Annotated in this window: 55 protein-coding genes, 1 tRNA gene and 1 pseudogene (1 of these 57 running past the window's edge); 43 read left to right on the top strand and 14 right to left on the bottom strand. The window is 45.5% G+C overall.

The window, feature by feature from the left end:
• From CCC32_RS06105 to CCC32_RS06070, 8 genes are all read left to right on the top strand, one after another.
• A protein-coding gene (locus CCC32_RS06105; protein ID WP_287073059.1) for a DUF8370 family protein crosses the window boundary here: on the top strand, positions 1-637 show its 3' portion. Its footprint begins 809 nt before the window's first position; the window shows 637 of its 1446 coding nt (coding positions 810-1446); its start codon lies beyond the left edge, outside the window; the stop codon is at positions 635-637.
• 276 nt (positions 638-913) lie between these two features.
• A complete protein-coding gene (locus tag CCC32_RS06100) occupies positions 914-1837 on the top strand; it encodes an IS982 family transposase (RefSeq protein ID WP_287071600.1) in 924 nt (307 codons plus the stop codon).
• 139 nt (positions 1838-1976) lie between these two features.
• Positions 1977-3416 carry a lipopolysaccharide biosynthesis protein gene (locus tag CCC32_RS06095; protein WP_287073057.1) on the top strand — a complete coding sequence of 480 codons (1440 nt, stop codon included), beginning with the start codon at positions 1977-1979 and terminating at the stop codon, positions 3414-3416.
• Positions 3417-3420: 4 nt separating this feature from the next.
• Positions 3421-4434, top strand: coding sequence for a nitroreductase family protein (locus tag CCC32_RS06090; RefSeq protein ID WP_287073054.1), 1014 nt, complete (start codon positions 3421-3423; stop codon positions 4432-4434).
• A gap of 58 nt (positions 4435-4492) precedes the next feature.
• Positions 4493-5725 (top strand): polysaccharide pyruvyl transferase family protein, encoded by a 1233-nt coding sequence (locus tag CCC32_RS06085; RefSeq protein ID WP_287073051.1) that lies wholly within the window; start codon positions 4493-4495, stop codon positions 5723-5725.
• Positions 5725-6753 (top strand): acyltransferase family protein, encoded by a 1029-nt coding sequence (locus CCC32_RS06080; RefSeq protein ID WP_287073049.1) that lies wholly within the window; start codon positions 5725-5727, stop codon positions 6751-6753. The genes CCC32_RS06085 and CCC32_RS06080 overlap by 1 nt, the downstream gene beginning before the upstream one ends.
• 37 nt (positions 6754-6790) lie before the next feature.
• Complete coding sequence (locus CCC32_RS06075) at positions 6791-7714, top strand: glycosyltransferase family A protein (RefSeq protein WP_287073047.1); 924 nt, start codon at positions 6791-6793, stop codon at positions 7712-7714.
• Positions 7715-7728: 14 nt separating this feature from the next.
• On the top strand, positions 7729-8658 hold the full coding sequence (locus CCC32_RS06070) for an acyltransferase family protein (RefSeq protein ID WP_287073045.1): 930 nt from the start codon (positions 7729-7731) through the stop codon (positions 8656-8658).
• A 140-nt stretch (positions 8659-8798) separates the two neighbouring features.
• Here the strand turns inward: CCC32_RS06070 and CCC32_RS06065 are convergent, their stop codons facing one another.
• Complete coding sequence (locus CCC32_RS06065) at positions 8799-10085, bottom strand: IS1380-like element ISBf11 family transposase (protein WP_234078895.1); 1287 nt, start codon at positions 10083-10085, stop codon at positions 8799-8801.
• A gap of 269 nt (positions 10086-10354) precedes the next feature.
• Here CCC32_RS06065 and CCC32_RS06060 point away from each other — a divergent pair, with 269 nt between their 5' ends.
• The 23 genes from CCC32_RS06060 to CCC32_RS05950 all read left to right on the top strand — a co-directional run bounded on the left by CCC32_RS06060 (position 10355) and on the right by CCC32_RS05950 (position 30420).
• The gene (locus CCC32_RS06060; RefSeq protein ID WP_287073039.1) at positions 10355-10999 is read left to right on the top strand and encodes an acyltransferase; all 645 of its coding nucleotides are present in this window, start codon (positions 10355-10357) and stop codon (positions 10997-10999) included.
• Between the two features lies 1 nt (position 11000).
• A complete protein-coding gene (locus CCC32_RS06055; protein WP_287073036.1) occupies positions 11001-12026 on the top strand; it encodes a glycosyltransferase family 2 protein in 1026 nt (341 codons plus the stop codon).
• Positions 12023-13006 carry a glycosyltransferase gene (locus tag CCC32_RS06050; RefSeq protein ID WP_287073035.1) on the top strand — a complete coding sequence of 328 codons (984 nt, stop codon included), beginning with the start codon at positions 12023-12025 and terminating at the stop codon, positions 13004-13006. The genes CCC32_RS06055 and CCC32_RS06050 overlap by 4 nt, the downstream gene beginning before the upstream one ends.
• Positions 13003-13821: a glycosyltransferase family 2 protein gene (locus CCC32_RS06045; protein WP_287073033.1), complete on the top strand. Its 819-nt coding sequence runs from the start codon at positions 13003-13005 to the stop codon at positions 13819-13821. The genes CCC32_RS06050 and CCC32_RS06045 overlap by 4 nt, the downstream gene beginning before the upstream one ends.
• An 11-nt stretch (positions 13822-13832) precedes the next feature.
• On the top strand, positions 13833-14465 hold the full coding sequence (locus CCC32_RS06040; protein ID WP_287073031.1) for a DapH/DapD/GlmU-related protein: 633 nt from the start codon (positions 13833-13835) through the stop codon (positions 14463-14465).
• Positions 14459-15967 carry an amino acid adenylation domain-containing protein gene (locus tag CCC32_RS06035; RefSeq protein WP_287073029.1) on the top strand — a complete coding sequence of 503 codons (1509 nt, stop codon included), beginning with the start codon at positions 14459-14461 and terminating at the stop codon, positions 15965-15967. Before CCC32_RS06040 ends, CCC32_RS06035 begins: the two co-directional genes overlap by 7 nt.
• Positions 15968-15989: 22 nt before the next feature.
• Positions 15990-16232, top strand: a complete 243-nt coding sequence (locus CCC32_RS06030) for an acyl carrier protein (RefSeq protein WP_287073027.1) — start codon at positions 15990-15992, stop codon at positions 16230-16232.
• Between the two features lie 76 nt (positions 16233-16308).
• On the top strand, positions 16309-16650 hold the full coding sequence (locus tag CCC32_RS06025) for a hypothetical protein (protein ID WP_287073025.1): 342 nt from the start codon (positions 16309-16311) through the stop codon (positions 16648-16650).
• Complete coding sequence (locus CCC32_RS06020) at positions 16625-17047, top strand: hypothetical protein (RefSeq protein ID WP_287073024.1); 423 nt, start codon at positions 16625-16627, stop codon at positions 17045-17047. The genes CCC32_RS06025 and CCC32_RS06020 overlap by 26 nt, the downstream gene beginning before the upstream one ends.
• Before the next feature lie 75 nt (positions 17048-17122).
• Positions 17123-17683, top strand: a complete 561-nt coding sequence (locus CCC32_RS06015; protein ID WP_287073022.1) for a hypothetical protein — start codon at positions 17123-17125, stop codon at positions 17681-17683.
• Between the two features lie 5 nt (positions 17684-17688).
• Entirely contained in the window at positions 17689-18687 is a 999-nt protein-coding gene (locus CCC32_RS06010; RefSeq protein WP_287073019.1) for a hypothetical protein, read from the top strand.
• An 18-nt stretch (positions 18688-18705) separates the two neighbouring features.
• Positions 18706-19479: a glycosyltransferase family 32 protein gene (locus CCC32_RS06005; protein ID WP_287073016.1), complete on the top strand. Its 774-nt coding sequence runs from the start codon at positions 18706-18708 to the stop codon at positions 19477-19479.
• Between the two features lie 2 nt (positions 19480-19481).
• Positions 19482-20465 (top strand): hypothetical protein, encoded by a 984-nt coding sequence (locus tag CCC32_RS06000; protein WP_287073014.1) that lies wholly within the window; start codon positions 19482-19484, stop codon positions 20463-20465.
• 31 nt (positions 20466-20496) lie between these two features.
• The gene (locus tag CCC32_RS05995) at positions 20497-21702 is read left to right on the top strand and encodes a hypothetical protein (RefSeq protein ID WP_287073011.1); all 1206 of its coding nucleotides are present in this window, start codon (positions 20497-20499) and stop codon (positions 21700-21702) included.
• A complete protein-coding gene (locus tag CCC32_RS05990) occupies positions 21699-22130 on the top strand; it encodes a glycosyltransferase family protein (RefSeq protein WP_287073009.1) in 432 nt (143 codons plus the stop codon). The genes CCC32_RS05995 and CCC32_RS05990 overlap by 4 nt, the downstream gene beginning before the upstream one ends.
• Positions 22131-22615: 485 nt before the next feature.
• Positions 22616-23641 (top strand): IS110 family RNA-guided transposase, encoded by a 1026-nt coding sequence (locus CCC32_RS05985; protein WP_042517114.1) that lies wholly within the window; start codon positions 22616-22618, stop codon positions 23639-23641.
• A 141-nt stretch (positions 23642-23782) separates the two neighbouring features.
• Positions 23783-25021, top strand: coding sequence for an AAA family ATPase (locus CCC32_RS05980; RefSeq protein ID WP_287073007.1), 1239 nt, complete (start codon positions 23783-23785; stop codon positions 25019-25021).
• Positions 25018-25653 (top strand): HNH endonuclease, encoded by a 636-nt coding sequence (locus tag CCC32_RS05975; RefSeq protein WP_287073006.1) that lies wholly within the window; start codon positions 25018-25020, stop codon positions 25651-25653. The genes CCC32_RS05980 and CCC32_RS05975 overlap by 4 nt, the downstream gene beginning before the upstream one ends.
• A 139-nt stretch (positions 25654-25792) precedes the next feature.
• A complete protein-coding gene (locus CCC32_RS05970; RefSeq protein ID WP_287073004.1) occupies positions 25793-26836 on the top strand; it encodes a glycosyltransferase family 4 protein in 1044 nt (347 codons plus the stop codon).
• A 141-nt stretch (positions 26837-26977) separates the two neighbouring features.
• Complete coding sequence (locus tag CCC32_RS05965) at positions 26978-27562, top strand: acyltransferase (RefSeq protein ID WP_082026248.1); 585 nt, start codon at positions 26978-26980, stop codon at positions 27560-27562.
• Positions 27525-28400 carry a glycosyltransferase gene (locus tag CCC32_RS05960; RefSeq protein WP_287073002.1) on the top strand — a complete coding sequence of 292 codons (876 nt, stop codon included), beginning with the start codon at positions 27525-27527 and terminating at the stop codon, positions 28398-28400. Before CCC32_RS05965 ends, CCC32_RS05960 begins: the two co-directional genes overlap by 38 nt.
• Before the next feature lie 6 nt (positions 28401-28406).
• Positions 28407-29636: a glycosyltransferase family 4 protein gene (locus CCC32_RS05955; RefSeq protein ID WP_287073001.1), complete on the top strand. Its 1230-nt coding sequence runs from the start codon at positions 28407-28409 to the stop codon at positions 29634-29636.
• A 4-nt stretch (positions 29637-29640) separates the two neighbouring features.
• A complete protein-coding gene (locus tag CCC32_RS05950) occupies positions 29641-30420 on the top strand; it encodes a WecB/TagA/CpsF family glycosyltransferase (RefSeq protein WP_287072999.1) in 780 nt (259 codons plus the stop codon).
• Between the two features lie 149 nt (positions 30421-30569).
• Here the strand turns inward: CCC32_RS05950 and CCC32_RS05945 are convergent.
• Positions 30570-30926: pseudogene (locus tag CCC32_RS05945) on the bottom strand (polysaccharide biosynthesis protein); the annotation flags it as partial.
• An 84-nt stretch (positions 30927-31010) separates the two neighbouring features.
• Positions 31011-31083, bottom strand: a tRNA-Met gene (locus CCC32_RS05940).
• A gap of 739 nt (positions 31084-31822) precedes the next feature.
• On the opposite strand from CCC32_RS05940, the gene CCC32_RS05935 reads away from it, so the two are divergent.
• The 6 genes from CCC32_RS05935 to CCC32_RS05910 all read left to right on the top strand — a co-directional run bounded on the left by CCC32_RS05935 (position 31823) and on the right by CCC32_RS05910 (position 38823).
• Positions 31823-32440: a TetR/AcrR family transcriptional regulator gene (locus tag CCC32_RS05935; RefSeq protein WP_042518781.1), complete on the top strand. Its 618-nt coding sequence runs from the start codon at positions 31823-31825 to the stop codon at positions 32438-32440.
• Between the two features lie 103 nt (positions 32441-32543).
• Positions 32544-33302, top strand: a complete 759-nt coding sequence (fabG, locus tag CCC32_RS05930; RefSeq protein ID WP_022315590.1) for a 3-oxoacyl-[acyl-carrier-protein] reductase — start codon at positions 32544-32546, stop codon at positions 33300-33302.
• A 103-nt stretch (positions 33303-33405) separates the two neighbouring features.
• Positions 33406-34074 (top strand): RluA family pseudouridine synthase, encoded by a 669-nt coding sequence (locus tag CCC32_RS05925; protein ID WP_042518783.1) that lies wholly within the window; start codon positions 33406-33408, stop codon positions 34072-34074.
• Positions 34075-34241: 167 nt separating this feature from the next.
• On the top strand, positions 34242-37562 hold the full coding sequence (locus CCC32_RS05920) for a glycosyltransferase family 117 protein (protein ID WP_287072996.1): 3321 nt from the start codon (positions 34242-34244) through the stop codon (positions 37560-37562).
• Positions 37563-37689: 127 nt separating this feature from the next.
• Positions 37690-38301: a polysaccharide deacetylase family protein gene (locus CCC32_RS05915; RefSeq protein ID WP_022315593.1), complete on the top strand. Its 612-nt coding sequence runs from the start codon at positions 37690-37692 to the stop codon at positions 38299-38301.
• Between the two features lie 6 nt (positions 38302-38307).
• Complete coding sequence (locus tag CCC32_RS05910; protein ID WP_044065385.1) at positions 38308-38823, top strand: hypothetical protein; 516 nt, start codon at positions 38308-38310, stop codon at positions 38821-38823.
• Between the two features lie 90 nt (positions 38824-38913).
• On the opposite strand, the gene CCC32_RS05905 is transcribed toward CCC32_RS05910, so the two are convergent.
• From CCC32_RS05905 to CCC32_RS05855, 11 genes are all read right to left on the bottom strand, one after another.
• A complete protein-coding gene (locus CCC32_RS05905) occupies positions 38914-39102 on the bottom strand; it encodes a hypothetical protein (RefSeq protein WP_287072993.1) in 189 nt (62 codons plus the stop codon).
• A 370-nt stretch (positions 39103-39472) separates the two neighbouring features.
• Positions 39473-40870: a phosphoglucosamine mutase gene (glmM, locus tag CCC32_RS05900; RefSeq protein ID WP_287072992.1), complete on the bottom strand. Its 1398-nt coding sequence runs from the start codon at positions 40868-40870 to the stop codon at positions 39473-39475.
• A gap of 102 nt (positions 40871-40972) precedes the next feature.
• The gene (gene bamK / locus CCC32_RS05895; protein WP_042518790.1) at positions 40973-41614 is read right to left on the bottom strand and encodes a BamK family beta-barrel-assembly machinery protein; all 642 of its coding nucleotides are present in this window, start codon (positions 41612-41614) and stop codon (positions 40973-40975) included.
• 123 nt (positions 41615-41737) lie between these two features.
• Positions 41738-42766 (bottom strand): DHH family phosphoesterase, encoded by a 1029-nt coding sequence (locus CCC32_RS05890; protein WP_287072989.1) that lies wholly within the window; start codon positions 42764-42766, stop codon positions 41738-41740.
• Between the two features lie 114 nt (positions 42767-42880).
• Complete coding sequence (locus CCC32_RS05885; protein WP_287072987.1) at positions 42881-43792, bottom strand: glycosyltransferase family protein; 912 nt, start codon at positions 43790-43792, stop codon at positions 42881-42883.
• A 93-nt stretch (positions 43793-43885) separates the two neighbouring features.
• Positions 43886-44329, bottom strand: coding sequence for a YqaA family protein (locus CCC32_RS05880; protein ID WP_022315600.1), 444 nt, complete (start codon positions 44327-44329; stop codon positions 43886-43888).
• On the bottom strand, positions 44326-45249 hold the full coding sequence (locus tag CCC32_RS05875) for a hypothetical protein (protein WP_287072985.1): 924 nt from the start codon (positions 45247-45249) through the stop codon (positions 44326-44328). The genes CCC32_RS05880 and CCC32_RS05875 overlap by 4 nt, the downstream gene beginning before the upstream one ends.
• 17 nt (positions 45250-45266) lie before the next feature.
• Positions 45267-46535, bottom strand: coding sequence for a phosphoribosylamine--glycine ligase (gene purD, locus CCC32_RS05870; RefSeq protein ID WP_287072984.1), 1269 nt, complete (start codon positions 46533-46535; stop codon positions 45267-45269).
• Between the two features lie 130 nt (positions 46536-46665).
• On the bottom strand, positions 46666-47355 hold the full coding sequence (locus CCC32_RS05865; RefSeq protein ID WP_287072982.1) for a hypothetical protein: 690 nt from the start codon (positions 47353-47355) through the stop codon (positions 46666-46668).
• Between the two features lie 288 nt (positions 47356-47643).
• Positions 47644-49863, bottom strand: coding sequence for a S9 family peptidase (locus CCC32_RS05860; protein ID WP_287072980.1), 2220 nt, complete (start codon positions 49861-49863; stop codon positions 47644-47646).
• An 8-nt stretch (positions 49864-49871) separates the two neighbouring features.
• Complete coding sequence (locus CCC32_RS05855) at positions 49872-51368, bottom strand: THUMP domain-containing class I SAM-dependent RNA methyltransferase (RefSeq protein ID WP_287072978.1); 1497 nt, start codon at positions 51366-51368, stop codon at positions 49872-49874.
• A 654-nt stretch (positions 51369-52022) separates the two neighbouring features.
• Here CCC32_RS05855 and CCC32_RS05850 point away from each other — a divergent pair.
• The 6 genes from CCC32_RS05850 to nqrF form a co-directional block, all read left to right on the top strand.
• Entirely contained in the window at positions 52023-53387 is a 1365-nt protein-coding gene (locus CCC32_RS05850) for a Na(+)-translocating NADH-quinone reductase subunit A (protein ID WP_287072976.1), read from the top strand.
• 18 nt (positions 53388-53405) lie between these two features.
• Positions 53406-54557 carry an NADH:ubiquinone reductase (Na(+)-transporting) subunit B gene (locus CCC32_RS05845; protein ID WP_022315607.1) on the top strand — a complete coding sequence of 384 codons (1152 nt, stop codon included), beginning with the start codon at positions 53406-53408 and terminating at the stop codon, positions 54555-54557.
• Between the two features lie 23 nt (positions 54558-54580).
• Entirely contained in the window at positions 54581-55327 is a 747-nt protein-coding gene (nqrC, locus tag CCC32_RS05840; protein ID WP_287072975.1) for an NADH:ubiquinone reductase (Na(+)-transporting) subunit C, read from the top strand.
• 23 nt (positions 55328-55350) lie between these two features.
• Complete coding sequence (locus CCC32_RS05835) at positions 55351-55968, top strand: NADH:ubiquinone reductase (Na(+)-transporting) subunit D (protein WP_022315609.1); 618 nt, start codon at positions 55351-55353, stop codon at positions 55966-55968.
• Positions 55969-56595: an NADH:ubiquinone reductase (Na(+)-transporting) subunit E gene (nqrE, locus tag CCC32_RS05830; protein WP_022315610.1), complete on the top strand. Its 627-nt coding sequence runs from the start codon at positions 55969-55971 to the stop codon at positions 56593-56595.
• 44 nt (positions 56596-56639) lie between these two features.
• Positions 56640-57671: NADH:ubiquinone reductase (Na(+)-transporting) subunit F (gene nqrF / locus CCC32_RS05825; RefSeq protein ID WP_287072974.1), on the top strand; the 1032-nt coding region annotated here is incomplete at its 3' end.

Here is a 57671-nt window from a genome sequence, read left to right as displayed (position 1 = left end):
GAAGGGTGTTCCTTATGATTTTACTTCTGATGGTAAAAAAGAATATTACGATATCTTGTTGAATGAACTCTTATTGCAGAACCCACTTATTCTTCCGTCTCTTTCTGGATATAATCCTCAGACAGAGGTTTATGAGATAACCAAGTCAATATGTTTGCAATTCAAACATCTCGTGGAAGATAACAGACTCTCTGAGTTATTCTATAAAAATAATCGTAAACCTGATGAAACAGATTGGCAAATGTTGCTTTATACGGTTGCTGATACCTATAAGAAGGCTGCATCTTTGGATATATCAATAACAAGAGAAGATAATCCAGGCGTGGGTGAAATCGATTTTCATATAACTTGTGGTGCGAAAGCTAATACTGTCATTGAGATTAAACGCTCAAGCAATGCAAACTTACTTCATGGTTATAGAACTCAATTAGCTGCATACATGCGAGCCGAAAAAGCCGATAATGGACTCTTTTTAGTTATTATGGAAGATAGTTCTATTGAACAGATTAAAACAAAAATTGGAGAAGTGCAAGAAGATATGAAGAAAAAAGGAGAATACATTCCAGAAGTAATATACATTAATGGTAAGAAACAATATTCTGCGAGTAACAGAAATTATCAACCTTCTAGATTGTAACTTTATAGAAATACATAATTCAGACACCCCAAAACTTCAGATACAAATAAGCGAATAGCTTCAAATACAAATGTAAAGAATAATCTCAACGATATAAAAATAGCGTTGGGCAGTAACGAGTCTGGTCTGTCAATGGCAATTTAGGTGTTGTTGATTTTCTCTTATTAACCTGAGTTCGGGATAAGAAAGTCTTTATAAAAGTTGGTAATCTCAATAATTTTTAGTACCTTTATGGTTGTAAATCAATTAGTTATAAAGTAAAAGGATACTATAGTTATGGAGATTACCAAGGACAAAATTACTGAAATTTTCTGTATTATCGATGATTTTTGCCAAGAATATGATAAAGAGATTGCCCGCATGTCCATTTGTGAGCCTGACGGGCGTAAGCACCGCAATCGGAAATGTACTATGAGCCGGTCGGAAATCATGACAATACTCATCTGCTTTCATTTCAATACTTTCCGCAACTTCAAGCATTATTACCTCTTTTATGTCAAGGTGCACCTGCACGACTTGTTCCCAAAGCAGCTCTCATATAACCGCTTTGTTGAACTCGAGTCCAGAGTCGCGGTTGAGATGATGCTGTTCCTCCAACTGTTTTGCTTTGGTAGATGCACGGGTATAAGTTTCATTGACAGTACATGCATTCCTGTATGCCACAACAAGCGTATAACAAGGAATAAGGTGTTCCGTGGTTATGCAGAAAGAGGCAAAAGCACCATGGGATGGTATTTCGGTTTCAAGTTACACCTGATATGCAATGAGAGAGGTGAACTGCTTAACTTTATGCTTACGAAAGCGAATGTTGACGATAGAAATACAGATGTTTTTAACAGATTGAGTGATAATGTGTTCGGAAAATTATTCGCAGACAAAGGATATATTTCGCATGGCTTGTTTGAGAGATTGTTTAACGACGGTATAGAAATTGTCACTGGCTTGAAATGCAATATGAAAAACAAGCTTATGCCATTGTATGACAAGATTCTGTTGCGTAAAAGATCTGTCATAGAAACCATCAATGACGAACTTAAGAATGTTGCACAACTTGTACATTCAAGACATCGTAGCGTGTTCAATTTCGTAATGAATGTCCTTTCTGTTTTGGCTGCGTATAGCTTCTTTGAAAAGAAGCCATCCATCAACATTGACTATTGCATAGAGAATGTTGACGGACAGCTTGCTGTTATAAAGTAAACTTCATTTGGACTTTACAATCCTTGCATTTTGCCATCCATATTGTTTGGAGGGCAAATGTAATATGCACCTATCGGAAATCTGGCATAGCAAGAAAAACGACTGTCGCTTATCCCGAACTCAGGTTATTATTTAATTTATGAGTCAAGATAATTTAAAACAAAAAACAAAGAAGGGGTTATATTGGAGCGCTGCAGGAAATTTTGCGAATCAAGGAATGCGATTTGTCTTTGGATTGATTTTAGCAAGATTGCTTTCTCCTGACGCATATGGCGTAATAGGTATGCTTGGCGTTTTCATGTGTGTTGTTTCAGTCTTCATCGATTGTGGCTTTTCACAGGCGCTAATTGCTAAACAAGACAGAACGCAAACAGATTTTTCGACAGAGTTTTTCTTCAATATTGGAGTAGGTATAGTTGGATATGCGATGCTTTTTGTCGCAGCACCCTTCATAGCGGACTTCTATAATATGGAGATTCTTTCACCTGTTCTAAGAGTGATTGGACTCGGTGTCGTTATCAATTCTTTATGTGTCGTTCAAAGTGCTCAGTTTAGTATACGGCTTGATTTCAAGACGCCAGCAAAATTAGGTGTTGCCACAAATCTGTTTTCAGGAGTCATCGGTATAGCTTTAGCGTATTGCGGATGGGGTGTATGGGCTTTGGTGTTTCAGCAAATAGCGGGTGGTCTACTCTACGCCATTTTGATCTGGATAATGGCTGGATGGCGTCCGACCTTAGAATTCTCAAAGGACTCCTTTCACTATTTATGGAATTATGGATCAAAAGTGTTGGCTTCGTCTTTAATACAGCAGGTTTACGATAACTTATATCCATTAGTAATTGGTAAATTCTTTAGTGCAAGACAACTAGGAATATATTCTAGAGCACAAGGCTTCGCTTCTTTGCCGTCTACTGAGTTGAGTAGCGTTTTGGGAAGTGTTACATTTCCTGTATTAAGTAAAATAAACAATGATAGAGAGAGGTTAATTGAAATCTATCGAAAAATGATGAGAACAACAGCATTTATCGTTTTCCCAATGATGCTAGGTCTCTGTGCTACAGCCTCCCCTCTCATTAAAATACTTCTTAATGAGCAATGGTATGAATGTATTTTTTTGTGTCAACTTTTGTGTTGCGCATTAATATGGCAACCATTAAGTTTCATACATATTAGTGTATTGAAAGTTGTGGGCAGAACAGATGTTGTATTAAAGTTAGAGATGCTTAAACGTTCAATGGGGCTATTATCAATATTTGGTGCCATTCCATTTGGCGTTGTTGGTATGTGTATTGGATTTAATATATTCTATATATATTGTTTTTCTTTGAATACTTATTTTACAAGCAAAGTTTTAAATGTACCAATAAGGAAACAAATTTTTGATATATTGCCCATATTAACAAATGCATTATTTATGGGAATTGTAGTATACACTTTAACTTTATTACAAATAAACCAATATATAAAGTTTGTTTTATGTGTCAGTGTTGGAGTTCTTATGTATTATACAACATCACAATTATGGTTTAAGGCGATATTGCAAGATGCCATATCAATGATAAAAAGAAAAGGGTAATATTATGTTTGGAAGAATTAAGCAAAAAGTAAAGTCGATTTTATTAAGAATCTTATGTCCTCATTCAGAAATATGGATGGAGGATAGATTTATCAAAGAATCAAAGCATTTCTATATGTTAACGAGCAAGTATAATGCCTCTCATCATACGGATGACGACATTGAAAAAATGCAATATACGTTGCTACGTGAAAACCATGTTATAGAAAAAGGAATGTCTATGAGAAATCCGAGAAAAGGATTTGGTCAACAGAAAGTACTAATATTATTAGATAGATTACAAAAGTACTTTATCCAATATGGTGACAAGGATAAGGATTTTTTAGAATATCCATTGTCGACTATTAAACAATACATAGAGTACACAGAGTCAAACGGAGTTGAGATAGATAAAATTAAAAAACGGTTTGAAGCATTAGCTAAAGAATGTCAGCCATTAACGATTCAATCACATGCTGGTGTGATGAATGTGAATAAGACCGATATCTTAAAGATGTGTAACAAAGATTTTGAGTCGCTTTTGTATAGTCGTCATTCTATACGATATTTTTCTTCAGCATCAATAGATAGAAATACCATTATAAGATTACTAAAACTAGCACAAAGAACCCCATCAGCTTGTAACCGACAGGGTTGGAAAACTCATGTGTTTACTGGCGAACTAAGTGTTGAACTAATGAAATGGCAAGGTGGATGTCGTGGATTTGAGGAAGAACTAAAACATTCAATACTTGTAACGGCAAATTTGAAGGCTTTTTTGTATTATGAAGTTCATCAGGCTTATGTTGATGGTGGTCTTTATGCGATGAATCTTATAAATGCTATACATTCACTGGGGTTAGGATGTATCCCGCTTTCGTGTGGCTTTGAATTTGAAAAACTTAAAGAATTAGAAAAATTTGGCATTCCTGAAAATGAGGTTCCAATTGTTTTAGTAGCTTTTGGAGAACTTTTAGATAATTTCAGAATTGCAGTTTCAAGTCGTAAGGACATTTCAAAAACCAACACTTTTCACTAATGAACAAATCAATACTATTGAAGTTTCGGTGTATAGTGTCAAAATATAAATCTTATTAATGAACATACTAATAGTAAACCAACCTGGTTTTAACCGTGGTGATGAGTCTGCTCATAAAGGACTTATACGTACTTTATTGCAACGCATACCGGACGTCGACATTAGGGTGATGTCAAGTTCATATCTTCAGGAGAGTGTAAGACAATTTGCAGTGCATGATAAGCGAGTTGATTACATTGTTGATCCTGTAGGTTTTTATCATTTAAATGATTATCTATGGCACGGGATAGATATCGCACGATATGGTTTGTTGAAACTACGACCATCTATCAGCAAATACAAGGCTGATTATGAGTGGGCTGATCTGGTGCTTTGTGCTCCTGGCGGAATTTGTATGGGTGGTTTCCAAGATTGGAACCACCTGATGCACTTGAAGATGGCACAAGCTTTCAAGAAACCATTGGCATATTATGGACGTTCTTTCGGTCCTTTCCCAACGGAAACAGAATCAAATCGTAAGTTCAAGGAAGTTAGTATGGAGATGCTTAACTATTTCAGCTTTCTTTCAATACGTGATCATAAAACAGAAGTCCTTGCCGACGAATTAGGAATATCGTATATATCATCAATTGATTCAGCCTTTTTGGATTCTCCAAAAGTGGAAATACCATACGAATTAAAATATGTTATAGGTAACAAACCTTATATGGTTTTCGTTCCTAACTATTTGCTATGGCATTATGCATATAAAGGAAGAATAAGTCACGAGACTGTCATCAAATTCTATTGTAAAGTAATGGATGAGATATGGGCAGCCAATCCAGAATTAAATATTTTGATGTTGCCTCAGTTGTTCTGTGGAAGGGAATATGCTTTGAATGATGTGGAACTATTCCGTGACTTGGCAAAAGCTAAAAATGACAGCCGCATCATCGTTACTGCAGACTGTTATAGCAGCGATATCCAGCAGACACTTATCAGTCAAGCAAAATATGTGATAGGAGCTCGTTATCATTCTATTGTCTTTGCTCTCAATCAAGCCGTTCCTTGTATTGCTTTGAGTTATGAGCATAAGATGGCAGGTCTGCTTGAAACATTGGGTAAAACAGAATGGTGCATAGAGTTTAGTAAAACTCTGGATTCTGAAGATAACCAAGAGAAGTGTTTAGAGCAAATTAGAAAGTTGATTCCTTCATTGAAGCCTGATACTGATGCTCAGAAGAAAGCAAAACTTATTGCACAAAAAGGTATGGATAAATTTGTTGAGTTCGTTCAAAAAACTCATATATAATGAAAGCTTATAACACTTCTGTCAATTATCTAAAAGCATTAGGTATCTCCCTGATGGTGTTAGGTCATACAAGGGTAAATCCACAGGTTGTTGCTTTTATTTATATGTTCCACATGCCTATCTTCTTTATCGCTTCAGGATATTGCTTTAAAGAAAAATACCTTTCTGCCCCTCAAAAATACATATATAATAAGGTAAAGGGTATCTATTGGCCGTATGTGAAATGGAGTTTGCTATTTCTGTTACTGCACAATATATGCTTCCACCTTCATTTTTATAGCAATCAATATGGTTGGAAGGAACATGTGTCTCATCTATATGCATTCTCGGAGTTTTTAAGCCGTGCTACATCTATAATATTCAAGATGCAGGGACATGAGCAACTTCTCGGTGGCTACTGGTTTATGAATGCTTTGTTTTTCGGATCTCTCATTATATGGCCTGTGATTCGATATGTGAAGCAACCGCTGTGTGGGGGGGCAATTCTTATAGTAATATGTACTATTCTAAATAAAACATGCTGGCAGATTCCATTCATTAATATCTCATCGCAAGCTTTTGCTGCAGCCTTATTGATATATATTGGCTATAGTCTTGCGAAGTATAGGGTAAAAACTTTCAACTATTGGCAAATAGTTTTATCGCTATCAATAACATTAATAGGCTCCTTTGTTTGGAATATAGCTATGGGGCAGAATTCATACAGTAACAAGCGGTTTATTCCATATATAATAACTGCAGTACTTGCTTCATGGAGCTTCTATTCTTTATTTGATAAAATGAAATCTTCGCAAGGTATATGTGCTAAAATCTTGGATTTCATAGGAAAGAATACCCTTACGATTCTTACATGGCATTTCCTTGCTTTCAAACTGGTTTCATTATTGATTATAGGTATCTATGGCTTGCCAATAGAGCGGCTTGCAGAATTTCCTGTTATCACAGAATACTCGAAACAGGGATGGTGGATAGCTTACTTTATTGTAGCAATGGTAGTAACATGCGGAATAGCTTATTTCAATAAATAGATAAAAAATAATTGGTTAAAACTATAATTCGAAAATAATGACAAAATATACATTTCTTCTCCCTGCCTACAAGCCAAATTTCTTGGCTGAGGCCTTGGAGAGTATAAAAGAACAGACATATACAGATTTCAAGGTTATTGTAAGTGACGACTGCTCACCGCATGATCTGAAATCTATATTCGAAAAGACTTGCAGTGACGATCCACGCTTCGTCTTTCGCCGTAACGAGAAGAATATGGGTGGCAAGAGTCTTGTCTCTCATTGGAATCTCTTGGTTGATATGTGCGATACGGAGTATTTCATCATGGCAAGCGACGATGATGTTTACGAACCAGAATTTATGAAAGAAATAGATAGTCTCGTATGTAGGTATCCTAGTGCAAATCTTTTTCGAGCTAAAGTTCGTGAAATAGATGAACATGGTATAGAAATAAGGCAAGAATTACCAACACAAGAGTATTTAGATCCTTTGCATTTTATAGAAAGAATGTATAAGACAGGGTTCATTTCTTGTGAAGCAAATTATGTATACAATACAAAAGTACTAAAGAACAATAATGGGTATGTGGATTTCCCTAAAGCCTGGTTCTCAGATGATGCTACACATATCATGATGGCTATGGGTGGTTGTTGTACTACTCAAAAAGTTGCATTTTGTTATCGTACTTCAGAGTTGAGTATTTCTGGTAACCGCCGTGGCAAAAGCGAATGCATAGCTAAACTAAAGGCTTCTTATGATTTTTATGAATGGATGAACAAGTTTATCTATCAATTTGATACTAATAATGAATTGGTTCGTAAAATTAAAGAAGAATATAAAGCTAAGGTTGTGCGTAATGTAAAAGACTTCATATACGGTTGTCCCTTCCACTATTTTATAAGGTATCTAATCGTGTGTCCCAGTTCATTAGAATTAAATCGTGTTCGAATGTTTTTTCATTGGTTTAGATGGAGATTATAATAAAAAAAATAAAAATGAAGGAAAGACAAAGTAATATTGAATTGCTTCGATGTTTTGCAATGTTATGTATCATTGTGTATCATCTACTGATTTTTGTAGTAAGTCCGTTGCATCAAGGAGAGTCATTATATCAGGCATTACAAATACCACTTCATATAGGCGTACCTCTTTTTGTCCTTATTAGCGGCTATTTTGGCATTCGATTCTCATTACGAGGTCTGATGCGCTTATGCTCTAAAGGTTATGTATACCTTGTTCCATTTTTAGCAGTTCCTGCCATAATTAATGGACAAGGATTGAAAGAAGTATTAAAGAATGTGTTTATTTTTGGCTTTGATGCTTTATGGTATTTAAATACATATTTATACCTCTTTCTTTTCTCACCAATCATTAATCGGTATCTTGCAAATATAACTCGAAACCAACGACTCTACCTGTTGTTTATACTTGCATTTATGAGTATTTATATAGGTAATGTCACAGAAGGAGATATTTATCTTGTCGAGGGAAAGAATCTGACTAATTTTATTTTGTTGTATGTCATAGGAAATACGATACGCCATGAACAGGCAAGAATAGAAAGCTTTTCCAAAAGTAAAATGTTAGGAGGATATCTTTTCTTCAATGTTTTGTTAGTACTTGGTTTTATGCTTGTTCCTTTTCTTGCTGGAAAGATATGGAAATACTCTTTTGCTTATGATAGCCCAGTAATTATGATTAATAGTATTTGGGTGTTTGCCTTGTTTTCCAGACTAAAGTTCAACTCTCATTTTGTAAATTGGATGGGTGGAAGTATTTTTGCATGTTACTTATTACAGTGTCCAGGTATAATTTGGCATAACTGCTTTGAATATCCTATACATATTGTAAATGGATTTGTTCAATCTCCGATATTGTTGATTCTTGTTCTCATCCTCAAATCCGCAACCGCCCTCATAAGATGACACAGAGGTCAAAAAGGTAGCGACACTGTGGCAAAAGAGGGTGCAACGCAGCAAAAATCGCCACAAAGACGCATTAAATCCCCTTACCCCACCATGCGACTTGAGGCAATACGCAAAATCACGACCATAAGTTGTCGGTGTCATCCAAAGTCATTCTGGAACACATCAGCATAAGCGTTGTTGCATGAATAGATATTCAGCACATACTGCCTTGATGTCCTGACCCATTTGGCTGGCACAGAGATGAACTTGAAGACAAACGCCTTGATGCGGCTTGTTGCTTTGAGTCCGAACCTCTTCACGTCAAGCCTCGCCATGATGAATTTATAGAAGTTGCGTATGAGTGCCGTAAGCAGAAGAAACACCGTGTTTTCTCCCATGAAGGATTTTGGAAGCCTGTTCCAGCCGAATCCGTTATTCATGTCATCGAAGATGCGTTCCTTCCCTCCACGGAGGTTATAGAATTCGACAATCTCTTTCTCGGAAGACTCGTAGTCATTTGTAAGGATGCAGCGGTAGGTGTATTCTCCTTCCCACAGGTCGAGTTCGCCGTCTATCCGCTTCTGCCTTTGGATTACAAGACGGTATGCCTTCCCTTTCCATTTCTCGATGAGAATGGAGGCCAGCTCAAACTCAATGCCGCCCAATTCCACTTTCTTCCAACCTCTGAGGGCAAAGATGTCATTGTAGAGCGAACTGCATCGGTTGGCACGGATATAGAAGGTCTTGCAGTGTTTAGCAATCTCTTCCACTATCTCTTCAGAACACGAGCCGCAATCAGCTCTGAAACGGTTGATAATAAGCTTGTTCTGTTCAAACCTTTCAAAGAACCTCTTCAGCGTGTCCTTCTGGTGGAAACGGACATTTGTGTTGCCGTCGCTGTTCTCAATGCCGACAATCAAGTCGCCAATAACCGCCACGCCAGGGCGATAACCAAGGAACTTCTTGTATGTAGGCTTCGCATCATACTTCTCAGCCTCTATGAACTGGTGGTCGAAGTCAACGTCATACCCCTCGCCCTCTTTCAGTTGCCCTGTGGACAATAGGCAATTGAGGAGCAGTGTATTCAGCTTGTCTGCCGTGTTGAAGTCGTAGGTCTTGCCAGTGTCGGATGTGTAGGAAATGTTATCCTGGGTCAGTTCCTTTATGGCTCTGAGAATCGTGTCGGCACTGCATGTGCGAAGTGTCGGATGAAGCGAGAGGTGGTACATCAGATGAGTGGTGACATCCTCTATGCATGAGCCGCCACAGAAATAAACGCTCATAAGCGAACGGATGATTTCGCTGTATTGATAACCATACAGCCTACATCTCATACCGAGGGTTGAGTCGATTACAGATGAGAGATTGGAGTCAAATTGCTCCATTATTGAAAAAATTCCTCCAAAAGGAGAGAGTTTCTCAGATTTTATTGCTACCTTTGCCATGTCTGTCGGGTTTGATACATATTTTGATTTGCAACACTAAGATAGGTGAAAAATCTGACATAGCAAAATCCTGAGCAACTTTTTGTTGCTCAGGTACTTATAAAATAAGTTAAACTAAAATGCTGCGGAATTTAGGCTCATTATATTTGCTTTGGGTACAATGCTAATTATGGCTAGTATAGATAAGGTTTTAAGTCCGTTGTGGAATAGACTTGTCGCCTTTGCTGCAAAATATGACGAAAAGTGGAACACTAAACAATTGTGGTAACATGCAAATACTTAATTTTATAAAGTCACTCTATTTCAACTTTCGCTATCTGCCATTCAGACAGGCTGTTTATATGCCGGTTTGGATTACAACGAATTTTCGTATTCATGGTCTGAAGCGAGGGCAACTTATTCTTCATCTGCCATATCGAAAAAGTGTGTTTCTCGGTGATTGCGGAAGTCCTGGCTTGCAGGAGATGAAAGGTTGTATATACATGTCAAAAGATTCTAAGCTAATCTTTCAAGGTTTTACAGTTATATCGCAAGGTTCTGTTTTACGTGTAGACAACAATTCAATGATAGTATTAGGCAACGATTTCTATTGTAACAAAAATTGTTTTTTGCGTTCCTCGTCATTAATTAAATTTGGCAAGAACTGTTCTTTAGGTTGGAATGTGCAAATTAATAATAATGATGGTCATGAGATAACACATGATGGTCATGTATCACCTCAAATTGGTGATGTTATAATAGGAGATAACGTTTGGTTGACATCTAATACAATAATTAATAAAAATATATCTATTGCAGATGGATGTATCATTGCACAAGGTGCAGTTGTTGTAAAGTCAATTGAACAGCCCAAAAGTTTAGCTGGGGGTATACCAGCTAAAATTATTCAAAGTAATATAAATTGGAAGAAATAATATGTTATTTTCAATAATTATTCCTGTATATAATCGTGCTAAAACACTTCCAAAGTGCTTGGATAGTGTTATTTCTCAAGATTTTGACGATTTTGAGTGTATTCTCGTTAATGATGGAAGTTCGGATAATTCACTATCTGTTTGTAAAGAATACTCCTTAAAAGATTACAGATTTAAAGTTTTCGATAAGCCTAATGGTGGTGTGGGAACTGCAAGAAATCTAGGTTTAGAAAAAGCAAAAGGTGATTGGATTGTATTTGTCGATAGTGATGACCGTATTTTGTCTAATCATTTGAGCCAATTTAAAGAGTCGTTTGAATCGGAACAAAGCGTAGATATTGTTTTTTGTGGACTTCAATATGAAGGCGGACCAGAGCATCCAAGTCATATTTATGAAGCAAAAGCATATATCGGTAAAAAACAAGTAAAACATCTTTTCTCTGAAACCGATGTTTTACAATACATGTGTGCTTGTGATAGGACTTATCGTAAGTCATTATTAGACAGACATTCGATTAGATTTGATACTTCATTGCCTATTTCTGAAGATCGTCTGTTTTGTTATGAAGTACTGAAATATGTTCAAGGTGTTGCGACAACCTCATACGCATCTTATGTAATTAATGAATCAGATCATAACAGTTTGAGCCGTCGCCCTTTGTCTTCTACAGTCTGTTTGAATCGTTATTGTAAGTTATTCATAGGAATGAAGGAACTTATAGAAGCATATAATATTTATGATGACAGAATACTTCCTTTCTGGATTTATAACTTTGGGCTTCTAAAAAATGCTTTGTTCTCTCTATATGATGTAAAAGGAAATATATTTAAAGCAGCATGGAATCAGAATGCATTTATGAAGGAACATTTCGATTATGGTTTCTATAATAGAATCTCTACAATTCCATCAGTACAGAAATTCATGTCAAATAAACAAGCTCAAAGGATAATAAAATCACAATTTTATAAATTGGATTTACAGACACTTTGCAGTTTTATCCTTTATAAACTACATATTAAAAGATGATGAAAACCCCGATAGTATACACACTAATTAGCTCCGAGAAAGATTACTTCTTGGAGGAGCTGTGGGTGTCGCTCTATTCTCTTCGCCAGTTCCATCCAGAGGTGACGGTCAACGTGCTGGTGGATGAACCGACGAAGAAGTACGTGGAAAGATTCCCAGAACTCTGTGGCATGATAACTAACATCGTCGTTGTGCCGGTACCGGCGAACTATAATGCCAAGCAGCGTTCACGAGTCATTAAGACCACGGTGCGCAACGAGATTGATGGCGCATACCTCTTCATTGATACGGATACGGTTATCTGCAAGCCGTTGGATGATATTGACAATCTGACTTGCGATATTGCAGCTGTGCCAGATGGTCATCTGCCTCTGTCTGAATGTATGTTCCCACCGACAAACTCAGTGAATAAGATTTTCAAAACAGATGTTTCCGACTCTAAATACTGGTTTAACTCTGGTGTTATGTTTGTTGCAGACAACGAACTGACACGCAAGTTCTACAAACGTTGGAATGAGAACTGGACTTATTCCTGTTTCGAAAAGGAACAAAGCCAAGACCAACCGGCTCTGCTTGCTACAGACAAGGAGTTTGGTTACATAATCTCTGAGCTTCCTGGCATTTATAACGCCCAGGTGGCGATGTCCTTGAAGTATTTTGCTGATGCTGCGATCGTTCACTGGTGGCACATGAGCTTCATTGAGAACCAGGATTATTCTCCGTTCTTCAGCTTGCAGATATATAAAGATGTGAAGACGGCGAAAGGTCTCACGGCAGACATCAAAGAACTCATTAAGCATTGCAAGCAGAGTTTCGTGTCGCCAACGATGCCCGTAGGAAAAGAGCATATCTATTTCCTTTTCTCTCCGGCAGGTAAAATCTTCAACAGAATCTACAAAGATGGTGGTGTAGCAAGTTATTTGATGAACAAGTGTGCCGTTGTCTTGGAAAAAATTCATAAATACACAAAGAAAAAATGATTTCAGTAGTAATACCTTTATATAACAAGGAGGCGTCTATTGCGCAGTCTCTGAAGAGCGTGCTCTCACAAGAGTACGACGACTTTGAGATTGTGATAGTGGACGATGGTTCCACGGACGGATCGGTTGGAGTTGTTGAGGCTATGAACGATCCGCGCATCCGACTGATTAAGCAGGAGAATGGCGGACCGAGCAAGGCTCGTAATACTGGCGTTAAGAATGCGAAAGGCGAGTGGATACTGTTTCTTGATGCAGATGACGAAATGTTGCCAGAGTCATTGAGAATGTTCCGCGATGCAATAAATTCCCATCCAGAGTTCAATTTCATTGATTTCTCGTGGTATGCAGACAATGGACAGCATAGAATAATAGCTGATAATGCAAAGGAAGGAAAGATAAAAAATCCATTTAAAAGTTATTATCAAGGTAAAATCAATCCTCGAACCGGTTCTTTTATTTTAACGAAACAATTGGCGTTGCAGTGCTTGTTCGATGAAAACTTGAGGCGTTTTGAAGATGACGAAATGCTTTTCAAGGTATATAACGTCGCTAATATATACTACAACCCAAAACCTATTATGGTATGTAATCAGGTTTTTGCTGCGGCAAGCAAGGGAAGAAAAGACATCAAAGAAGATTTCTTGGGACATTTGAATTTCTCTGGCAAATCGTTTTGGGAGCGCATGTGTCTGTATAAACTTTTTTTAGGAGAACGTCCTAACTATGATGTGCAATGCAGAAGTTTATATCCTGGTTTATATAAGAGATATGATTTGCTTATACTACATAAGTTGCTAAATAAGATAAAATTATAAACAACATCACTATGAACATATTTGAATTACGATTAAAGATCTTAGGTGCTATCGGTCGCTATAAAGCGAAACGCAGACTTAAGAAATTGGGTTATTGTGGCAAAGGAGCAAAGATTGGTGAGCCGAATCTTCTTTCTGACTATTCAAAAGTGCTGCTTTATGATGGAGCAGCAATTGATGATGGCTTTACGTTGATCTCGTATACTGGTCGTTTCATCATGAAGAAAAATTCATGTACCGCTGTTGGCCTGACTGTTGTTACCGGCAATCATGGTCGTGAGATTGGCAAATGGTTTAACATTAGTGCCTCACAGCATTCTGAGGATATAGAAAAGGATGTGGTAGTAGAAGAAGATGTGTGGCTTGGTACAAATGTAACCCTTCTCAGTGGTGTAAAGGTGGGTCGTGGCGCAACGGTTGGTGCAGGTGCAGTGGTTCGCAGCAACGTTCCTCCATACTCTATTGTCATGGGAAACCCTGCAAAGGTTATCGGTTTCAGTTTGCGTCCTGAAGAAATCATAGAGCATGAGCAGCTTCTCTATCCAGAGGAAGAACGTTTGCCTTTGGATAAGTTGGAGAAGAACTACAACAAGTATTTTATGAACAGACTGATGGAGATCAGAAAATTTACAAGTATATGTTAAATAATTTCGTTGAAGAAATAATAAAACCGGTGCTTTCTCAAAAAGATTCCACCGCAGTTGCTTTTTGCATAGGTGATAGAATGTACACCTACAAGCAGTTCTATGATATTATAGAACAGATTTACTCTGTCGTTGTTGATTTGCCTGAGGGTAATATTGCGTTGTATACCGTTGATGATATCAGAACTTATGCTTCCATTTATGCTTTATGGGCATGTGGTAAATCATATGTGCCACTAAATCCTAAGCAGCCAAGAGAGCGTCATATAGAAGTTGTAACAAGTATTGGGTCTCATTATATTTTATCTGCAGACAAGAAGTACGACATATCTCTTGATGGCGTAAACATGCTGTCTACTAAGGATGTAGTTGTTGATGGATACGTAAGAAAAGATACAATTAGTATCAAGGATGTTGACGACTCGGCACTTGCTTATATCATTTTTACCTCTGGTAGTACAGGCAAGCCTAAGGGCGTACAACTATCACGAGGTAATGTTGCAGCATTTATTGATTCAATGAATCATGTGGAGAATCTAACTATTACTGCAGAAGACAAGTGTTTACAACCATTTGATTTCACTTTTGACATGTCTGTATGCAGTTATGTGTTACCTTTGACAAAGGGCGCAAGCGTATATACAATACCTCACAAGGCTATAAAATTCAGCTATATAGCTGGACTTCTTGAGGACTATCATCTTACAGTTTTACAGATGGTACCTTCTATGATAAGAAACATGTTGCCCTATATGGCAGAATTGCACTTGGCGAGCGTACGATATAACATATTGGCAGGTGAAGCTTTGACTGGTAAAGTTCTTAAGGCTTGGCATGAAGGTAACCAGAATATGATTAGCTATAATATGTACGGACCAACAGAGGATACTGTATATTGTACATATTATAAGATAGATAAGAGCAACATAGCCAACCCATTGTCAAGCAATGACATCATTAATATCGGCAAGACTTTTGTTAATAGCGGTCTTTTGCTGCTTGATGATAACGACCAAATCATTAAGGATAAAGACATAGAAGGAGAACTATGCCTTTGTGGAAGCCAGCTCACACCAGGCTATTGGATGAATGAGAAAGAAAACAAGGCGAAGTTCTTGGATATAAACGGTGAGCGTTACTATCGCACTGGCGACCTTTGCTACTATGGAGATGACCAGAATCTGATGTATGTAGGCAGGAAGGACTTCCAAGTAAAAATCAACGGCTTCCGTGTGGAGTTGGGAGAGATAGAAAATAGATATTCGGAGATTTCGGGTGGCAGGTTCGCTGTTGTCATGCCTTTTGTAAATGAGCAGGATAACACAGAACTCGCAATCATTATAGAAGGCAAGGAGTACGACTTCAAAGACCATAAGGCACAGCTTGCCAACGAACTTCCTCCTTACGAACTTCCTGCAAAGTGGCTGTTCATCAAGTCTATTCCGCTTAATGCAAACGGCAAGGTGGATAGAAAGGCTATCAAGAAACATTTCGAATTATAAATATTTTAATGGAGATACAACAATGGAAAGAAAAGAAATTTTAGAAAAACTCACCCCAATTTTTAGAACAGCCTTCAACGACGAGACAATCGAATTGTCAGAGGATATGACTACCGACGATTTTGACAATTGGGATTCTGTAGCTCAGATGATGATTGTAGGCTTGATCGAAAAGGAGTTCGATATCGTGTTCAAGCTCCGCGAGGTTGGTATGCTCGACAGCGTAGAGGCTTTTGTCGACGGAATTGAAGGCAAGTTGGCCTAATCGGTTTCTGTAATAATATGAATTTTAGCTAATGACTCAAATTCTTTTTCTTACGGCATGTGTCAATTCTAAGGGAATGGCATATACCAAATTGAGCAACCCGGAAATTCGTCTTCAGCAGTATAAGGATACACTTAACTGGTATCTTGAGAATACAGATATGAAAATACTGCTTGTAGAGAATTCCGGGTATGACTTCTCTGACAGCCATCAGAAACAGATAGACGAAGGACGAATGGAAATGCTCTGCTATGATGGCAACGATTACGATCGTTCACGTGGTAAGGGGTATGGAGAGGCTGCGATAATGGAGTATGGAATAACTCATTCTCGCTTGCTCAGTACTACCCCCTCATTTGCAAATAGTAAAGATTACGGGGAGACTACTTTGTTTGAACATCAACGACTTGTGTCGTAGCTGTAAGGACGTAAATACGGTATACGCTAATATTAGCAAGGATGATTGGGATGGAAACATCGCCACCAGTCAGGTGGTGATGGCTCCCGTATCCTTCTTCAAGGAATTGTTCCTTCCACGGCGTGAGGAGATAAACGATAGCAAGTGTCGCCATTTCGAGCATGTGCTCTATGATAGTATTCAAGACTGGACGAAAAAAAACGGACACCATTGCATGTTTTGGACACCGCCAGCAATGGAAGGTGTTAGTGGCACGTCTGGAGCGAAGATTAGCTCCGCCATGTCTGCAACTCAGTTGCTGCGTTACCGCATAATGTTTTTGTTACGCCAATACTTTGGATATCGGGGATATGAAAATCCGTTCTATCATGGTCAACTTAAAAAGCCGATTGAATAATGACAGAACAAAGAATACATACACAGTCTCGTCTTGATTGGGTTGATGGTTTGAAGGGCATCAGTGCCATAATCGTTGTTTTGCAGCATACCTGTAGGGTATGTAAAACTACCTAAGCAGGAGTTCTTACCAAAGGGATATGGCAGCTATTCGCATGGCATTGCATGCAACTACCTTTTCAACAAATATATCAAGAATGGTGGAGCCAAATATTTCATGCTTCTGGATCACGACTTGTTCTTAATTGATGACTTTGACATATCAACACAATTTGATAAGCAATTCTTTTATGGAACAAAGCATAGGTGTTATGTATGGCCAGGTCTGTTTGGAATGCCTATGAGTTTATTAATAAAGAAAGGTGTAGATTTTCGTCCTTCTCTTCATCTCCATGGTGATACTGGTGCATGCAACTACTATAGATATTTTGAAGGAATAGATTGGAATAATTATCGTTTGGTGTCTGACAAGCATATTATGTTAGATAACAAGGACGATGACATTTTCAGAAATGGTTACTCTCTGATGGATGATTGCTGGCTTCATTGTTGGAACGCTTCTGATTACATGGGAAAGGGCGTTAACAATAAGATGAATCGCATATATACTATGTTAGAGGCAAAACTGAAAGATTAATATAGATGAATAAAACAATAAAGGCGGTGGCTCCTTTCGCTCACCCCGGCTTCTTGAACTTCAAGCAGGCGCCGTTTGCGGCTTGGGTAAGAAACGGGGGGCTGGTGGCGCAGGAGCACTATCCTCCTCGGTGGCTGCACGGAGCGGCGTACCGATGGGAGCTGCCTACGATATGGAAGAGTAGGAAGGAGGCGCGACTGAGGTTCGTTGAGCCGGTGTCGCTTTCGTTCGACTCGTTCCCCGACTATGCGAGGTTTGAGGTTGTGCCGATGTTCTGGGACTGCTGGCCTCGCTACTTCGAAAAGACTTGCCGATGGCTGAGAAAGCATGGGGTGAGGACGGCGATATTTTCTTCGCGTCAGACCGCTGAGAAGATGCAGGAGCGGTTCTCGGGCAAGCACGAAGGATGGCAGAATATAGATGTTATCTGGTGTGCTGAGGCTGTAGACGAGTCGGTTTATCAGAAGGGCAAACTTCTGAATGACAGAAAGATTGACTTGCTGGAGTTCGGACGGTCGAACGATAAGGTGGTCAGTTCGGCGAAACTGGCTGGTGTGAAGATCGATGGGGCGCCGCTGCAGCATGTCTGCACGAAGCAGAACGGCAAGTTCATCTTCACCAACGAACAGCTTTACGGGGCAATGGGTGATGCTAAAGTTACCATTACTCTGCCACGAAGTATGACGCAGCCCGAAGTGGCTGGTGATATAGAAACTCTTACGCAACGCTATTGGGAGTGTATGTTTTCACGGATGGTGATGGTGGGACATGCGCCACAGGAACTTGTTGATTTCATCGGATATAATCCTGTAATAGAACTTCGTGATGATATCTCAGCAGAAGAACTGATTGCAGATGTATTGGAAAACATAGAAATTTATCAGTCTCTTGTTGACAAAAACAGGGAAACAGCTGAAAAACTCGGAAGTTGGAATGTGAGAATGAAGTGGCTGATGAATGAGTTGGATGATTTATATACATTAAAGGACATTTCCTGTCGCTGATTTAATTTGATAAAATAAATGATACCAAAAATAATACATTACTGTTGGTTTGGCCGAAACCCATTGCCTGAACTGGCACAGAAGTGCATCGCTTCGTGGAAGAAGTATTTGCCTGATTATGAGATAAAAGAGTGGAATGAGGATAACTTCGATGTTAATATCATTCCGTATACGGCAGAGGCGTACGCTCAGAAGAAGTATGCTTTCGTGAGCGACTATGCCCGTTTCTGGATTCTGCATAAGTATGGCGGCATCTACTTCGATACGGACGTCGAGGTGATACGACCTATTGACGACATCATAGCTCGGGGCAACTTTATGGGTTTCGAGACCGATCCGAATTCAGAAAAGGGTGACGCGAGCAACGCGAGCGTCAACCCCGGCCTCGGCCTGGGGGTAGCCCCCGGCCTCGGCCTGGGGGTAGCCCCCGGCCTCGGTGTCATAAAGAAAATGCTCGACTACTATGAAAACAAGCATTTTATATGCGAAGCTAATATGAGAAACCAGATAACCGTGGTGCATATCTGTACGAAGGTCTTGATGGAGAACGGACTTCAGAATGTGGAGGGTATACAGAAAGTGGACGATGATATCTACATCTACCCGGCAGAATATTTCTGTCCTATTAATGTGACAACGGGGCGCATCCATGTTGAGAAGAACACTCGTACCATACATCATTTTGCAGGCACTTGGGTGGACAAGAAGTTCTCGCTGAAGGAATTAGTAAAGCGCATTCTGCCCGAGGCGTGGGTTCAATCGCTTATCAACTGGAAGAATAGAAACAAATAGATATGTTGAAGTTTATAAAAAAGATTGCAGGAAACATAGTAAGGAAATGTGGCTTTTTGTGGGTGAAGAATCTGCAGCGCAACTTTCCGTATATTTTGCGCTTGCGTCTTTGTTCGGCTTACAAGAAGAACACGTTTTGCTTCGTGATAGATCCCAACATTAAGCATCCAGGCTTGGCGGACAGAATGAAAGCAATGATTGACTGCTATAATATCGCCAAGCTTAACGGGTATGATTTCCGCATCGTGTTCAAGACGCCGTTTCGGTTGGAAGACTACCTGCAGCCGAATGCTGTAGATTGGGTGGCTGAGTATACAGACTTAAATTACTCTTTGATAGGTACAAGATTCTTTAACGAGTTGAATTTCTTGAAGGAAGATTCGTGGAAAGGACGTACAAAACTTAGCAAGAACAAGGAGTATCATTGCTACAGTTATGTAGGCAACCGTCAACCGAAGGTGTTCCCTGAGTCGGGATACGAATGGAGCAAGCTGTATGCCGAGCTGTTCCGTCCTTCAGATCGTTTGCAGGCTGCTATCGACCAATGCGGCTACGACGAGCGGAGTTATGTGGCTGTACACTTGCGGTTTGTCAATGCCTTGGAGAACTTTGAAAAAGTGACTTGCTGGGATAACGCTTTGCGTACCGAAGAGGAAAAGGTGGCACTTATAAACCACTGCAAGCAAGGGTTGCTAAAAATAAAAGAAGAAAACGCAGAATGTCGCATCCTGGTGTTTAGCGACAGCAAACGTTTCCTCGATTCGTTGGAAGATATACCGGTCGAAGTGCTCGACCATGATAATGTTGGGCATGTTAGTTATGACGGAAATGACGATGCTACATTGAAGACTTTTGTTGATTTGTACATGATAGCACGAGCTAAGAAGGTATATCGCATTGATGCTCCAGAGCTGTATGCATGGAGCGGTTTCGCCGTGACCGGAGCAATGATTGGCGGCATAGATTTTATAACGGAAAGAGTTTAATCGGTATTTAACAAAGAAAAAGTCAAATAAAATGAAAGGTATTGCTCGTTTTTTTACCCTTTATTGGATAATATATTTCCCTACATGTATAGCATACAATGATTTGCCAGGCTTCTCCAATATAGATGAGATGATGACAATCATCTTGTTCTTGTTTACATTGCTGATGTGTCGGAAACGCTACATCAACAGAAAACCAAGTAAAGAGTTTATAGTATGTTTGGGCATCATAGCTTTTTATTTCGTTTATTCATTGATTTGGGGCGTCAATGTCTTGGGAGGCATTCTGCTTGACTTGATGCAGGAGGTCCGTCCGTATACCATTATTTTCTGTACTTGGATTCTGAATCCTCAATTCTCGAGGAAACAGAAAAAATGGATGCTGGCGACGATGGTCTTGACATTGGTGTCATGGATAATCTATCATCCGGACTCTTTTGAAAATAGAAATGCAGAGTTCCCGGTTCTTGGCCAGTTGGCTATTTGTACGGGTATGTCATGGTATCTGTTGACAAAGCAGACAAAGCGCAACCGCAATATTGCGTTATTGCTGGTCTTGATGGGAATGATAGCTCCTAAGTACAAGTTTATGGGTGAGGTGGTCTGCTTTATCGCCTTTATCTACTTCTTGAAAAAGCGTCTTAATTTCAGGTCTCCCAAAACAATCCTTTATTGCACTGTAATAGCAACAATTGTCTTGACTGTGACATGGACACGTTTTGATGCTTATTATGTATCAGGATTGAACAATGAATATTTGGCACGTCCTATGACATACAAAACGTCGCTGAAGATTTTGTGTGATTATTTACCCTTCGGACCGGGATTTGGAACATTTGCATGTAATGGAGCATGGAAATTTTATTCGCCTTTATACTATAAATACAATTTGAATGACATTTGGGGACTTGACGAAGGGGGAGGCTTTATTTGTGATGCATATTATCCTACTTTGGCACAGTTTGGAATTGTCGGAGTTTTCTTTTTCTTGTGGTTCTGGAAACGAAGGTTCAAGGAGATAAATGTTATTCAGGATATGCGCTATTATCGAGTGGCGATGATCACTGTTTGTTGTCTCGCCATCGAGCAGATGGCTGACTCTTCATGGCTCTCTGGTAAGGGTATGGGATATTGCATGCTCCTTGCTCTCTGTCTGAATGCCAACAGGAATATGATGATTGAAAGGCAACGCCAGATGGCTGCAACAGTAAGTGAACAAGCGGAGAACACCAAATGACTAGAGTCTTGATGGTTGGCTCTGCGGAGCAGAGTGGGGGAGGCGTGGCGAGTGTCGTCAGACTGATGAAGGGGATGCCCTTTTGGCAGAAATACCATTGTGGATGGTTAGGCACTCAGATTCAGCGCAACTATGGCGTGAAGCTATGGTATGCACTGAAGGCATACGCCAAGGCACTCTTCACGATATGGGGATACGACATCGTACATTTCCATACGGTGCCTGACAGGATTTGTTTGATTATCCAGCTGCCTGTGCTCTTGCTGGCATTACTTGGCAGGAAGAAGATTATCATGCATGTTCACATGGGCAACCAACTGGAGGACCATACAAAGAACAAATTGTTTATATGGTGTCTGAATCGGGCTGACCGTGTGGTGCTCCTGGCGAAGAAGTGGCAGAAGTGTTTTGCAGAATGGTTACCTTAACTGAAAGAACTGCAAGTAAACGTTAAACCCAAAACGGTCATTAGGCCGTTTATTGTATTTTATATTTACTGCTTGCAGTCTTTTGTTTTTTATAAGGTGTCTTTTGCTTGTTTTTAATTCGCAATAGCTCGCTATTACTCATTAAAAGCCAAACAAAATCCACTCTTCTAAAAGAACAAAATCCAGGCAAGCCCTAATGACCTCTAAGTTTGCAGAAGATTGCGACGAAGTCGCATAAACTCCAAAATAATCAAGGTAAAACTATGATTGCTAAAGACAGTTTCGTACCTTTGTTGTAAAAAGGTAGAATCGGTCTGTCGAAGAGGTAAACCAGCTAATGACCCAGCCGTAAAGCTATAAATCGTTTAGGTCCTCATCGACATAGTTGCAAAGACCAGATAGAAAGTTATCGGCTCTGAGCCTTGTTAGAGTGTTAGTCCATACAACTATTGACCAATTCTACACAATATAACTCGTACAAAGTTATGAAGAATTTATTTATCGGAGTTGATTTTTCGAAAGAAAAAGTTGATGTGGCTATCCTTTTTGCAGACGGACTGGCAGAAACCGCTGCTAGAGTGTTCAACGAGTTCAAGACAACCGTGTCTGGCTATAGGCAGTTGGTCAAGTGGGTTGAGCAGAATTCCTGCGGTATCGACTCGTCCTTGTGGCTCTTCTGTGGCGAGAACACGGGCGACTACAGCAAGGGACTGTGCAACTTCCTCTACGGTAAAGGCTACGACATGTGGCTTGAGAACGCAAAGAGCATCAAAGACGCATCTGGTCTTAGACGATTGAAGTCTGACCGTGCTGACGCCTCGATGATTGCAGAATACGCCATGAGGAATTACGATAAAGCCGTTATGTACGAGCCTCTTAGCGAGTCGCTTACACAACTGCGTGAGCTGTTCCTATACCGTCAGATGATCGTAAGACACAGATGCAGTTTCCAGGTGCGTAGAGGCGAAAAGCGACTCACTATGGAGAAGTCGCCAGTCAAGACAATGATTTCGCAGAGCGGACGGCACATCGTCTCTGAACTCAATAAGGAGATAGAGAAGATAGATAAGCGCATTGCCGATCTCATCAAGTCGGACGAGGAACTCACCGAGGTGTTCACCATCGTGACCTCGGTGCCTGGCATAGGAACGCAGAACGCTGTGTGCCTGATGGTGTACACCGACAACTTCCGGCGTTTCAACTACGACTCACGCAAGATTGCCTGCTATTACGGCCTAGCTCCATTTGGCAAAGATTCGGGAACCAGTGTGCATTCCGATCCGCATGTACATTATATGGCTAACCGCCAGATAAAGGCCATGCTGACGCAAGCGGCACTAGCTGCCGTCAACTTCAATCCCATTATGGCGAGGTACTACATGCGCCTCGTAGAACGAGGAAAGAAGAAGCAGGTTGCACTGAACAATGTCAAGAACAAACTTGTACATTTGGTCACAGCCATGGTCAGAAATCGCCAAACATTCACCCCTGAATATAAAATCTCAGCATAAATTGAAAATAATGGTCAAAACATTTGGATATTAACATAGAAAGCGATTTGGGTTAAAAACAGAAATGAAATTTGCTGAAAATTTGCAAGTTATTGATAAAAGTACTAAATTTGTTTTATAATCAATAAATACAACCAAGTTATGAGCATATACTTAAAGTCTATTCATATTAAAAAACTCTTTCATTTATCAGGCATTGACATCAATGTCTGTGAAGCAGGTAAGATGAAACATTTGTTGATAACCGGTCCAAATGGTACTGGTAAGACCTTGTTGTTGGGGGCAATTGTGGATTATCTTGAAAAAATCGCAAATGATTCTGACTTGTTGTTTTTAAATTATGAGAAGTCTTTAAAAGATAATGAAAGACTTTTGGCTTCCGCTAAAACAAATGAAGAGAGAATTAAGTGGCAAAAAGGGGTCGAATATTGGACTAAACAAATAGAAAATTTATCTGGTAAGGTAAGTTTATCTCTGAACGAGGTCGAGTTACTGCCTAAAGCAATTTCGGATAAGCAATTTCTGTTGGCATACTATGGCGACCAAAGACGTTCTGAGTTTAAGGAGGTCAAGAACCCAGAGAAGCCAAATTTGGAATATCGTGACATCAAAGTCAACAAAGTGGGTGAATTCATCAAGTTCTTGGTGGACTTGAAGGTGCAGCGTGCTTTAGCGGATGGTGAGAATGCTAAGGAATATGCCCATGAGATAGACGAATGGTTTGGGGTATTTCAGAATATCCTTCGTCGTTTGTTTGAGGATGACGAATTGAACTTAGAGTTTGATTTCAAGACTTATGCTTTTTACATCCATTCATATGGCAAGAAGTTTAAGTTCACAGAGTTGTCGGCAGGCTATTCGGCTGCTCTTGACATTATCGTGGATTTGATCTTGAAGATGCAAGGCAAGGACATGTTGAAAAGAGCTTTCAATACCCCTGGCATCGTGATGATAGATGAGATTGAGACTCATTTACATCTTAAAATGCAAAGGGAGATTTTACCTTTGCTCACAACATTGTTCCCTCATATCCAGTTGATTGTGACGACTCATTCTCCTTTTGTACTCAACTCCTTGAACAATGCCGTAGCATATGACTTGTTGCGCCATGAGGTAATCTCTGATTTGACAGATTACTCATACGATGCTTTGGCAGAGGGGTATTTCGGCGTGGAATTGGCATCAGGAAAGTTGCTTGAGAGTGTTGCGAGATTTGAAGAGTTGTCGCAGAAGAGTTCTTTGTCTCTTTTGGAGAAGGATGAATTGAAAAATATAGAGAGGGATTTGGATAAAATTCCTGATGCAGTTGCACCTACTATCAAAGAGCGATATTATGCAGCATTGGCAGTTATGCCAAATACAAGAAAGGAGTTTGTATGATAAAGGTATATAAATCAGATAAGGCTCCAGAAAAACTCGCAGAAGCAGGATATACTTGTGACGAAGTGAAGCAAGCGATATTGAATGATCAAAAAGACAAATGCTATCTATGTGAACGAAAGGTAACTACTGATTATCAGGTAGAGCATATTGTATCGCGCACAAATAACAAAGAAAAGGTGAACGAATGGGAGAATCTATTTCTCGCTTGCAATTATTGCAATGACCGCAAGAAGCATTACTATGATGATATTCCCTTGCCTAATCAATTGGAGTTTGAGAATGTAATATCTCAAACGATCAATTTGAAGACTCAAAAGGCTGACTTCCGCATAAGTAAAATCAATCCCCAGTTGGCCAAACTAAAAGAACTATTGGATAAGTTGTTCAATGGGAAAGGTATCTGTCGTAACTTGATGGAAAATCGTTTTTGGAATGACTTTATGAGTGTTTATCGCAATTTCTTGCGAAGGGTTGCAGCTTATAAAATAGATCCTACCGAGGAAAACAAACAACTTGTCATTGAGGAATTGTCTATAGAACAGTCTGCCTTGGGATTTAAGTATGCTTTTTTGAACAAGGATGCGGAACTATGGAGTGAATTTCAAGATTATTGTAAGTGGAACAAGTAGTATTAATATGTATGGCTACTTATAATGGTCGAGTAATAATCACCAACCACCACTGATTGTAAAAATGTGGTTTAGAATCAACACCTATGCTTCCGTGATATGGAGAAGTATTGTGAGAAAATAGTTTTTTTTGTAATCAATGTCTAAAGTTTTAATGGTTGGCTCTGCTGAGCAGAGTGGGGGAGGCGTGGCGAGTGTCGTCAGACTGATGAAGGGGATGCCCTTTTGGCAGAAATACCATTGTGGATGGTTAGGCACTCAGATTCAGCGCAACTATGGCGTGAAGCTATGGTATGCGCTGAAGGCATACGCCAAGGCGCTCTTCACGATATGGGGATACGACATCGTACATTTCCATACGGTGCCTGACAGGATTTGTCTGATTATTCAAATGCCTGTGCTATTGCTGGCATTACTTGGCAGAAAGAAGATTATCATGCACGTGCACATGGGCAACCAGTTGGAGGACCATACAAAGAACAAATTGTTTATATGGTGTCTGAATCGGGCTGACCGTGTGGTGCTCCTGGCGAAGAAGTGGCAGAACCTCTTCGAGACGCTCTACCCAAGGGTGAAGGCGAGGACGGCGGTGATCTACAACGCTTGCGCTCCGACACCTGCAGTGGACTATTCTATCAAGGAAAAGAGCATCATCTTTGCTGCGCACCTGGACGAGAACAAGCGTGCCGACTTGCTGCTGCAGGCGTGGAAGCGGCTGCGCGGCGACTTCCCCGACTGGCACATCACGATTATGGGTAACGGCGACGTGGAGGGCTACAGCCGTTTGTGCCACGATATGGGGCTTGACGACTGTATCACCTTTACGGGGTATATCACGGGCAAGCAGAAGGACGACGTCTGGAACAAGGCGAGTATCTACTGTATGTGCTCGCGCCATGAGGGATTCCCGATGGTCGTGCTGGAGGCATGGGCAAGAGGCGTCGCAGTGGTTACGACGCCGGTGGGCGGTCTGCCCGACGTGATAGAGGAGGGCAGAAATTGCCTGACTTTCCCATTTGATGATGCTGAGGCATTAGCCTGCCAATTGAAGCGCCTAATAGAATCGCCTGAGCTTAGAATGGATATTGCGGTTTATTCTAAAGCCTTTGGCGAAAGGGTGTTCGCACCGGAGAGAGTGAATGAGAGTGTGGAGAATTTGTATGAAACAGTTCTCCTGGGCTAATATTATTACTATATGATAATTCTAATCAATGCAAACGCCTGCTCGCCGGGAATGGGCAGCGAACCGGGAATGGCAAGGAACTGGGTGAGCAATCTTGCCAATAAATTTGAGGTGTATATATAATATTGGCTTTTAGAAATCATGAATATTTTTCATCTATTGCAAAAGATAAGTCTTGTTCCTTCGTATCTGTGGGACAAGATGTGGGCTCCTGTATGGAAGCGGTGTATGAAGCACTGTGGCAAAGGGGTATATATCCGTCCGATGTCTTCGGATATCAAGGGCTTATGGAACTTGTCTGTAGGGGATGGTACTTCTATTCCAAAAGGTAGTACTATCTATTGTACGGATGCACCATGTATTATTGGCAAGAAGGTGCTCTTCGGTCCTAGGCCTACGATAATCACCGGTGACCATCGCATTGACATCTTGGGTAAGTATATTACGGATGTTACTGTTGAGGAGAAGTTTGTGGATGGGGTGAATGTGTATGACCAGCCTGTCGTTATCGAAGATGGCGTTTGGTGTGGTGCAAATGTTACCATCCTCAAAGGTGTGACTATCGGTCGTGGCTCTGTAGTTGCTGCTGGTGCTGTTGTCACTAAATCTTTTCCTCCTTACAGTATTATCGGTGGCATTCCTGCCAAACTGATCAAAATGAGATTTACGGAAGAGGAGATCAAAAAAAATGAAAATGATTTATCATTATCTGCTCACTCGATTTAATTTGACTCTCTGGAGGGAGGACAAGAATGGTGATGCTATAGTTCGGGAGGAATGGCTCAAAAAGAGAATGGCGCTTTTTGAAACTTATTGCCTGCCTTCTGTGAAAGGGCAAACTTGTCAGAGCTTCAGTTGGATTTTACTGGTGGACGAAGGTACTCCTGCTGTATATCGGGAGAAGATCAAGACTTATCGTAATCTTTGTCCTCAAATCAGGTTTGTCGTCGTTAAGGCTGAATATGCTTATAGGTTTGCTGATATCTTCCGGCATGTGGTGTTGACAGATTTGAAACAAGGGGGATGGAAGGATGGTGATTTATGCCTTACCACTTATCTTGATAATGACGACAGTATCGCTAGTAACTTTGTGGAGCGTGTGCAGTCTGAATGTCTTTCCTTCCGTCTGACTCCTAATGAAAAACGCTTCCTGTCTTTTGATTATGGATTGCAGACCTATACAGAGTTAGGACATTTCACCACTCGTATCTATTATCCCAATAATCATTTTCTGACTTTAGCAGAATATCTGCAGTCTTCAGATATTTCTCTGTCCGCTCTCCGAACCTGCTATGGCTTTGGCAGCCATTTCCTGCTGGAGAAGCGCGGATTTGCCAAGGTGCATCATATCCATGAAAAGAAGCATCCGATGTGGATAGAGATCATTCATGAAGAGAATGTGGATAATGATGTGAAAATGACTCTTGATACGCATATAGTTCATGATAATGATATTCTCCGCCGTGTTTTCTCATTGGATATCGATATTGAATCCCAGCATTTCTTTGCTTTCGTATTGAGAGGTCTGAAGCAAGTGTGGAGGAGGAGTAAAAATAAATTTTAGAAACAGATGAAAATCTTAATCAATGCATACGCTTGCTCGCCGGGTATGGGGAGTGAGCCGGGAATGGCATGGAACTGGGTGAGCAATCTCGCCAAGTCCTGCGAACTGCATATCATTACCGAAGGGGAGTTTCGCGAGAAGATAGAGACCGTGGTGCCGACCCTGGAGCAAGGCGGGAACATGCACTTCTATTATAACCCCGTGTCGGAGAAAATCCGCAAGATGTGCTGGAATCAGGGCGACTGGCGCTTTTACAAATATTATCGTGAGTGGCAGTGGAAGACGTATCTCTTGGCTAAGGATATCTGCCAGAAAGAACATATAGACATACTGCATCAGCTGAATATGATAGGATTCCGTGAGCCGGGATATCTCTGGCAACTGTCGAAGGAGAATGGTGTGCCGTTTGTATGGGGACCTGTGGATGCCAAGGATAAGTTTCCTGTTGCTTATTTGGATGGTGCTGGATTGAAAACCAAGTTGTTTATGCGCCTGAAAAATTTCTTGACTGGTATCCAATTGAGATATTCTAAACGTGTGCTACTTGCTGCACGCCAGTCATCGGTTATATTCTCAGCCTCATCTAACTCGCAACGCTCTTTCAGAAAATATATGAATATAGATTCGCCTCTTCTTAATGAGACGGGATGCTATGTTCAGGATCATCCTATTGTGGATAAAACAGATAAAGAGACCTTTGATGTCCTTTGGGTTGGCAAAATGGATTTCCGCAAGCAACTTGCTTTAGCTTTACAAACTGTAGCCAAATCTGAAAACAACAAACTCCGTCTTCATATTATGGGTGGTGGTGATGCAGAATCTTATCAATCATTGGCAAAGAGTTATGGTATTGCTGATAAGTGTATTTGGCATGGTGCTGTGAGTCACGATGAGGTACAGGATATCATGCAAAAGTCGGATATCTTCCTCTTTACCAGTGTTGCTGAGGGTACTCCCCATGTAGTACTGGAAGCTATTTCCAATAATCTTCCTGTCGTTTGTTTTGACACTTGCGGTCAGGGTGATGCCGTGAATGACAAGGTAGGTAGAAAGATTCCTCTTTCTTTCCCTTGCCAGTCTGTTAGTGACTTTGCCAAACTGCTCAACGAACTTGAGGATAATAGGTCTTTGCTGAAACAATTGTCGGAGAACTGTAAAGAGAGACAGCAGGAATTGTCTTGGGAAGAAAAGGCCAAGACAATGATGGAGTGGTATGAGAAAATTTTAAGGAAATAATAAGATGTTCAAACTTAAAAACCTGGATATCCTCTGCAGCAAGGCGCAACTTGAAACGCTGCCTGAGGGGAAACTGCTTATCAATACCATCAATGCCCATTCGTATAACACGGCGCGAAAGGATTCCCTCTTTGCCGAGGCGCTTATGCGCGGCGATGTGCTCATTCCCGACGGAGTGAGCGTGGTGAAGGCTTGCCGATGGATAAAGGCGAAGTCGCAGCCCAGGGAGCGTATTGCAGGATGGGACCTCTTCGAGTTTGAGATGAAACGCTTGGAGGAGCTCAGTGCCATGTGTCATAGGGCAGGAGAGGGATTGGCTGACGATGCCTGCGGAGCCACAGAGGCGAAGAAGACCGTGATGTTTATGGGCAGTTCGCAGCGTGTGCTCGATCTGATAGTGGAACGTGCCGCCGAGGTGTATCCTCATCTCAGGGTGGTGACGTATTCACCGCCATATAAACCGGAGTTCTCTGCCGACGACAACCGTGGCATAGTTGAGGCTGTCAATGCCGCCGACCCCGACCTGCTGTGGATTGGAATGACGGCACCCAAGCAGGAGAAATGGACCTACTCTCATTGGCAGCAACTGGATATCCACTGTCATGTGGGCACTATCGGAGCCGTCTTCGACTTCTTCGCCGGCACCGTGGAGCGTGCACCGATGTGGTGGCAGCGTCACGGACTGGAATGGCTCTACCGTCTGCTCAAGGAGCCTAAGCGCATGTGGCGCCGCTATATCATCGGCAATGCCCTGTTTCTCTGGAATATCTTTTTCAGGGAGTGACCGCCAGCCTGCCACACCGCAAATAAACCTAAAACGGGCAAGTGCTGCCTCTTACACGATTTACATATCGTCAGAGGTAGCACTTGCCCGTTATTCTTTTGAGAACTTAGTGCTCGGCTTCTGCCGTGCATTAGGCTATTGGGGGGTAATTTTTTGTCCAACACCTCGTATTTGCTTACTTGCGACTTGTATTCCGGCACAATCTCCTTCATCTTCTTCACTATCGCCATGTCGTCGTGGGTGTATGAAATCCTGAGCAGCTCGTCCTCGTTCTTCTTCGCCTCCTCATAGTCATACTCACGCACCTTTGCCACCATGATCTTGGGGTTGTTCGTCGGTATGGTGTTCTCCTTGGTGGAAAGCAGCTCCTCATACAGCTTTTCGCCCTCACGCAGTCCGGAGAACTTTATCTCTATGTTCTTGGCTCCCGACAGCGATATCATACGCTTCGCCAGGTCTACTATCTTCACCGGTTTGCCCATGTCGAAGACGAATATCTCGCCGCCCTATCTTGTCGCGGGTTTGTCGCACCCTAAAGCCAAAAAAACGACATAACTCGTTGTTTTTACAACTTGTTATGTCGTTATTAGTTGCGGAGGCAGGACTCGAACATGCGACCTCCAGGTTATGAGCCTGGCGAGCTACCAACTGCTCCACTCCGCGATATTGATTATTTGTGCATTTCTTGATTGCGTGTGCAAAGGTATGAAGTTTTTGGGAAACTGCAAAACTTTTCAGCGGAAATCTTTAGTATTTGGTGTAATATTGACTTGCATCAATGGAATAATGCTGTATTTGTTGATTCGAATCGGTATTTGGGACGTTTTGATGTGTGCGGTGAAGGGATTGCCGCAATATGATAGCGTTACCGTTCAGAATGTTTGGTACGAACGTGATGGATGCGGCGGAGAGATTGCGGTGGAATGGCTTATATGGGTCCGTAATATATGGACATTTGGGGTTTGGCAGATTGTTGTCTATAGGTCGGTAGCGGATATTTCGGATTCGTGTCGGAAGGGCATTATATTATAAGGTGTGCAGGGTGTCTGTGGCAGGATGAGAAGAGGACATTCATATTTATAACACTCAAAAACAGTCATTAGCACGTTTAATTTGTCAGGGGTGAATGCTCGTGGTGAAGTCTTGTGGATATCCAGTTTCCGTGCGGAGGTTTATGTGGCTAATAAAGGTGGCGACAGGTCGTAAACAGACTATTGGGGTTAAAAAAGATGTAAAAACAGAACATAAATGGTTATTTATTTTGCAATTTCCATAGAAATAAATACTTTTGCACATGTTAATGGCCGTGTGCAAGAAGACGGGATGTGCATCGAGGGTACAATCGGTGTGTGTCTGAGCGCCATGGCCGGTGGAACATACACGGAACACTTATCATATTATCATGTCAATATCAAAGACCCGACAGAAGTTGGTTGATGTGGCAAGACAGTTGTTTGCCCGCAACGGACTCGAAAACACCACTATGAACGATATCGCCCAGGCTTCAGGCAAGGGGCGCCGCACGCTGTATACCTATTTCAGCAGCAAGGAAGACATCTATTATGCCGTGATAGAGGGAGAGCTGGAGCGCTTGTCGGACAAGCTTGACGAGGTGGCGGCGAGGAATGTCAGGCCTCAGGACAAGATCATCGAACTGATATACACCCATCTGAGCATGATAAAGGAAACCGTGGTGAGAAACGGTAATCTGAGAGCCGCCTTCTTTCGCAACATCTGGATGGTGGAGAAGGTGAGGAAGCATTTCGACGAGGATGAGATAGAACTCTTCCGCAAGGTGTATACCGACGGCAAGCGCGAAGGAGAGTTCGACATCGACAACGTGGAACTCGTAGCCGACATCACCCACTATTGCATCAAGGGACTGGAAGTGCCCTATATCTGTGGCCGCCTGGGTCATGGCATCACTCCTGAGGCGAGCAAACCGCTTGTCGCCAAGGTGGTATACGGTGCGCTGGGCAAGATCACGAACAAGAATTCAGACAGTGCGCGTCAGGATTGAAGCGTCAGGCAGTTTCATCCTTCTCAGCGATCAGAATCCGAAGGGCGGTGACGGGTAGATAGAAATACAGTATATACATATTATAAATATAAATACAACGAAAATGGGATTATTAACAGGTAAGACAGCACTCATAACGGGTGCGGCACGCGGCATCGGTAAGGCTGTCGCAATGAAATTCGCCCAGGAGGGTGCAAACATCGCATTCACAGACCTCGTGCTCAACGACGATATGGCAGCAGGCCTTGAGGCCACACGCAAGGAAATCGAGGCACTTGGAGTGACCTGCCGCGCTTATGCCGGCAACGCTGCCGACTTTGCCGAGACAGAGAAGACCGTGAAGCAGATCCATGCCGACTTCGGTTCTATCGACATCCTCGTGAACAACGCCGGAATTACAAAAGACGGACTTATGCTGCGTATGACAGAGGCTCAGTGGGACGCTGTGCTGAACGTCAACCTGAAGTCAGCCTTCAATTTCATCCACGCTTGCTCTCCAATCATGTTGCGCCAGCGCGGTGGTTCTATCATCAACATGGCTTCTGTAGTGGGTGTCCACGGCAATGCAGGCCAGTGCAACTATGCCGCTTCAAAGGCAGGTATGATTGCTCTCGCCAAGAGTATCGCCCAGGAGCTCGGACCTAAGGGCATCCGTGCCAACGCCGTTGCTCCAGGCTTCATCGAGACAGCCATGACAGCCCAGCTGCCAGAGGATATCCGCAAGGACTGGATGAAGAAGATTCCATTGCGCCGTGGCGGTCAGACAGAAGATATCGCCAACGTATGCCTCTTCCTGGCTTCAGACATGTCAAGCTATGTCAGCGGTCAGGTTATCCAGATCGACGGCGGAATGAACATGTAATTCAGATACATATCTAAGGTTTAGAGAAGCTCGTCCACTGTGCCTTCATTCCGGAAGGGTAGGGGTGAGCTTCTTTTTTTTGAAGTTTTTTTATCCATCAGGCATGAACGTAGTTTACGAAGACAACCATATCATCATCGTCAACAAGCGCAGCGGAGAGATTGTGCAGGGCGACAAGACCGGCGACAAGCCGCTCTCCGACACCGTGAAAGAGTATATCAAGGAGGCGTATGCCAAACCCGGCAACGTGTTCCTCGGCGTGGTACACCGCTTAGACCGTCCGGTGAGCGGACTTGTAGTCTTTGCGCGCACGTCGAAAGCCCTGTCGCGACTCAACGACATGTTCCGTACGGGCGACGTGCACAAGACATATTGGGCGCTCACCAAGAACCGTCCGCCCCACGAGGAAGGAACGATAGAGAGCTGGCTCGTGAGAAACGAGAAGCAGAACAAGAGCTATAGCTACGACCGCGAGAAGCCCGGTGCCAAGAAGGCGATACTGAAATACAAGGTGATCGGTGCGACAGACAACTACACCCTCATCGAAGTGAAGCTCCTCACCGGCCGTCACCATCAGATACGCTGTCAGCTCGCCAGCATCGGCTGTCCTATCAAGGGCGACCTGAAGTATGGTGCCAAACGCAGCAATCCCGACGGCAGCATCTCGCTGCTCGCCCGCAGGGTGGAGTTTGTGCATCCTGTCTCCAAGCAGCCGATATGCGTTGAGGCTCCCGTTCCGGAATTGCCGGAGTGGAAGACGTTCGGGAATTGATGATTCCAGAACGGGGTGCCCCTTTGTTGGGGGCATATTTATGGCTTTATCAGTTAAAATATAAAAAATGTGAGTCTGCTCGCTTTAAATTTAGTATTTTTGCAAATCATTTGTGGAACATTTGCAAATCTATTATTGGCATAAAACATTAACAACAATATAACTTGATGAAACAATTTAGATTAGTTGACAATATACTCGGATGGCTCGCCTTCCTTATTGCGGCCTTTGTATATTGCAGCACTATCGAGCCGACAGCCAGTTTCTGGGACTGTCCGGAGTTTATTACAACAGGTTACAAACTGGAGGTCGGTCACCCGCCTGGCGCACCGTTCTTCATGCTCACCGCCAACCTCTTCTCCCATTTTGCCAGCGACCCGTCGCAGGTGGCGAGGATGGTCAACACCATGAGCGCCCTGCTCAGTGCCACGTGTATCCTGTTCCTCTTCTGGACCATCACGCATCTGACGCGTAAGTTGCTCCTCAACGGATGGGAAGACCTCACCAAGTCAAAGCTCATCGCCATCGAGGCGAGCGGAATGGTGGGTGCGCTGATATACACGTTCAGCGACACCTTCTGGTTCAGCGCCGTAGAGGGAGAGGTCTACGCCTATTCGTCAGCCTTCACCGCAGTGGTGTTCTGGCTCATACTGAAGTGGGAAGACCATGCCGACGAGCCCCATAGCGACCGCTGGCTCGTGCTCATCATGTATATGACGGGATTGAGCATCGGTGTCCACCTGCTCAACCTGCTCTGTGTGCCGGCAATCGTGCTCGTATATTACTATCGCAAATTCCCGAATGCCAACGGCAAGGGCTCTCTCGTGGCGCTCTTCATCTCGTTCATCATCGTTGCGGCGATACTCTATGGAGTAGTGCCAGGCATCATCAAGGTGGGCGGATGGTTCGAGCTCTTCTTCGTCAACACCCTCGGCTTCAGCTTCAATACAGGAGTGATAATATACATCATGCTGCTCGTGGCCACCGTGGTGTGGGCTATCTACGAGAGTTTCAACGGCAACAACGGCTTGAGGGGCAACCTCTCGTTCGTGCTCTCCGTTGGCCTGCTCGGTATTCCGTTCTACGGATTCGGATGGTCGGCAGTGGTAATCGGAGTCGTGGTGCTTACAATATTGTATCTCGCCCTGAAATACAAGAAAGACGGCAAATACCTCATCACCGCCCGTATGAAGAATACCATGCTGCTCTCCATGCTGATGCTGATGATAGGATATTCCACATACGCCGTAATCGTGATCCGTTCTACCGCCAATCCGCCGATGGACCAGAACTCTCCGGAGGATATCTTCACTCTGGGCAGCTATCTCAGCCGCGACCAGTATGGCGACCGTCCGCTGTTCTACGGACAGGCATACACCTCACAGGTGAAATTCGACGAAGACGGACAGTATTGCATTCCTTCGAAGACCATCGGAGAACCGGTGTACCAGCGCAAGGAGAAAGCAAGCAAGGACGAGAAAGACTCATACTTCATAGTGAACACCAAAGACAAGTATAACTATGCCCAGAACATGGTGTTCCCACGTATGTACGACTCATCCCATGCCGATGCCTACGAGAGCTGGATGGGCGGAGTAGACGGATATAACGTGGACTACGACAGATGCGGAGAGCCTATCCAGGTGAAGATGCCTACACAGCTCGAAAACATCCGCTTCTTCCTTTCATATCAGTGCAACTTCATGTACTGGCGCTACTTCATGTGGAACTTTGCCGGTCGTCAGAACGACCTGCAGGGCAATGGAGAGCTGGAGCACGGAAACTGGATTTCAGGAATACCGTTCCTTGACAACTTGCGTCTCGGCGACCAGAGCAAGCTCCCTGACGACCTCAAGGAGAACAAGGGACACAACGTGTTCTATTGCTTGCCGCTGCTGCTCGGTCTTATCGGACTCTTCTGGCAGGCACTCGCCAAGGGCGACAAGGGAACAAAGCAGTTCTGGGTGGTGTTCTTCCTCTTCTTCATGACCGGACTCGCCATCGTGATTTACCTCAACCAGACACCTATGCAGCCTCGTGAGCGCGACTATGCCTACGCAGGATCATTCTATGCCTTCGCGATATGGTGCGGAATGGGTGTGGCAGCAATCATCGACCTGATAAGAGAGAAGTTCAAGAAAGACAATGTAGCATTGGCAGCAGCCATCTCGGTTGCCTGTCTGCTCGTGCCGATACAGATGGCAAGCCAGACATGGGACGACCACGACCGCAGCGGAAGATATACCTGCCGCGATTTCGGACAGAACTATCTCATGTCATTGCAAGACAAGGGCAATCCGATCATCTTCACCAACGGCGACAACGACACCTTCCCTCTCTGGTATGACCAGGATACTGAGGGAATACGTACCGATGCCCGTGTCTGCAACCTGTCGTATCTGCAGACCGACTGGTATATCGACCAGATGGTGCGCCCGGCATACGACTCGCCGTCGCTGCCAATCACATGGCCGAGACTCGACTACTGCTCAGGCACCAACGAATACATCGAGGTGCATCCAGACGCCAAGCAGGAGGTGCTCAACTTCTATAAGGAGTATCCGGAGCAGGCAAAGGCACAGTGGGGCGACAATCCGTTCGAACTCAAGAACGTGTTGAAATACTGGGTGCGCAGCCGCGACAAGGACAGCCACTTCATCCCTACCGACACACTCTATGTGACGATAGACAAGGACGCCGTGCGCAAGAGCGGCATGATGATGGCGAGCGACACCATTCCAGACCGCATGGTAATCTCGCTGAAGGGCAAGAACGCCCTCTACAAGAGCGACCTCATGATGCTCGAGCTCATCGCACAGAGCAACTGGGTGCGTCCTATCTATGTTGCGATGACCGTGGGACAGGAGAACTACATGAACCTCGGCGACAACTTCATCCAGGAGGGACTCGCCAACCGCATCACGCCGTTTACCACAAACAAGGGCAACGCTAAGAACTTCGACACGGAGAAGACATACTACAACGTGATGAAGCGATTCAAGTTCGGCGGCCTCGACAAACCGGGACTCTATCTCGACGAGACCGTGATGCGCATGTGTAACACCCACCGCAAGCTGATGTCGACCCTCGCCCTGCATCTCATCATAGAGGGCAAGAAAGACAAGGCTGCCAAGGTGCTCGCCTATGCCGACAAGATGATGCCGGCATACAACGTGCCGGTGAACTTCATGAGCGGAGGTCTCGACTATGCCGCCGCCTACGCCGAGATCGGCAACAAGGCGAAGGCAAAGCAGATGCTCGGATATGTGGTGAAGAACGCGGAGCAGTATGCCAACTGGTATCTCTCGCTCAGCCAAGACCGCTTCCTCATGTCGCAGCGCGACTGCATGCTTCAGCTTTATGTCTTGAACCAGGCACTTGAGGTGGCAAACAGTTTCGACCCGGCTGAGGCACGCCGCATCAACGGTATCCTGAACCGTGTGGCACAGCAGTATTCAGCAAGAGGCGGACAGATGCCGCAGGAATAAGATGAACTTTCAGACAGTCTATCGCATGACAGCCTACAACCCCATGATGACAGTGGAGTAGGGCAGAAACAGGCGATAGACTGTCTTCTCATATCATATCTCTAACGAGAAAACAACAAGACAAAATATGTTTATAGAGCAACCGGCAATATGGTTGCGCTGGCTATATCCCAGAGCGACATGGAGGATGGACAAGAATGAGCGTGCTGTATACCTCACGTTTGACGATGGTCCTATCCCCGAGGCAACACCATTCATTCTGAAGACTCTCGCTGAGTTCGGTGTCCATGCCACTTTCTTTATGGTGGGCGACAATGTGCGCAAGCATCCTGAGCTGTACGACCAGATCGTGGCGGCAGGTCATCAAGTGGGCAACCACACCTTCAACCACTGGGGAGGATTCAAGCATACCACGCGTTCCTACAGTGAGAATGTGCAGAAAGCCAACGATCTCATACATAGCCACCTCTTCCGTCCGCCACACGGATGGATGCGCTGGGAACAGTATTTCTGGGTAGGCCGCAAGTATCGCATCGTGATGTGGGATCTCGTGACCCGCGACTACAGTAAGTGGATGACAGCCGATGATATCGTTGCCAACGTGAAGCGCTATGCCCGCAACGGATCGATAATCACCTTCCACGATTCGCTCAAGAGCATCGACAAACTGCATTATGCTTTGCCAGAGTCGCTGCGCTGGCTCAAGGAACAAGGATATGAGTTCAAGACTTTTGAATAACAGATTATGGAGAATATAGGAAAAGACAAAGTGCTCGCCGCTGTGGTGCGCACTTTTTTTAAGTATTTCACTCTCGGAGTGATAGAAGGCAAGTCTGCCGACAGTGCCGACATGACCGTGTATGAGCCGAAGAACGTGAAGAAGGTGATGTCGGAGCATATCGAGGATGTGTCCAGGATTTTCAATCAGGAAGTGTTCTTCGCCATCTCCCGTATCAATTACGTGGAAGAAGAACTGGAGCGCGAGCTGCAGGCTTTCGTAGCTGCCGGCAACAAGACCACGCCGATGGATCTGATGCGCTTCGCCTGCCGTTCAGATGAGTTCTATGATGTGATGGTGAGCGAATACAAGCGCAATTTCGAGTCGCTGCTCTGTGGTTCCTTTGCCACACTCTCCAAGGCGTGTGAGGGCTTCACGGAGTGTGAGGCGCTCGGTAGCATCGCCGTAGACATGGCTGAGAATATCATAAACAGAATTGCCCACCAGGCGTATGGCGAGGGAAAGAAGCTGGTGGCAGAGTGATTGCATAGCAGTCTGTCAATATAAACTGCTTTTGTAAGATTTGCTATTCGTCCCTCCCCTACGGGGGAGGTTAGGTGGGGGCTAGTGTAATTATGCGATGGTTATCATCTGTATTGTATTCTTTTCCACTGACTTCAGCCCCCTCTCGTTCTCCCCCGTAGGGGAGATGCAGATTACTTTTCTTGCATAAGTTGCTTTTAGTGTATGGCAGCTGTAGGTTACTTTTCTTGCATCAGAAGCTGTTAGTCTATGACGGCTCCAGATTGCCTTCTCAAACATAGGGGAAATGGTTCGAAATTGGGCACGGGGCTTGCCCATATTGGGCAAGCTGCTTTCTCACATGGGGCAAGCTGCTTTCTCACATGGGGCACGTTTCTTGCTTCGGGTGTTGCCCCTCTTGGGCATTTTTTTTGTCCATTATCAGTATAAAATAAAACGACGCGGTTCAAGGTGTTGTCCTTCGAACTGCGTCGTTTGTTTATCTTGATTGTCTTACATCTAGTGCATCATTTCCTTTGATGTTGTGCATCATTATATTTGATGTTTCCCATCGCTGATTTTTGTTGTTTCCCATCGTTGATTTTGATGTCACACATCGATGGGCTTCACCTCGTTTATATTTGATGCTTCACACCAATTGAATTTAGCCTTACTGCATGTCATACACCACCTGCATCAGCTTCTTTCCGATAGCGTCAGCCTCTTCTATTGTCTGCGCCTCGCTGTAGACACGGATGATTGGTTCGGTGTTGCTCTTGCGCAGATGAACCCACTTGTCGGGGAAGTCAATCTTCACACCGTCGATGTCTGTAACCTTCACGTCCTTCTCGCCGGCAAACATCTCCTTCACCTTCACGAGGATAGCGTCGACGTCGGTTGACGGAGTGAGGTCGATGCGGTTTTTGGCGATGAAATAGTTAGGGAAGGACTTGCGCAGTTCGCTCACCTTCATACCCTTCTTAGCCAGTGAAGAGAGGAAGAGGGCGATGCCCACGAGAGCGTCTCTACCGTAGTGGCTCTCAGGATAGATCACTCCGCCGTTGCCTTCGCCACCGATGAGAGCTCCCACCTCCTTCATCTTTGTCGTCACGTTCACTTCTCCCACGGCAGCAGCAGTGTAGGTGCCGCCGTAGCGCTCTGTTACGTCTCTTAAGGCTCTTGTACTGCTCAGGTTAGAAACGGTGTTACCGCCACCCTTGGTGTTAGCCAGGATATAGTCGGCAACAGACACGAGAGTGTATTCCTCGCCGAACATCTTTCCGTCTTCGCAGATGAAAGCCAGACGGTCAACATCAGGGTCCACCACGATACCCAGGTCGTAGCCGCCATTTGCCATCTCGCCCATGATGCCACCGAGATTCTTCTCCAGCGGTTCAGGATTGTGGTTGAAATCTCCGTCTGGGATGCCGTTCAGAATCTTGTATTCCACTCCGAGAGCTTCGAAGAGATTCGGCAGTATGATGCCACCCACAGAGTTGATGGTGTCTACGCATACTTTGAAATGTGCGTTCCTGATTGCCTCTCTGTCTACGAGAGCGAGGTTGAGCACAGAGTCGATATGCTTCTTGTTGAACGTGTCGTCCTTCTTGTATTGGCCCAGGTGGTCAACGTCGCAATAGTTGAAGTCTTCCTTCTCGGCAATCTCAAGCACTTCGTTGCCGTCAGCCTTTGTGAGGAACTCGCCTTCGTTGTTCAGTAGTTTCAGTGCGTTCCACTGGCGAGGGTTGTGGCTGGCTGTGATGATGATACCACCGGCAGCCTTCGACATTATAACGGCAAGCTCCGTAGTAGGAGTGGTGGCAAAACCGATGTCGAGCACGTCGTAGCCCATGCCAATCAATGTACCGCACACCACGCTGCGAACCATCTCGCCGCTGATGCGTGCGTCTCTGCCCACAACGATGGTGTTGCTGTCAGATTTTCCGCTCTTGCGGATGAATGTGGCGTATGCCGTCACGAATTTCACTATGTCCAGCGGATTCAGCGTGTCGCCTGTCTGTCCGCCTATCGTTCCGCGGATACCGGAAATAGACTTTATCAGTGTCATATCTTTGAATTCCTTTTCATTGGTGAGTGAATATTTTGTTAATTATAATCATCTGTGATGAAAAAAGGCAAGCTTTCGCCCGCCTTATTGTTTTGTATAGGTTTATCTTCCCCTTTCGTAAGTGATGTTGTACAGGCATGGATAAACACCGCTCGTAGCGTATTGGTGTCCCTGTGTGTGAGGCACGATGAGTCTTACCTTGGCAATCTCGTCGCCCTCCTTCTCAGGTCTGCCCACGTTGATGTAGGTAAACGGCACGAGCCATCCGCTTGGCACCGATGTGCTGCCATAGAGCGAATACATCAGACTCTCGCCGGCTTCGAAAGAGGCGGTGAATGTGCCGCTCGTGTTCTGCACGTTCATCTTGTCTACTACAGAGATGTAATAACCGATCATGTTGGTTGACTGCAGGGAGTCGGTAAGCAAATTGTATTCCTCGTAGCGGCAGAGCACAGTGGTTGTCTCGCCCTTTTCAATCTTCTTGCCGCATCCCTTGCGTATTATCTGCATGTATACGTTGGAGTCGTCGAGATAAACGAATTCGTTTTTTGCAGTGTCGGTGACGCAGCCATTGGCTTCAAACTCACTTTCTTTCAACACCTTGATGCCTTTTTCGCTGATATAGCGGTTGATGGCATTTCTCTCGCGCTTCTTCTGGTCGGCGTATGTCTCGTCGTCGCTGCAGCTTGAGAATACCGTTACTGCTGCCACGAGCGTCATCAGGAAGTATGCTATTTTCTTCATTGTCATTTTTATTCGTTGGAATTTATCCTTGCAAAAATACGAATATTTGTTCAAATACCTATTATTCTCACTGGCTTATTACGTTACTTTAACGTGGCGTCATTGTCATGAATGCATTGTGGCTTACCAGCGGAATTCTCTGATAGCCTTGTTCACAAGCATCTCAGCTTCGTCCATCGTGCAGTTCAGATGACCGCCGGAGGCATTGAGATGTCCGCCGCCGTTGAAGTATTTTTCTGCCATCTTGTTGCAGGGGAAATCGTCTACCGACCTCAGGCTCACCCAAATGGTGTCAGGCTTCTCTGTGTCTTCGCGCAGTGAGATGCTCAGTTTCATGCCCTTTATCTGCAGCGGCATGTTGACGAGTCCCTCGGCATCGCCCTTCATGAAATGGAAATGCTTCAGGTCGCGCCTTGTCAGAGTGAAATAAGCGGCATGGTATTCTGCGAATACGTTAAGTTTGGTATACATCACGTAGCCCATCAGTCTCAGTCGCCAGAGACTGTAGTTGTTGAACACGTTGCGGTATATCTTGTCTTTGTTGATTCCCTTTGTGAGCAGTTGGCTGATGATGAAGAATATCTCCGGACGGTTGGAGTTGTATGTGAAACCTCCCGTGTCGGTCATCATTCCGCAGTATATCGCCACTGCCACATCCTTGTCCATCTCCTCGAATCCGCCAAGCTGCCATATCAGTCGGAACACCAGTTCGCATGTGCTGCACGCCTCGGGGTGAGACACGCTGATGTCGGCATCCACCGTCGGGTTCAGATGATGGTCGATAAGCACCTTGTGGGCCGTAGACTCCGTGATGAGCGGTTCCAGTTCAGCCGTCCTGCTTGCATCGCTGAAATCGAGACACAGCAGCAGGTCAGCATTGCGGGTAGCCGCTTCTGCCTCCTCCTTTTTCTTGTCGTGTCTCAGAATGTCCATCGTGCCCGGCAGCCACTGCAGGAAGTTCGGGAACATGTCGGGCACGATGACCTTCACGTCTTCCTTTCCTCTCTGTTTCAGATAGTTTGCCATACCGAGTGTCGAACCGATGGCATCGCCGTCGGGACTGCGGTGTGTGTATATTGCAATATGATTTGCTTCATCGATAAGACGGTTGAGGCTCTCTACCTCAACCTCAGTAAGTAGGTTTATGTTCATCGGGGATTTATATTTAGTTTACGAGTAGATGAGCCGGCTTGTTTGCTTGTTAACCTGCTTGTCCGCTCGTCTACTCGTATACTTGTCTACTTGTCAACTCGTCAACTTGAAATCTTAGAACAACTTCTTTGGATAAACGCCGTTGTTGACGAGCTTCTGTATGCGCTCCACGGTGCCAGGTCTGTCTTCTGGATAAGTCACTCCGAACCAGTTGCTTGTGGTGTCGAGCACCTTCACTGTCGCTGTGCCTTCGTTGATAAGCTTGTTTACCATCAGCGGGATGAAGAACTCCGACTTCAGGTTCGTCATGTTCTCTGGTTTTGAGAGGAACTCCTTGAAGAATTCGTCGCTGTATTCGAAATAGTCAGGAGTGAATCCCCATACGTTCATGGAAACAGGAGTGTTGTCGTCTACTGTTACCCACTTGTCCTCTTCATCCATATAGCTCACCTTGCCGTCGATGCGCATTATCTTTGTGCGCTCCACAACTGTGGTGAGGTTGTCGTCGGCGTCTTTAGAGCAGATACCGCGAGAAACGGTGCCGTTCTCCGACAGGGTGTTGCCAACGCGGAATCCCACCATGGCATATCTGTTCTTGCTTCCCTCCGGCAGTTCGCTCAGGAATTTGCCAATCACCATGAAGCAGTCGCGGTTGTAGAAGTCGTCGCAGTTGATGACGCAGAAAGGTTCCTTCACCACATCCTTTGCCATCATCACCGCATGGTTAGTACCCCATGGTTTCACTCTGTCCTTAGGGCAAGAGAAACCCTCTGGCAGTGCGTCGAGGCTCTGGAAGCAGAGTTCTGCAGGGATGTGTCCCTCATACTTCTTGAGGATCTTCTCTCTGAAGTCCTCCTCGAAGTCCTTGCGGATAATGAATACAATCTTACCGAATCCAGCCTGTATGGCATCATATATAGAGTAGTCCATGATGGTCTCTCCGTTAGGTCCCAGTCCGTCAAGTTGTTTCAGTCCTCCATACCTGCTGCCCATACCGGCAGCGAGCAAAACTAATGTAGGTTTCATAATCTTAATTTTAAATGTTATATTTATGTTGTTAGTCAGAAAATCATTTTCTGTTTGCTGTCAGAATCTTCTTTAGACAGTCGTGTTAGCAGTTTATTGGAACAGTTGTATTCCGAATACTATCAGTGCGTATCTTATGAACTTGCCCACCGTCATGCTCAATGTCGTCACGGGCAGGTTGGCACGCATCAGTCCGAGTGCCACAGTTATGGCGCTGCCGATTATGGGCACGAAGGCGAAGAATGCCATCAGTGCTCCGCGTCCCGCCATGAAACGCTGTGCCCTCTCTATCTTCTCCTCTTTGATGTGGAGATATTTCTCTATCCAGTCCATGCGTCCGAAGGTGCCTATCCAGTAGTTGAACAGTCCGCCGAGCACGTTGCCCACCGTTCCGGCTATGAGCAGTATCCATGGGTCGAGTCCCATCACCTTCAGTGCTCCTATCACCACTTCGCTGTTGAAAGGCAGCACGCTGCCGGCGAGCAGTGCTGATATGAACATGCCGAGGTATCCGAATTGTGCAAGAAATTCCGTCATGGCATCAAGTTGAAAATTGTTAAACCTAATGTCGCGAGACACATCACTATGAAAGTCACGTTTGTGAGCCAGGTCCTTGTCAGCGCCACATAGTGGGCGAACAGGCAGCTGGTGTTGACTATTATTATCGGCAGCAGATTGTCGAAATGCTGTGGCTGCAATATGATGAACACAAATGAGAGGATGTCCACCGTGATGAACATCTCGAATATCATCCTCGTGCGAATCTTGTCCTGGTAACTGTTGCGCATGTAGTGTATTATTCCTATCACCGCCAGCAGCACCACCAGTCCGAATGTCGCTATGCGGTGTATGTCGAGTGCCTCATATTGCAGGAGCGGTTCAAACTGAGCCAGTTCTGCGAAGTGGTCTATGAATGCGTCGAACTGGTTGGTCACCACATAGTAGCCCACAGCAAACCAGTATGGCATCACCAGTCCGAGCACTGTAGCCCAGAACATCCTGTGTGTTAGCGCCATCATGTTTGATGCCATCAGAATCCACAGGAACGGCACGAAATACAGAATCTGCACGAAGAAGAGGCTTGCTATTCCCAGACATGCGAATGAATAGAACGCTATTCCCGGTGCCCTCTTGTCTTGGTAAGAACGCAGCAGCGAGAGATAGAACAGTATGAAACACATACCCGTGGCGCAGCTCTCCAGCGAGCTGAACAGGAATGTGGCAGCACACGTCATTGCCACGAACGAGCATGACACCATGCGGCTGTATATCCTTATCAGCGAGTTGGTGTTGTTGAGCATCATCATCAGCAGCGTGGAAGCCACGAAGAACGCCAGCTGAAGGTATGCCCCTTCAGCCACGGTGCCCGCCCCCAGCCATACCGCTATGCCATAAATGATCATTACCGGAAAGGCGAAGCGGCTCTCTGCCAGTCTGTTCTGTATTCTCTTTTTCATTCAGCAGCAGTTGTTTCCTACAAGTCCTGTCCGATGTCTCTTCTGAAGTATTTGTCAGTGAAGCAGATCTTGTTTGCCTCAGTGAACGATTTCTGCAGAGCCTCCTCCTTGTCCTTTCCGTAGGAGCTCACAGCGATTACGCGTCCGCCGTTGGTCACCACTTCGCCGTCTTTCATTGCCGTGCCGGAGTGGAACACGATGCTTCCCTCCACCTGGTCAACTCCGCTGATAGGGTAGCCTTTGGCATATTTCTCTGGGTATCCGCCACTCACGAGCATTACGCATACGGCAGCCCTCTCGTCGAATTCAATCTCCTTTTCTGCGATATTTCCCTCGGCAACACCTTCGAGCAGGTCAACGAGGTCGCTCTTTATCCTCAGCATCACGCTCTCCGTCTCCGGGTCACCCATGCGGCAGTTGTATTCTATCACCATAGGGTTGCCCTCCACGTTGATGAGTCCGAAGAATATGAATCCCTTGTAGTCGATGTTCTCCTCTGCAAGTCCCTCCACGGTAGGTCTGATGATGCGGTCTTCCACCTTCTTCATCCATTCCTCCGTTGCAAATGGCACCGGTGTCACGCTTCCCATTCCACCGGTGTTCAGGCCCGTGTCATGCTCTCCGATGCGCTTGTAGTCCTTAGCCTCAGGCAGGATTTTGTAGTCCTTGCCGTCGGTGAGCACGAACACCGAGCATTCTATACCGCTCAGGAATTCCTCTATCACCACCTGTGCCGATGCGTTTCCGAACATGCCGCCGAGCATCTCGCGCAGTTCCTTCTTTGCCTCTTCCAGGGTAGGGAGGATGAGCACACCCTTTCCGGCACACAGTCCGTCAGCCTTCAGCACGTATGGTGCCTTCAGCGTTTCCAGGAATTTCAGTCCCTCTTCGAGCGATGTTCCGTCGAAAGTCCTGTATTTCGCTGTCGGAATGCCGTGGCGCTCCATGAATCCCTTTGCAAAGTCTTTAGAGCCCTCGAGCACGGCGCCCTTCTTCGACGGACCGATTACCGGGATGTCCTTCGTGCGTTTGTCGTTCTTGAAGTCATCATAGATGCCCTTCACCAGTGGGTCCTCAGGTCCTACCACCACCATGTTGACGCCGTTGTCCACGCAGAAGTTTTTCAGAGCCTCAAAGTCGTCGGCTTTGATATTCACGTTTTCGCCCACGAGAGCTGTTCCGGCATTGCCCGGAGCGATGAAGAGTTTTTCCACTTTCTTGCTCTGTGCTATTTTCCAAGCCAGTGCATGCTCGCGACCGCCGCTGCCTAAAAGGAGTATTTTCATAATCTAAATAGAGTTTCTTTTGTTTATATTTGGTGCAAAATTACAATATAAAGTGTTTATCGCCAAATAGTGACGGTGAAAAAATAACTTGGTATGTATTTTACTGTCACACAATAGTGCGTAATTATAGTTAATCATTCTTTTGTTCTTTCATGACTTCGAACATCACCTCGTCGAATGCCCTGTGTGAGAATATCGTTTGGTCAAGTGTTTCGGTGAAAAATATCTCCACGTCTGGTATCTCCGGAATCATCAGCATGAATACGCTTGTATGTAGCCACATGGAGTCTTCGTTGAAGGAGTATAGCAACTTGAACCCGTTGTAGTTCAGGTTTGCCATGTTTATCGCCTTTCTCACCGTCGATACCATTTCAAGGTTTTCCGCCGGGTATTTTCTCCAGAACGTGTCGAAGATGGTGATGAACGGTCTTTCGTTGCTCATTCTCAGGTACATCCGCTCACCTTTGTATTCAATCCAGTATTCATCTTTGTTCTCGTTGTCCTGTTCATACTCTATGCCATGCTTGTCGAGCAGTTGCAGACACAGGTCTTTCGTTCCCGTCCTGCTGCTTTCCATGTTGTTGTCTGTCTGTTTCATAGTCTTCTCTGTTGAAGATGCGGTTGTTGTTGAAGATTCTGTTGCTGCATCGGCCTCGATTTCCTGTTCCCTTTTATGGCTTTTGTATACCAAGCGAGCTATTCCTGCTATCACTCCAATGCCCATGCTTTTCATGAAAGTTTCCGGGTCGTCCATGCCGAATCCGTATCTCAGTATCAGATATGAGATAATCGATGTGGTTACTATTATAATGTATGTCATATTGAAGAATCTTTTTGAGTGGTTCGGATTATCATGGCGGAGCCATTGCCAGTGGTGCTCTAACATATTCCCCAAACGGTAATTATGCCGTTTGTTTTTTGTATTTTACAAAGGTAGTGATAATTATCCGCAAACAAGCATACTGACGATGATTTTTATTCATCTGCTCCACGTTTTCTTTATATCCCTTATGTCAACGAGGGCCTCTGCAAATCGCAGAAGCCCTCGTTGTGATAGCAGTCTTGACTGATGTAGAGTCAAGAAAATGTGATTATCCCAAATTGGGGTTTATTTCAGATAATCCTCGAAATACTGTGTGATGCGCTCATGCAGGTGAACGCTCTTGTGACCCATCATATTGTGACCCTCGCCAGGATAAGCGAAGAAGTCAGGCTGAGTGCCGGCCTCGCTGCAGGCATTGAGGAACATGAGGCAGTTCTGTGGAACAACGGTAGGGTCGTTCATACCAGTGATGATCTGCAGTTTGCCCTTCAGATCCTTGGCCTTGTTCAGGAGCGAAGTCTTTGCATATCCCTCCGGGTTGCTCTCCGGAGTGTCCATATAGCGCTCACCATACATCACCTCATACCATTTCCAGTCGATTACCGGTCCGCCGGCAACTCCCACCTTGAACACGTCAGGATAGTTTGTCATCAGCGAGATTGTCATGAATCCGCCGAAGCTCCATCCATGAACGCCCATGCGGTCCTGATCAACGTAAGGCAGCGACTTGAGATATTCCACTCCCTTCATCTGGTCCTTCATCTCCTCCTGTCCGAGCTGACGGAATGTAGCCTGCTCGAAGTCCTTTCCGCGATGCTCGCTTCCGCGGTTGTCGAGGATGAAGAGCAGATAGCCTTTCTGCGCCATGTATGTCTCCCATGAGCGAGAGCTGTAGTGCCAGCGTGCGTCCACGTTGTGGGCGTGAGGGCCACCGTATACATAAACCACAGTAGGATATTTCTTGTTAGGATCGAAATCCACCGGCTTCACCATTCTCCAGTAGAGGTCGGTAGTGCCGTCTGCAGCCTTCAGCTTGCCGCAAGAGTATTCCGGAATGTTGTATCCCTTCTCCTTCCATGGGTCCTTGGCGTTGAGGATGCAGTGGCTCTTGCCTGTCTGAGTGTCGATAGCCACGATGCGACGGGGCACCGTAGGCTCCTGGTAGTTGTCGAGCAGGTATCTGCCGCTGGCGCTAATTGTCGAACCCTCGTGCCATCCCTTGCCGCCTTCATCGATGCGTGTGCGCTTCTTGTTGGCCACGCTCACCGAGTATACGTTCTGCTGGATAGGGCTTGCCTCGTTAGACTTGTATATGATGCTCTTTGTCTTGCTGTTGAAACCGAGCACGCTGAGCACTTCCCATTTTCCTTCTGTCAGCTGCTCTACTTCAAGTGACTCCGTGTTGCTTGCCATTCTGCTGCCGTGTATGCCGAGGGTACAGAGATACAGGTGGTTGTAGCCATCCTGACGGCTCTGCATGATGAACTGTGACTTGTCCCAAGGCAGGAACACGATAGGGTTGAGAGGCTCCACGTATTTCTCGTCCACCTCGCGATACAGTTCACCGGTCTTCTCTCCTGTCTCTGCGTCGTATGCGGTGAGGCGGCAGTCGTTCTGGTCGCGGTTCAGTTCAAACATATACACCTTCTTGCCGTCCGGTGCCCATGCCAGGTTGGTGAAATAGCGGTCAGTAGGGTCGCCGGCTTTCAGATACACCGTCTTTCCCGTCTTCATGTCATACACGCCGATTGTCACCTTGTGGCTCGTCATTCCGCACATAGGATATTTGTCAGGCTCATAGGTGGCCTCACGCTCGAAGGTGTTCACTTGAGGATAGTCAGCCACCATCGACTGGTCCATGCGGTTGAAGGCGAGCTTCGTTCCGTCCGGACTCCAGAATGTGCCCTTCATCGAGGCGAACTCGTTGCGGTGTACTGCCTGTCCGTATACAATCTCGCGGCTGCCGTCGGTAGAGAGCTGTGTCGTCTTTCCTTCAGCGTCCATAACGTAGAGGTTGTGGTCGCTAACGTATGCCACAGCCTTCGATGCGTTGTTCCAGTCGGCAAACTCCTGTCCCTTTGAAGCCTGGCGCCATACCACCGCTTTCTTCTTGAAGTCGATGAGCATGCGCTCCTGCTTGTTGGCGATGAGCACGAGACTCTTGCCGGCGTATGGGAACTGTGCCCAGCCGAGGTTCAGTATCTTGGAATCCTCGTTGGTCTTCGCCCATGCGTTGAGCTGTGCCTCGGTGAAGAGAGTCGTCTCTTTGCCGTTGGCTTTGTTTACGAGCTTACACTCCTCAGCGTTGCGGAGCACGAGCTCGTCGCCCCACCATGTGATGTTGCGATACTCTGGAATCATGTTGTGGTAGTTCGTTCCACCGAAGTTCAGGTCTTCGAGTGAGAACTGCTTCAACTGTGCTGCTGCGTTCATAGTGATCAGAATGCAGGCGGCAGCAGCGGCAACTCGTCGTGCCACCGTCTTGATAAGGTTTTTATTCATCATTATATCAGTTAAAACTTTTTTGTTTTTCTGTCATATCCCCTGTCGAAGTTCTTTCCGCCACGTCGGTCGCCACGGTCAAACTTCTTTCCGCCCTTGTCGTAGTTCTTGCGTCCGCGGCGGTTGTCGTCGTCGTCGAAATCACGGCGGGTCTTCGTTCTCGGCTTCTTGTCAGCCTTCTTGCCGAAGTTCAGTGCGTCGGCATACGGGCTCTTGCGGAATTTGAACGAACGGATGTCTTCCTCCTCGTCCAGATGCTCCGGTTCGTCGAGACGCTTCTTGAATTCGCGGTGCTCCTTGAAGCGGTGCTTTTCAGCCATCTGCTTCTTCTCCTCTTCAGTCTTCAGGATATTTCCCTCGCTGCGGAACTCGCGGAAACCGCCTTCGAACATCAGGTATTTGCGGAACTCGCATTCCAGCGAACCATTATAGAGAGGAATCTTCTGCGACGGTTTCAGTCCGATCTCGTCGAAACACTCCTTGCGGTAGCTCAACACCCAGGCCTCGCCGTTCTTGAAGTTGCGCTTCAGCGTCTCTCCAATCATCTTGTATGTTCCGAGCAGGTTCGGTGTAGAGATACGCTCGCCGTATGGCGGGTTGGTTATCATGAAAGCCTTGCCCTCAGGCTGCTTGAAGTCCTTGAAGTCGGCACATGTGATTGTCACGTCCTTGCTCAGTCCGGCAGCCTTAACATTCATGATGGCAGTGTTCACAGCCTTCATGTCCACGTCAGAACCGTAGATGTGATGTGTGAACTCACGCTCCTGCGAGTCGTCGTCGTATATGCTGCTGAAGAGGTCAGCATCGAAATCCTTCCATTTCTCGAATGCGAACTCCTTGCGGAAGAGTCCAGGTGCCATGTTGCGTGCTATGAGGGCAGCCTCCACAACGATAGTTCCCGAACCACACATCGGGTCGTAGAAGTCAGTGTCGCCCTTCCATCCCGACATGAGGATCATTCCGGCAGCAAGCACCTCGTTCAGAGGAGCTTCCACCGATTCCTGTCTGTATCCGCGACGGTGCAGGCTCTCACCGCTCGAGTCGAGCGACAGCGTGCAGCGGTCTTCGGCGATGTGCATGTTGAGGCGTATGTCGGGGTTCGACACCGAGATGTTCGGACGGCTGCCGGTCTTCTCTCTGAACTGGTCAACGATGGCGTCCTTCACTTTGTATGCCACGAACTTAGAGTGGCGGAACTCGTCGGAGAATACCACGGAGTCAACGGCGAAGCTATCTTTCAGGTCGAGATACTTGCTCCAGTCAATCTTCTTCACCTCGTTATAAACATCGTCGGCGCTCTGGGCCTTGAAATGCTTTATCGGTTTTAGAATGCGAATCGCCGTGTGCAGTTGGAAGTTAGCGCGATACATCATCTCCTTGTCGCCGGTGAACGACACCATGCGGCGACCAATCTCTACGTTGTTAGCTCCGAGTTGCGTTAGCTCCTGTGCCAATACGGGCTCAAGACCCATGAAGGTTTTGGCGATGAGCTCAAATTCCTGTTCCATTATTGAATTAAAAATCTATGATACTTATTTGCTTATTGTCTTGAGAGTGTGTTTGTATTGACACGGTAACACCGCCGGATGTACTGATATAAAATAAGGTGGGAAACGCTTCAAAATTTCCTCAATGCCATTGTCCGAAAGCAATCCTTTGCCATCGCAATGCAGTCGTAGACGGCCTCCCGTGGAGCATTCCGGAGATAATAGACTCTCCGCCGCCTGTTTCAGAATGTCTGTAGTTTTGTCGATTCCCATCATGTGATAAAATTGTCAATTTTCCATCTGCGATAAAAAATGTCAATGCGTGTGCAAATTTACGTCATTTCTCTTTAAGTGCCAAATCTTTTTTATGGAAAGACTATAATTGTGGTGAAAGGAACTGGCTGTAGATTCGGAAATCCGAAAACCCAGAGAGAAACCAAATATATGTCAGCGGCGCGTTGTTCGCTTTGGTCTCCTAATTCACAAATTGCTTGCCACAGTGCATGTGATTTGTAATATACGCTTGACAAAGGGTAGGGTAAACCTCATTTTATTAAATAGTTAATAGACTTTTAAAATCCAAATTATATATAATATAAATACTTTTTATATCTTTGCCGAGAATTTGTTTCCAATGGTATAAGTGTCTTAGCAAAATAATTAAACAAGTATTTTATGACAAAATTTGTTAGATTAAGTCGTGGACTTGACATCAACCTTGCCGGCAAGGCAGAAAAGACAAAGCGCGTCTTGATGCCCGGTGAGGTGTTTGCCCTCACGCCATCCTCTTTTGAGGGAGTTAAACCAAAGGTGATGGTGAAAGAAGGCGACAGAGTCAAGGCCGGCGATGTATTGTTCATCAACAAAGACTATCCCGAAGTGGGATTCTCTTCACCGGTCAGCGGAGAAGTTTGTCTTGTAGAACGCGGCGACCGTCGAAAGCTCCTCAGCGTGAGGGTGAAAGCCGACGCAAATCAGGAGTTTGTTGACTTCGGAGTGAAAAACGTGAAAGAGATGACCGGCGACGATGTGGAGAAGTCACTTCTCGAAGCGGGCCTCTTCGGTTATATCAACCAGTTGCCCTATGCCGTGTCAACCAATCCGCAGACAAAGCCTAAAGCTATTTTCGTTTCCGCTCTCAGGGATATGCCGCTGGCAGGCGATTTCGAATTCGAACTTGAGGGACAGGAGAAAGATTTCCAGACAGGACTCACGGCGCTCAGCAAGATGGCGAAGACCTATCTCGGCGTCGGCGACAAGCAGAACATCAGCGCTGCCGATGTGGAGGTGGTGACCTTCAAGGGCAAGTGCCCGGCAGGCAACGTGGGAGTGCAGGTCAATCACATCGACCCCGTGAACAAGGGCGAAGTGGTATGGACCGTAGACCCTACGGCGGTGATATTCTTCGGCAGACTCTTCAATAGCGGCCGCGTGGACCTCCGTCGCACGGTAGCCCTCGCCGGTTCTGAGGTTACAGCCCCATGCTACGCCGACATGCTCGTGGGACAGGATATCGAAACCCTCGTGGCAGGAGCCTACCGTGGCGACAACGTGCGCATCATCATGGGCAACCCTCTGACAGGCAAACCGGTGGAGAAAACTGCCGACACAGGTGCTGCATCATACAGCCGTTTCCTCGGCGCACACACCAGCGAGGTGACGATAATCCCCGAAGGCAACGACGCCGACGAGCTGGCAGGCTGGATAATGCCACGCCTGAAGCAGTTCAGCGTGTCGAGAAGCTATTTCTCATGGCTCTTCGGCAAGAACAGGGAGTATCGCCTCGATGCCAGAGTGAAAGGCGGCGAGCGCCACATGATAATGAGCGGCGAATACGACAAGGTGTTCCCTATGGACATCTATGCCGAATATCTTATCAAGGCAATCATCGCCGGCGACATCGACAAGCAGGAACAGCTCGGCATATATGAGGTGAGTCCTGAAGACTTCGCCCTGGCAGAGTTCGTTGACTCCTCCAAGCTCGAGCTGCAGCACATCGTGCGTCAGGGACTCGACATATTGAGAAAGGAAAACAGCTAACTATAAATACAACAGACCATGTCATTTTTAAGAAACTATCTGAACAAAATAAAGCCGAACTTCGAAGAAGGCGGCAAGCTGCATTCGCTGCGCAGCGTCTTCGATGGCTTCGAGACATTCCTATATGTCCCGAACACCACATCGAAGAGCGGCACCAATATCCACGATGCCATCGACTCAAAGCGTATAATGAGTATGGTGGTAATCGCACTGCTGCCGGCACTCCTATTCGGAATGTATAACATCGGCTACCAGAACTATGCCGCAGCACACCAGACAGGCACCCTCCTGGAGATGTTCGCCTACGGATTCCTTGTGATGCTGCCCAAGCTGCTCGTCAGCTATGTGGTAGGTCTGGGAATAGAATTTGCCTGGGCACAGTGGAAAGGTGAGGAGATACAGGAAGGCTACCTCGTCAGTGGTATCATCATCCCGATGATTCTCCCCGTTGGCTGCCCGTTGTGGTGTATCGCCATCGCAGTGGCATTTGCCGTAATCTTCGGTAAGGAAATCTTCGGCGGCACCGGAATGAATATCTTCAACGTGGCACTTCTCGCCCGTGCGTTCCTCTTCTTCTCTTATCCTACGAAGATGAGCGGCGACTCGGTGTGGGTTGCCACCGACAGCATCTTCGGACTCGGCAACACGCTGCCCGACGCCTTCACCTGCGCCACTCCTCTCGGACAGATGGCACAGGGCTCTGCACCGTCGGCATCGCTCTTCGACAGCATCGTGGGACTCATTCCCGGCAGTATCGGTGAGACCAGTGTCATAGCGATAGCCATCGGAGCCGTGATACTCCTCTGGACAGGCATCGCCTCATGGAAGACTATGCTCAGCGTGTTCCTCGGCGGAGGCGTGATGGCAGCGATTTTCCAGGCCACAGGACAGACCCCTGTGGAGTGGTATGAGCATATTGTGCTGGGCGGATTCTGCTTCGGTGCGGTGTTCATGGCTACAGACCCTGTGACATCGGCACGCACCGAGACCGGCAAATGGATATACGGCATACTCATCGGCGCACTCGCCGTAATCATCAGAGTGATGAACCCCGGATATCCAGAGGGAATGATGCTCGCCATCCTCTTCGGCAACATGATGGCTCCGGCAATCGACTTCTATGTTGTTGAGGCAAACATCAGCAAGAGAATGAAACGAGCCAAGAAATAACAATAAGGTATAAAATACTGATTATGAACAAGAATAGCAATACATACATCATAGCATACAGCTGCATAATGGTTGTAGTGGTGGCTTTCCTGCTCGCCTTTGTGAGCAGTTCGCTGAAGCCGGCGCAAGACGTCAACGTGGCGCTCGACAAGAAGAAGCAGATACTTGCCGCCCTCAACATCCGCAACCTCTCCGACCAGGAGAGTGCCGAACAGTATGCAAAAGTGGTAGACCGCGACGCTGTCATCAATGCCGACGGCAAAGAGATAGCCAAGGGCGGAAAAGGTGGCGAGACTGCAGGATTCCTTCTCAACAGCGCCGACTACAAGGCAGGCAAACTCGCAGTTTATTACTGCACCGTAGACGGCAAGCACAAATTCGTGGTGCCTGTTTACGGTATGGGACTCTGGGGACCGATCTGGGGATATATCGCCGTTAACGAAGACTGCAACACCATTTATGGCGCATACTTCAACCATGAGGGCGAGACAGCCGGACTGGGAGCCGAAATCAAGGATTCAAAGGCTTGGCAGGACCTCTTCCGCGGAAAGACCATCTATGGCGCCGATGGCACACCGGTGATAAAGGTGAAGAAGGAGAGCGAAGTGAAAGACAAGAGCTGCGAGGTGAACGCCGTGACGGGAGCTACCCTCACCTCTGTGGGAGTGAGCGACATGTTGCAAGAGGGCTTCGCAAAATACAGAAAACTGTTCGCTGGACAGGCCGCACAAACCGAAGGCCAGAACGGCAGCGATGGTGAGAAACAGTAATCATTTAAAGAAGCAATGATAATATGGAAAATAAGATAAAAAGCGTTTTCACAGCGCCTCTCAATTTCATGAACCCGGTGCTCGTTCAGGTGCTCGGTATCTGTTCGGCACTCGCCGTCACGTCGCAGCTCAAGCCTGCCCTTGTGATGGGACTCGCCGTGACCGTGATCACGGCATTCAGCAACCTCATCATCTCGCTCATCCGCAACACCGTGCCAACGCGTATCCGTATCGTGGTGCAGCTCGTTGTGGTGGCAGCCCTCGTTACCATCGTGAGCCAGGTGCTCAAGGCATACGTCTATGATGTCAGCGTGGAACTCTCTGTCTACGTAGGTCTCATCATCACCAACTGTATCCTTATGGGTCGTCTTGAGGCTTTCGCCATGCAGAACAAGCCCTGGCCGTCGTTTGTCGACGGTTTCGCCAACGGACTCGGCTACGGCATCATCCTCGTGGTGGTGGGAGCGGTGAGAGAGCTGCTCGGCAGAGGAACGCTGCTCGGATTTGAAATCCTGCCAAAGAGTGTTTACGAAATGGGATATTTGAACAACGGAACGATGACCATGCCTGCCATGGCGCTCATCCTCATCGGAGTGGTGATATGGATTCATCGTGCTTATTTTTACAAGGAGGAGAAGTAAATGGAACACTTGATAAACCTTTTCTTTAGGTCCATCTTCGTGGACAACATGATTTTCGCATTCTTCCTCGGCATGTGCTCGTTCCTTGCCGTATCCAAGAACGTGAAGACATCGCTCGGTCTCGGCGTCGCTGTGACGTTCGTGCTCGTGGTCACCGTGCCTGCCAACTACCTGTTGCAGACCAAGGTGCTCGGCCCCGACTGTATCATCAAGGGGGTAGACCTGAGCTATCTCTCGTTTATCCTCTTCATCGCGGTAATCGCCGGCATCGTGCAGCTGGTGGAGATGGTGGTTGAACGTTTCTCGCCGACTCTCTATGGAGCGCTCGGTATTTTCCTGCCACTCATCGCCGTTAACTGTGCCATCATGGGAGCGTCGCTCTTCATGCAGCAGCGCATCAACCTCGACCCTTCAAACACCCAGTATCTGGGCAGCGTGGGCGACGCCTTCGTATATGCCCTCGGTTCTGGTCTGGGATGGATTCTCGCCATCGTGAGCATGGGAGCCATAAGGGAGAAGATGCAGTATAGCGATGTGCCGAAGCCATTACAGGGACTCGGAATCTCGTTTATCGTCGTAGGACTCATGGCGATAGCGATGATGTGTTTCTCGGGATTGAAAATATAGACGAGTAGATAAGTTGACAGAATAACTTTAACAGAATTCAAACAATGAACATCAGTTATATATTGGCCAGCATCGGAGTATTCCTTGCAGTGATACTCGTGCTCGTGATAGTGCTGCTGGTCGCAAAGAAATATCTTAGTCCGAGCGGCAAGGTGACAATCACCGTCAATGGCTCCAACGTGATTGAAGTGGAGCAGGGCGACACCGTGATGAACTCCCTCAACGACAACGGCATCCATCTGCCGTCGGCTTGCGGCGGAAAGGCAAGCTGCGGACAGTGCAAACTCCAGGTGCTGCGTGGAGGCGGCGAGATTCTCGATTCCGAGAAACCGCATTTCTCGCGCAAGGAGATTAAAGACAACTGGCGTCTGGGCTGCCAGGTGAAGGTGAAGGGCGACATGGAAGTGAAGGTGCCCGAAGAGGTGATGGGAGTGAAGGAATGGGAATGCACGGTGATAGAAAACCGCAACGTTGCCACCTTCATCAAGGAGTTCACCGTGGCTCTGCCAAAGGGAGAGCACATGCACTTCGAACCGGGATCCTACGCTCAGATCCGTATTCCAGCCTTCGACATGGATTTCGACAAGGATATCGACAAGTCGCTCATCGGCGATACATATATGCAGGCATGGAAAGACTTCGGACTGTTCTCGTTGAAATGCAAGAACACCGAGCCTACCATCCGTGCTTATTCTATGGCAAACTATCCCGATGAGGGCGACATCATCATGCTCAACGTTCGTATCGCCACGCCGCCTTTCAAGCCGAAAGACCAGGGCAAGGGATTCCTTGATGTCAGTCCGGGTATCGCCTCGTCATACATCTTCTCGCTGAAGCCGGGCGACAAGGTCGTCATGTCGGGACCTTATGGTGAGTTCCGTCCGCAATACGACACCAAGCGCGAGATGATATGGGTGGGCGGAGGCGCCGGAATGGCTCCGCTGCGTGCTCAGATCATGCATATGCTGAGAACGAGAAACTGCCGTGACCGTGAGATGCACTATTTCTATGGAGCGCGTGCGCTGGAGGAGATACCGTTCCTCGACGACTTCCTGCAGCTGGAGAAGGAATATCCT

Source organism: Prevotella sp. LMAG:51, assembly GCF_008680225.1.
Classification (GTDB): domain Bacteria; phylum Bacteroidota; class Bacteroidia; order Bacteroidales; family Bacteroidaceae; genus Prevotella; species Prevotella pectinovora.
The sequence above is the reverse complement of the archived record's forward strand: the minus strand, read 5'-3'. Positions and strand labels throughout refer to the sequence as shown.

Bases quoted from the DNA above. Each gene is read 5' to 3' on its own strand.
- CCC32_RS06100 (WP_287071600.1), top strand. From the start codon at position 914: ATGGAGATTACCAAGGACAAAATTACTGAAATTTTCTGTATTATCGAT.
- CCC32_RS06095 (WP_287073057.1), top strand. From the start codon at position 1,977: ATGAGTCAAGATAATTTAAAACAAAAAACAAAGAAGGGGTTATATTGG.
- CCC32_RS06090 (WP_287073054.1), top strand. From the start codon at position 3,421: ATGTTTGGAAGAATTAAGCAAAAAGTAAAGTCGATTTTATTAAGAATC.
- CCC32_RS06085 (WP_287073051.1), top strand. From the start codon at position 4,493: ATGAACATACTAATAGTAAACCAACCTGGTTTTAACCGTGGTGATGAG.
- CCC32_RS06080 (WP_287073049.1), top strand. From the start codon at position 5,725: ATGAAAGCTTATAACACTTCTGTCAATTATCTAAAAGCATTAGGTATC.
- CCC32_RS06075 (WP_287073047.1), top strand. From the start codon at position 6,791: ATGACAAAATATACATTTCTTCTCCCTGCCTACAAGCCAAATTTCTTG.
- CCC32_RS06070 (WP_287073045.1), top strand. From the start codon at position 7,729: ATGAAGGAAAGACAAAGTAATATTGAATTGCTTCGATGTTTTGCAATG.
- CCC32_RS06065 (WP_234078895.1), bottom strand. From the start codon at position 10,085: ATGGCAAAGGTAGCAATAAAATCTGAGAAACTCTCTCCTTTTGGAGGA.
- CCC32_RS06060 (WP_287073039.1), top strand. From the start codon at position 10,355: ATGCAAATACTTAATTTTATAAAGTCACTCTATTTCAACTTTCGCTAT.
- CCC32_RS06055 (WP_287073036.1), top strand. From the start codon at position 11,001: ATGTTATTTTCAATAATTATTCCTGTATATAATCGTGCTAAAACACTT.
- CCC32_RS06050 (WP_287073035.1), top strand. From the start codon at position 12,023: ATGATGAAAACCCCGATAGTATACACACTAATTAGCTCCGAGAAAGAT.
- CCC32_RS06045 (WP_287073033.1), top strand. From the start codon at position 13,003: ATGATTTCAGTAGTAATACCTTTATATAACAAGGAGGCGTCTATTGCG.
- CCC32_RS06040 (WP_287073031.1), top strand. From the start codon at position 13,833: ATGAACATATTTGAATTACGATTAAAGATCTTAGGTGCTATCGGTCGC.
- CCC32_RS06035 (WP_287073029.1), top strand. From the start codon at position 14,459: ATGTTAAATAATTTCGTTGAAGAAATAATAAAACCGGTGCTTTCTCAA.
- CCC32_RS06030 (WP_287073027.1), top strand. From the start codon at position 15,990: ATGGAAAGAAAAGAAATTTTAGAAAAACTCACCCCAATTTTTAGAACA.
- CCC32_RS06025 (WP_287073025.1), top strand. From the start codon at position 16,309: ATGGCATATACCAAATTGAGCAACCCGGAAATTCGTCTTCAGCAGTAT.
- CCC32_RS06010 (WP_287073019.1), top strand. From the start codon at position 17,689: ATGAATAAAACAATAAAGGCGGTGGCTCCTTTCGCTCACCCCGGCTTC.
- CCC32_RS06005 (WP_287073016.1), top strand. From the start codon at position 18,706: ATGATACCAAAAATAATACATTACTGTTGGTTTGGCCGAAACCCATTG.
- CCC32_RS06000 (WP_287073014.1), top strand. From the start codon at position 19,482: ATGTTGAAGTTTATAAAAAAGATTGCAGGAAACATAGTAAGGAAATGT.
- CCC32_RS05995 (WP_287073011.1), top strand. From the start codon at position 20,497: ATGAAAGGTATTGCTCGTTTTTTTACCCTTTATTGGATAATATATTTC.
- CCC32_RS05990 (WP_287073009.1), top strand. From the start codon at position 21,699: ATGACTAGAGTCTTGATGGTTGGCTCTGCGGAGCAGAGTGGGGGAGGC.
- CCC32_RS05985 (WP_042517114.1), top strand. From the start codon at position 22,616: ATGAAGAATTTATTTATCGGAGTTGATTTTTCGAAAGAAAAAGTTGAT.
- CCC32_RS05980 (WP_287073007.1), top strand. From the start codon at position 23,783: ATGAGCATATACTTAAAGTCTATTCATATTAAAAAACTCTTTCATTTA.
- CCC32_RS05975 (WP_287073006.1), top strand. From the start codon at position 25,018: ATGATAAAGGTATATAAATCAGATAAGGCTCCAGAAAAACTCGCAGAA.
- CCC32_RS05970 (WP_287073004.1), top strand. From the start codon at position 25,793: ATGTCTAAAGTTTTAATGGTTGGCTCTGCTGAGCAGAGTGGGGGAGGC.
- CCC32_RS05965 (WP_082026248.1), top strand. From the start codon at position 26,978: ATGAATATTTTTCATCTATTGCAAAAGATAAGTCTTGTTCCTTCGTAT.
- CCC32_RS05960 (WP_287073002.1), top strand. From the start codon at position 27,525: ATGAAAATGATTTATCATTATCTGCTCACTCGATTTAATTTGACTCTC.
- CCC32_RS05955 (WP_287073001.1), top strand. From the start codon at position 28,407: ATGAAAATCTTAATCAATGCATACGCTTGCTCGCCGGGTATGGGGAGT.
- CCC32_RS05950 (WP_287072999.1), top strand. From the start codon at position 29,641: ATGTTCAAACTTAAAAACCTGGATATCCTCTGCAGCAAGGCGCAACTT.
- CCC32_RS05935 (WP_042518781.1), top strand. From the start codon at position 31,823: ATGTCAATATCAAAGACCCGACAGAAGTTGGTTGATGTGGCAAGACAG.
- fabG (WP_022315590.1), top strand. From the start codon at position 32,544: ATGGGATTATTAACAGGTAAGACAGCACTCATAACGGGTGCGGCACGC.
- CCC32_RS05925 (WP_042518783.1), top strand. From the start codon at position 33,406: ATGAACGTAGTTTACGAAGACAACCATATCATCATCGTCAACAAGCGC.
- CCC32_RS05920 (WP_287072996.1), top strand. From the start codon at position 34,242: ATGAAACAATTTAGATTAGTTGACAATATACTCGGATGGCTCGCCTTC.
- CCC32_RS05915 (WP_022315593.1), top strand. From the start codon at position 37,690: ATGTTTATAGAGCAACCGGCAATATGGTTGCGCTGGCTATATCCCAGA.
- CCC32_RS05910 (WP_044065385.1), top strand. From the start codon at position 38,308: ATGGAGAATATAGGAAAAGACAAAGTGCTCGCCGCTGTGGTGCGCACT.
- CCC32_RS05905 (WP_287072993.1), bottom strand. From the start codon at position 39,102: ATGTTTGAGAAGGCAATCTGGAGCCGTCATAGACTAACAGCTTCTGAT.
- glmM (WP_287072992.1), bottom strand. From the start codon at position 40,870: ATGACACTGATAAAGTCTATTTCCGGTATCCGCGGAACGATAGGCGGA.
- bamK (WP_042518790.1), bottom strand. From the start codon at position 41,614: ATGAAGAAAATAGCATACTTCCTGATGACGCTCGTGGCAGCAGTAACG.
- CCC32_RS05890 (WP_287072989.1), bottom strand. From the start codon at position 42,766: ATGAACATAAACCTACTTACTGAGGTTGAGGTAGAGAGCCTCAACCGT.
- CCC32_RS05885 (WP_287072987.1), bottom strand. From the start codon at position 43,792: ATGAAACCTACATTAGTTTTGCTCGCTGCCGGTATGGGCAGCAGGTAT.
- CCC32_RS05880 (WP_022315600.1), bottom strand. From the start codon at position 44,329: ATGACGGAATTTCTTGCACAATTCGGATACCTCGGCATGTTCATATCA.
- CCC32_RS05875 (WP_287072985.1), bottom strand. From the start codon at position 45,249: ATGAAAAAGAGAATACAGAACAGACTGGCAGAGAGCCGCTTCGCCTTT.
- purD (WP_287072984.1), bottom strand. From the start codon at position 46,535: ATGAAAATACTCCTTTTAGGCAGCGGCGGTCGCGAGCATGCACTGGCT.
- CCC32_RS05865 (WP_287072982.1), bottom strand. From the start codon at position 47,355: ATGACATACATTATAATAGTAACCACATCGATTATCTCATATCTGATA.
- CCC32_RS05860 (WP_287072980.1), bottom strand. From the start codon at position 49,863: ATGATGAATAAAAACCTTATCAAGACGGTGGCACGACGAGTTGCCGCT.
- CCC32_RS05855 (WP_287072978.1), bottom strand. From the start codon at position 51,368: ATGGAACAGGAATTTGAGCTCATCGCCAAAACCTTCATGGGTCTTGAG.
- CCC32_RS05850 (WP_287072976.1), top strand. From the start codon at position 52,023: ATGACAAAATTTGTTAGATTAAGTCGTGGACTTGACATCAACCTTGCC.
- CCC32_RS05845 (WP_022315607.1), top strand. From the start codon at position 53,406: ATGTCATTTTTAAGAAACTATCTGAACAAAATAAAGCCGAACTTCGAA.
- nqrC (WP_287072975.1), top strand. From the start codon at position 54,581: ATGAACAAGAATAGCAATACATACATCATAGCATACAGCTGCATAATG.
- CCC32_RS05835 (WP_022315609.1), top strand. From the start codon at position 55,351: ATGGAAAATAAGATAAAAAGCGTTTTCACAGCGCCTCTCAATTTCATG.
- nqrE (WP_022315610.1), top strand. From the start codon at position 55,969: ATGGAACACTTGATAAACCTTTTCTTTAGGTCCATCTTCGTGGACAAC.